The organism is Cohnella cellulosilytica, assembly GCF_042431195.1.
Classification (GTDB): domain Bacteria; phylum Bacillota; class Bacilli; order Paenibacillales; family Paenibacillaceae; genus Cohnella; species Cohnella cellulosilytica.
Genome location: NZ_JBHMDN010000023.1, coordinates 1 through 57,671 on the forward strand (window position 1 = coordinate 1; position 57,671 = coordinate 57,671).

Genomic DNA, 57,671 nt, shown 5'->3' on the forward strand with positions numbered 1-57,671 from the left:
ATTTCAAGCAAAGGCTTCGCAAAAACAAAAACAACATTAGGAGTGAGTGTCATGATGAAACTTTGGAGAGAACACCGCATAGCGGCCTTGATCGTAACGATCGTTAGATTCGTCGTCGGATATGCCTGGATAACCGCAGGCTGGCACAAGCTGACCGGAGCAACGCCGTTCGACGCCGGAGGTTTCCTGAACAACGCCATCAACAACCCGATCGTCGACAAAGCGACGGGCGAAGCGGTCTACCCGACTTACCTGGCGTTCCTGGAACACTTCGCACTGCCTAACGTGAAGATCATCAACGTGATGATCCCATGGGGCGAATTCCTTGTCGGACTTGGACTTATCCTTGGCACCTTGACGCTGACCGCCGCCTTCTTCGGGCTCCTGATGAACTTCATGTTCCTGTTCACCGGAACGGTAAGCACGAACCCTTGGCTCCTGCTGCTGGGACTGCTGGTCGTCGTCGCCGGAACGAACGCAGGGCGCTTCGGACTTGACCGTTACGTGCTCCCGCTGCTTCATAAAGGCACCGACCGCCTCTTCCACCGCAAGCCGAAGAACCCGACAACCGGCGAAGAGGCATTGGCTAAATAACCAACTTATCGTAGTCGCAAAAAGAGGCTGTCCGAGTCGCAAAGACGACGAGGGCGCCTCTTTTTCATGCGGTCCGCGGAGGTTTTAACGGCTTTATGGTTCGTTTTTCCGGAGCGCTGCGGTGTATCCGAATCCCGCGTTACCTGCTATACTTATCTGCATTAACGGCATCGGCCTGTTGACAGCGCTTACAGAAACGGGGGCCTTTCAAGTGTTCAGAGGGCGGATGATCGGAGGCAGCGTACGTTCGCAAATACTCATTCTTCTGCTGGTATTCATTATGACTCCGACAACGATCATTTCCGTGTTTACCATCAATAAATTTTCCGAGATGATCCATCGCAACGGGATGGACATGATGGAGACCGCTTTGGAGCATTCCAAGGAAAACGTGGCGAGCTTCATGAGCGGAGCGGCGGATGCCGCGCTGATGATTATGACGAATTCGGCGATCATCGACCCTCTGCTGAAGACGGACGGAGGCGGCAGCGTCCAACAGAGGATTACCGCCGCGAATCTGCTGGAGAAGCAGCTCTACGAGCTGAAAATTCACGGGGTCCGCGCCAAGGAGATCGCCATCGTAAAACCGAACGGAGACAAAACCTACTCGGGCGGCAACACCTTTATGCCCGCATCAGTTGCCGAGTCCGACTGGCAGGACGCCGTGAACCGGCTGGACGGCAAGCCGTACTGGGGGAGCTATAACCATAACGGGAAGTATATTTTCATCGCCCGCAAGGTCAAGCAATTCGTCCAAGCGGAGCAGTCCTTCCGCGACCTCGGCTTTGTGATGATCGCTTTCGCCGAGCGGGATTTCTCAAGCATCAATTCGGCGGTTAATCTCGCGAACGGCTCGGAAATTCTTGTCGCCGACCGGAAGGGGCTCACGATCTCCGGCACGGACGAAGCCGCGATCGGCAAGTCGCTTGCCTCCGATGCGTTGTCCGCAGGGAGCCGGATAGGCGGACAGCTGGACTTGACGGGCGTCTACGGGCCCGGGGAAAGCAATCGCCTGACGGTGTACAACGCTCTTCCCGGCAGCGACTGGAGCCTGATCGTCTCTTCGCCGTTCCGGGAGATGCAGCAGACGCAGCTCAGCATCAAGCGGATCATCCTCCTGTCCACCGGCCTTTGCGTCGTCGGCGCGTTCCTGCTGGCCGCGCTGCTGGCGCATCGGATGACGCTGCCGCTCAAGAGGCTGTCCAAGGAAGTCAAGCAGCGGATCGCCAACGGCGACTTCGCTTTCTGGCCGCTGCCGGCGCCCGCGCGACAGGACGAGATTGCCGGGCTTGGACAAGGCTTCTACCGGCTCGTAGCGGACTTGAACGAAACGAAAAACCGAATTCACCAGGTGGAATTGATGAAGCGAGAAGCGGAGTTCGACGCTATGAAGAGCAAGATCAAGCCGCATTTTCTTTACAATGCGCTCGAGTCCGTGCGCATGCTTGCCGTCGTCAACAAGGATCTCGGAACGGCAGAGATGATCAAGGCGCTCGGCCATCTGTTCCGGTACATCATTTCCGACCAGAAGGGCCGTACGACGCTGGCCGACGAGCTGGCGTACCTGACCAGCTACATCAAGCTGCAGAAGCTCAGGTACGAAGAAAGGCTGGACGTCCGGATCGACGTTCCCGAGGCGCTGCAGGATGTCGGCATCCTGAAGCTCGTGCTGCAGCCGCTGGTGGAGAACGCGATCGAACACGGCATCAACCGGAGGCGGGGAGCGAGACGGATCGCGATTACCGCCCGCGAGGACGGCGAGGACGTGCTGATTCGGATTTGGGACGAGGGGGCCGGCATCGAGCCGGAGCGCCTTGCGGAAATTCAGCGCAATCTGGACGACCCGAGCACAGACAAGGATCATATCGGGTTGATCAACGTCCACCGCAGACTGCGGCTGCATTTCGGCGAGGGCTGCGGACTGGCGATCGACAGCGAGCCGGACAGCTACACGAGCGTGACGGCGAGAATACCCGGCCGAAGACCATAAATCGAAAACCAACGGGGGATAACGATGCATTCGGTTCTTATCGTCGATGACGACGCAATGATCATCAAAGGGTTGGAGCAATTCGTCGATTGGCAGGATATGGGCTTCCGCATCGTCGGGACGGCCCAAGACGGCGAGGAAGGCATCGAGGCGATTCGGGCGCTGAAGCCCGAGGTCGTGCTGACCGACATTAAAATGCCGTACAAGGACGGCCTGGACATGATCGAGGATTGCCTTCGGGACGGGATGACGCCTCATTTCGTCGTATTGACCGGGTTTAACGAGTTCGAATACGCCAGACGGGCGCTCAAGAGCCGGGTGTCCGATTATCTGCTCAAGCCCGTCGAGGAAAGGGAGCTGATCTCCGTTCTGGGGGGCATTCGGGCGCATATCGAAGGTCTCGAGAGAAACAAGGCGGACTGGAACGCGCTGCAAACGGTCGCAACGGAAAGCTTCTCCCTGGTGAGAGGGAAGCTCATTCGCGATCTTGTCGCCGGCGCGGTCTCCCCCTCGTCGATCGGCGCAGACAAGCTGGCGTATTACGATCTCGATTTGACCGAGGCCTGTTACCAGGTGGCGCTGCTGCAGGGCGATGCGCCTTTTTCCGACGTAGACAGGCTGGAGGAGGTCGTCGCGGAGGTTTGCAGACGCAGGGGCATCCGCTCGTACATGGCCTGCGAAGACGGAACCGGCACCTTGCTGCTTGGCGGCGGGCAGGACATCGGGCGGCGAGTCGGGGAGAGCTTGGACGAGATCATCGGAAAAATAAAGGAGCGGACGGGGGCGGCGCCGACGATCGGCGTATCGGAGACCGGGGGGCTGTCCGGGCTGCCGGAGCTTTGCCGGCAGGCGGAGTTTGCGCTGCGGCATAAGCTGTTCCGCGGCGTCGGCTCCGTCATTGCCTTCAGCACGCTTCCGCAGGAGAACGCGAGCCGTCTTCCGGATCCGGAGGAGCAGGCGAGGCGGCTGCTGGCAGCCGTGAGCGAGAACGACGAAGCGGCCATGCAGACCGAACTGGACGTATTTTTCGAAGAAATCCGCCGTGCGGGAATGGCTCCTCAGGACGTCTATCGCGTGTGCACCGAATTGTTGTACGAGGTCCGCAAGGCGCTCGGGGAGATCGGAATCGCGCGGCGGAAGCTCGAGGAGGAGGAGGTCTTCTCCTCGGACGGGATGAGACGGCACGATACGATGGATGGACTCAGAGGCTGGCTCGGAGATAGCTTTCAGCGCGTTCGGGCACACTTTGACAGAAGCTTCGAGCATACCGGGGGCGAACAGATCGACAACATTCTGCTGTACATGAACACCCACTATGCGGAGCCGATCGACCTGGACGTCATCTCCAGAACGTTTTTCATCGACCCCAGCTATTTCTGCAAAGTATTCAAAAAAAGAACGGGAGAAACGTACCTGCACTACCTGACCCGCGTTCGCATCGACAAAGCCTGCCGACTGCTCGGCAATCCGTCGAACAAGGTGTACGAAATCGCGAGCCGGGTCGGCTACGAGGATCAGCGGTATTTCAGCCAGGTGTTTCGCAAGCATACCGGCATGACGCCCAGCGAGTATCAGCGGAGCAGGACAAAAAATTAAACATCCGGCACAACTTTGCCGCATTATCATTTTTCCGCCGAAGGGTTAACGTTGGAGTAAGCGATTTCAGTTGGCGGACGGCCGCTTCGGGCGGCCCTCGCCGACGAATTTGCCAGTTCATCCATCGGAAGGGGAAAACAGATATGAAAGCGTCATCCACAAAGCTCGTTACCCTGCTCGTCCTGCTCGGCCTGACCGCGGCGCTGCTCGGCGGCTGCGGAGGCAGCGGAAGCTCCGGTTCCAAAGCGGGAGAGTCTCAGACCGCCGACAACGGAGCCGGCGGGGAGACCCCGATCTCGTTCAAAATCGCCTCATGGGCCGGTCCCGGCAAGAAAGCCGGCATGGATCTGGTCATCTCCGAGTACAAGAAAATTAAACCCAACGTCAACATCACCTTCGAAGAAGTCGCCCAGAGCAACGCCGATTTCGACGTCTGGATGGCGGCTCAGCTGGCCGGCAACCAGGAGCCCGAGGTTGTCATGGATTTCAGCTACGATCTTCCCTACACCAAATATAACGACAAAGGCTATACGGTACTGGAAATGGACCCGTATCTGGAGCAGGTAAGCCCGTATACGAATCAAAAATGGGGCGAGAGCTTCCGCGACGTCGATCTCAATCTGATGCGGTCCACCCGCAACGGCAAGCTGAACAATATCGCCACCTCGATGGTCACTCTGAAGATAGCGTACAACAAAGACGTATACGACCAATTGGGACTTCAGGTACCCCAAACCTTCCCGGAGATGATCGCCAACTTCGAGGCGATCCGCCAAGCGGGCATCGGCGCGGAGCCGTTCTCTGGGTTTCTCAAGGTCACGTCGGCGTGGGATTGGTTCGCGAGATTCGCCGCCCAGCAGACGCAGGAGCAGTTCGTCGACCAGATCGATACGCTGTACAAGAACAATAAATACGAGCAGAACGAATACGTCAAAGCCGTAGACGAAGGCATCATCGACGTGGCCAAGCCGGAGGTGCGCGGCCTGTACGAGCTGTTCAAGCAGTTCACGGATTACTGGGCGCCCGGCGCGATCGCGATGTCGATGACGGAAGCGCGGGACATGTGGCTGCAGAGCAAGGCCGTCCACACGTTCACAATCAACATCGACGCCAAGCCGTTCGCCAGCGACATGAAGCCGCCGTTCAACTGGGACACGTTCGAATTCCCGGTCATCACGAAGGACCTGGCGCCGACCTCCAACGAGAATCCCGCCGAATTCGGCGACTTGGCCGACGCGTTCGTCGTGATGCCGTCCGCCGTCAAGCAGGGGATCCAGGACGAGGTCATGGACTTCATCATGTTCTATACCTCGCCCGCCATCGCGACGCAGCTTGCGGATCTGAACTGGATTACGCCTACGGTCGGCGGCGTCGAGCCGAACGCCAACCTGGAGCGGTACCTGCCGAAGTACAGACCGCAAAATCAAGTCGATCTGAACTCGCAGGCCATTCTGGGCACGAACGCCCGCCAGTACGTGCTGCAGCAAATTCAACGCTATGTGCTGGACGACATTACGACCGACCAACTGGTCGAGCTTATCGCCAAGAACATGAAGGAAGAAACGGAGAAGGTCAAACAAGAGAAAGGCTGGTCCAAGGATAACGACTACGGCAACAAGTAATCGGCCGTTCGGGACCGGACCGGCCGAGGCGTCCGGCAGCGGAACGGGTTTCCGCCGCCGGCGTCGTTGAATGGGCGCTCCGGCCCGGCGCCGTGAGGAACGGGAGGGCCCCTATTATGCCAACGTACGGCTTTAACCTGCTTCGGGCGATTTATCGCTACAAGCACGCTTATCTTTTTTTGCTGCCGCTTGTCGCCCTGCTGGGCGTCTTCAGCTATTATCCGATCGTCATGGCGCTCAAGATGTCTTTTTATCAATGGAAAGGCGGCAACGAGGCCATTTTCATCGGCATGGACAATTTCGTGGCGCTCTTCCGGGATGCTACCTTCTACAAGTCGCTGACCAACGCGCTCTGGTTCATCCTGTTCGACTGCACGGTCGGCGTGCTGATGCCGCTGTTCATCGCCGAGCTGCTGTTTCATTTGAAGAGCGCCAGGCTTCAGTACGCGTTCCGGACGCTGTTCGTGATCACGATTACGGTTCCGTCGGTCGTCCTGATCCTGGTGTGGGTGTTTCTGTACAATCCGGTCGTAGGCGGGATGAACACCATCGTGGAGCTGTTCGGCATTCCGCCCCAGCTCTGGCTCGGCGGCTCGGATACCGCGCTGTTCTCCGTCCTGTTTTCCGGGTTTCCGTTCGTGAATCCGATTTTCCTGCTCGTCGTATTCGCCGCGCTTCAGGCGATTCCGAGATCGCTGATCGAAGCCTCCGTGATGGAAGGCTGCGGCGCTTGGCGGCGTATCGTGTCCATCGACATTCCGATGATTATGGGACAGCTCAAGCTTATTTTTATCCTCGGCATTTTGCACGGCATGCAGTCTTTTTACAAACAGCTGATTATGACCAACGGAGGTCCGGGCAGCGAGACGCTCGTTCCCGGCCTGTATATGTTTCAATCGGGCTTCACGCATAACGATTTCGGCTATGCCTCCACGATCGGCTTCGTGATGCTTATTCTGATGCTGGCGCTGACGGTCGCTTCCAACAAGCTGATCAAGTCGGACGGTGACCAGGTCTGAACGAAAGGGGGCGTTATCCATGTCATCATCCAACGGAAAGCTCGTTTCCGCGATTTTAATCGGTCTGCTGGCGTTGTTCGTATTGTTCAGTTTTTTCCCGCTGTTGATTATGGCGCTGACCTCCTTCAAATCGAACATGCAGGTCAGCCTGGGCGTGTTCAAGCTCCCGGACGTCATCCAATGGGAGAATTACAGGCGGGCGTTCGACACGGTCGTGCCGTTCGCGCTCAATTCGATCATTATCGCGGCCTGCGCCGTTGCCGGCGTGCTGGTCGTAGCCGCTCTGGCCGCATACGCGTTCGCAAGGTATCGTTTTCCCGGCCGGGAAACGCTCTATTATCTGGTCATCGCGCTTATGATGGTTCCGGCCGTCCTGCTGCTGATTCCGATGTTCAAGCTCGTCGTCGCGATGGGAATGCTGAACACTTACGCGGTCGTCATCCTGCCGCAGATCGCCGGAGGCTGCATCATCGCCGTATTCCTGCTTCGCAGCTTCTTCGCGGGTTTGCCGGAGGATCTGTTCGAGAGCTTCCGCATGGACGGCGCCAGAGAAGTCCGTATTTTGAGAAGCCTGGTGCTTCCGCTGTCCAAGCCGATTCTCGGAACGATTGCGGTGCTGAATTTCCATTCTTCGTGGAACGATTACATTTGGCCGCTCGTTACGATCAACGACAAGGCGCTCAAGCCGATCGTGACCGGCATCATGTCGTTCTCGAACGAATATTCGACGGATTACGGTCCGATGATGGCCGCCTACGTGCTGGCTTCCGTGCCGCTGATGCTGGTGATCGGCTTCGCCATGAAATACTTCGTGGACGGCTTGACGAGCGGAGCCGTCAAAGCTTAATCAAGCAAGCGAGGACCGGAGAGGAGAAACGATCGATGGTTTCCAAAATCAGATTCGGGCTGATCGGCTGCGGGGCAGTCGCGTCGGCTCACGCGTCGGCGATCGCTTCGCTGCCCAATGCGGAACTCGCGGCCGTCGCCGGCAAATCCCCGGAGCGGCTCGCTTCTTTCGCGGAAGCTTGGGGGCTGGAGGGGTACGCCGATTTTCGGGAGCTGCTGCAGAGGGACGATATCGATGCCGTCGGCATCTGCACGCCGAGTGGCAGCCACGGAGATATCGCGGTTCTCGCCGCCGAAGCCGGCAAGCACGCGATCGTCGAGAAGCCGATTGAGATTACGCTTGCCAAAGCGGACGAGACGATAGCGGCCTTCCGCAGCCGGGGGCTTAAACTAGGCGTCATTTCGCAGCATCGCTTCGATCCCGATGTTATCCGCCTCAAAACGCTGCTGGAAGCGAGCGGCCTGGGGCGTCCGGTGCTGGTCTCCGCCTGCGTTCACTGGTATCGGGACCAGGCGTATTACGACAGCGGAGGCTGGAGAGGAACCTGGGCGGGAGACGGCGGAGGCGTTCTGATCAATCAGGGCATTCATACCGTCGATCTGCTGCTGCATCTGATGGGACCGGTCGCGGAAGTGGCCGGACATGCCGCGACGATGACCCATGAGCGGATGGAGACGGAGGATACCGCGGCTGCGCTTCTGAAATTCGCCGGCGGTGCGCTGGGGACGCTGTCGTGCACGACGTCGGCTTATCCCGGCTCTCCCGCGAGGATCGAAATCATCGGTTCGGCGGGTTCGGCTCTGCTGGAAGGAGAAACGTTGACCAGGCTGTATATGAATAATGGGGACGGGAGCCCCGGCGTTAACGCGGCGGAGGAACGGCAGGATCAAGGCACAGCAGGGGGTGATTCGGCCGTGCCCGCGGATCGGCAGGCTTTCGTCCGGCAGTATGCCGATTTCGTCGCGGCAATCGTCGGCGATCGCGAGCCGGCCGTTACCGGAGAAGCCGGGCGGGAGGCGCTTGCCCTCGTGCTGGACGTTTACCGGTCGTCTCGGGAAGCCGGCGGGCGGGAACCAACGGGAACGGAAATAAGGAGGGGGAGTAAACAATGAAGCAGACTGTAGTTCGGCCTCGTCTGGGCATACAAGGGCCGACGGTTTCCTGGCTGGACCCGTGGGCGGAGGAGCAATCCGCGTCCATTATGCGGACGGGCACGGGAAGCATCGTTCCGGCGCAGGACCCGACGCCGCCTCCGCGGGAATTTATGGCCGTCATGCGGCAAATGGGGGCGGATTTCTACGTTCATCATGTCGTGCCGGGAGCGGCCGGACACGCGGAGCTGCTTCGCGATGCCGCGGCCTGCGGAATGGACGTCTGTCTGGGCAACGAGTACGGCAACATCAACGGACCGCATGCGGAGGGAACCAATCGCTTCGACGTGGCGGACGCCGATGTGACGGAGGCGGCCGCGAGCGGACGTCTGATGGGACTGCTGTACGACGAGCCCGAGCATCTGCAGATCAATGCCGCTCAGTATCGCAAGGACGGGTTTTATCCGCACTGGGGAGCGACGGAGGGCTTGACGCTTGCGCAGTCGCAGGAAGCCGTTGTCGCGGCGATCGTCGCAAGGACGTCCCATTTCCGGAGATTGCTGGAGAACAGGGGCTTCAAGGGGGCCGATGCTCCTCTTGTTGCCGAGCACGTGTTCCCCGTTCTTTTTCACGCGCATGCGCGCGGAGGTATGGATTTATGCCCGAAAATCATGAAGGAATCGTTCCAGCCGCTGCAGCTGTCGACGGCGCTCGGAGCGGCGAAGCAGTACGGAAAGCGGCTTTGGATATGCGCCGATCTGTGGGGGCCCGACGCGGGGCCGTGGTTTACCCGCACGTCCGGTTTTCCCGGCCATTCCCCGGAGGAGTACGCTTCCGCGCTGCGAATGGGATACTGGATGGGCCCGACCCATCTGTTCGCCGAAAATGTCGACGTTCTTCTACGCCGCGAGGAGAGCGGGTTCCGCAAGACGGAATTCGGAGAGGTCTGGGAAGAATTCGCCCGCAAGTACGTACCGGAAAATCCGCTGCCCTGGAACCATTCGGAGGCCGAGCCCGACATCGTATTTATTCATGCGGACGACTGCAATTACGGCCAGAACGAGCGGCTGTACGGGAATCGCGGGCTGTCGGCGGGCGACGAGGGGCGCAGCGTGTTCCAGGTCTGGCATCTGCTCAGTCATGGCACGATTCCCGCGCACGGCAGCTGCATGCATATTCCGGGCTTTGCGTTTCCGCGCCACAAGCTGAAGGCCGACTTCCCGCAGGAATCGTTTCCGCTGGAGCGGGGCGTGCCGCTTGCGCCGGAGAAGCGCGTGCATCCGCTCTTCTATCCGATGAACAACGTATTGGTTTATGACGAGCGGGTAGAGGAGCGGCAATTGGGCAGCCCGAAACTGATCGTCGTCGCCGGTACGCGTCTGTCTGACGAGACGTTGTCCGCCGTCCGCCGCCGCGCGGAGAACGGAGCGGTCGTCGTGATCGCCTCGTGGCTTGCGCCGGAAGGCTGGAGAACGAGCGGCCGGATCGGAGAGGGCATGTGGATCGTTACGGACGACTTCAAGGACGACGCCGTAAAGGAAACGGTTCGTCCCTTCATCGGGAGCGGAGATTGCTGGCGCCAGCGCTTCGGAAGCGGGGAGGTCCGGATGTACCGCGGCGATTCGGCGGGCTTTACGTTGGATTTCGAGATTGTTCGCTCGAACCCGCGATGAGCCTGAGCGGGACTTCTTGCTTGACATTATATTCATAGAACAGGGTCTGTTCCAAAACGCAGCATGTAGAACGATCAGTAAAAAAGAACGGGGCATGTATCTCCCTCCGCAGCGATGTACCCCGGAAAGTGACGAGAAGCTTTGCAGCTTATTCCGATTACTTTTCGGGTACCCCGAGCGCGGTCGTGAAATCTGAAAGGGTAACCCGTAAAAGGGTAATTTCGTGACCGTACGAGGCAGGCGCTTTGCTCTCGGGGAGATACATGCCCCTTTTCTTTATTGATCATTTTAGTTGCCCGCCTTATGGAACAGCCCCTGTTTGTCCTGCTCAGAATTCGGCCGCAATGACCTGAATGCCGCGGGCTTGCAGGTCTTGCAGGACGGCCGGAGGCGTCTTGACCGAGGTGACGACGACATCGACCCGTTCGAAGGCGGCGAACAAAGCCGGCTTGATCCGGGCAAACTTGCTGTGATCGACGACCAGAATGACTTTGCTGGCCGCTTCGATCATTTTTTTTTTGGTTGCCGCTTCGATCGCCGACGACGTCGAGAAGCCATGATCCGCCTGGAAGCCGCTCGCCCCGATAATCGCCCAATTCGCGCGAATCCGTTCCAGATAGTGCTCCGTATCCGGTCCGGCCACCCCGTTCCTGCCCGCAATCAGCTCGCCGCAGGCCAGCGATACCGTTCCCGGGCCGTCGGCCAGTTCCAGGCCGACCGGCAGCGAGTTGGTGATGATGGTAATTTTCTTCTGCTTCAGTTCGACGGCCGCCGCCAGCGGAGTCGTTCCCGCGTCGATCAGCACCGAGTCGCCGTCGTCGATGAGCGCCGCGGCGGCGCGGGCGATTGCTTCCTTCTCGCTTGCCTCCAGACGGCTGCGCACGAGGAAAGGAGGGATGTTCGGCTGCTCCGGCGCGACGGCGCTGCCATGCCGGCGAATGAGCAGTCCCTGATTCTCCAGTTCGATCAGATCTTTGCGGATGGTGACCTCGGATACGGCGAATTGCTTGCTCAAATCGGCGACGGTCATTTCTTTGGCTTCATTGACGGCGGTCAGAATGCGGCTCCATCTCTCTTTCACGGAAAGCCATCCTTTCAAATCGAGTATGTCCCGGGTTCGGACGGCGGCCGGGCTGCCGCTTGGCCGTGCGGTCAGACTTGCGAAGGGCGCAGATAGAGCCGGTCGATCTCCTCGAACGACGCCAATCTGCCCCGGCCGCCCAGCCCCTCGCAGCTCAGAGCGGCGAACGCGTTCGCGAGCCGCAGGCTTTCGAACGGCGTCATTCCTTTCCACAGCCCGTAAGCGAAGGCGCCGTGGAAGTTGTCGCCGGCTCCGGTCGTGTCCAGCGCCTTCACCGGAACGCCCTGGACCTGGGTGAAGCCGTGCGTGCGGCTCCAGAGAGCGCAGCCCCGCTTGCCCAGCGTTACGGCGGTGCAGGACGGTCCCGACTTGCCCAGCTCCAGGCACGTCTGCTCCGGAGATAACCCGGACAGCGCCTGCGGCAGCGACTGGACATCCGTAATAAATACATCGACATAAGGAAGCAGCCGTTCAAGGTCCGCCTCGCGAATATTTCCGCCGTCCAGAGAAGTTATCTTGCCGCAGCGCCGGGCGGTCTGCAGCGCGAGCAGCGTCAGCTCCGGGAAGTTGCCGTCCGCGTGAACCAGCGCGCACCGCTCGACGCTCTCAAGCGGGAAGCGCGCCAGATCGTACGCCTGCAGTACGCCGCCGTAATAGGTAATTGTGCGCAGGCCGCTGCTCTCCACGTGAATCAGGCTCGTGGAGGAGCGGCCGCCGCGCACGACCTGCACGTCGGCTGCGGCGATGCCGTCGCGCTCCAGCTCGGCGGCGATCGCCGCGCCCGCAGCGTCGTCGCCGACCGCCGAGATGAGGGCGCAGGGCGCGCCCAGCGCCCGCGCCGCGGCGGCGGCGTTCGCCGCCGGTCCGCCGCCGCATTGAATCAGCTCGCGCGCCGGGATGCGCTGGTCGCTGCGCGGCACGCGGTCCACGAGCGCGATATGGTCGAGCGTCGCCGCCCCGACGAATACGATCGGGCCGCTCATGGGCGGCCACCGCCCATGCGGGGACGAACGGCGACCTTGATGCCGGAGCCCAGTCCGGCCGTCTCGAACGCCTGCGCGATGTCTTCCAGCGGAAAGCGATGCGTAATCAGCTCGTCCAGCTCCAGCGACGGCATAATTTCCAGTGCCCGGTGATGCGTGTACGGATTGATCGCCGAACCGAGCACCTTAAGCTCCCGCTTGAAAATATCGTTGGGAGAAACCTCGATGCTCTGCGACGGAGGGACGACTCCGAAGAACATAATAGTGGCGCCCCGGCCGGCCAGCTCGAAGCATTGCTTGGCGGTGTCGGCGCGGCCGGCCGCTTCCACGACGATGTCCGCGCCCAGCTCACCCGTCTCGAGCCGGACGCGTTCGGGGAGACTTTCGCGGAGCGGATCGACGACGATGAAGCCGCGCTTGGCCAGCAGGCTGCGGCGCACCTCGTTGGGTTCGGCGACGATGACCCGGCTCGCTCCGCTGCGGCGGATCAGCTCGGCCAGCACGATGCCGACGAAGCCGCCGCCGATAATGACGGCGGTGTCGCCGCCCCGGACCTCCAGCCGGTCGACGCCGTGCAGGCAGCAGCCGATATTTTCCGTCAATGCGGCAACCTCCGCGCTCATGCCCTCCGGCACTTCGTACACCGTTTTCTCGGGAACGACGCACAGCTCGGCGAAGCCTCCGTCCAGATGGACGCCGAAGGCCAGCTTGTTCAGGCACAGATGCTCCTTGCCGATGCGGCAATATTTGCACGTTCCGCAGAACAGATGCGGCTCGACGGTAACCAGATCGCCGACCTGCACGGTGTTCACCCGTTCGCCGACGGCTTCGACATAACCGGAAAATTCGTGGCAGATGACGACGGGCGCCTCGGCAAAATGATGTCCGGCCATAATGTGCAGGTCGGTTCCGCAAATCGTGCCGGCTTCGATCCGGATCAGCACGTCCTGTCCGCGGACTTCGGGCATCGGCTTGCGTACGAGGCGAAGCTGGTTGGGGCCTTGAAATTCGGCGGCTAGATAACTCATCTCGTTGACTCTCCTTTAAAATAAACCGTTCGAATGAGCCTAATTGTAGCGGAAACGAAATCGAAATTCAATTAAAATATTTCATTCGAAACGTTAAATATTCGTTTTAGTTTCGTATAGACACAAATACGAAACTGATTTATAGTGTAGTGGGTAAAACGAGCTCAGCAAGACAGACACAAGGAGGAAACGGAATGGCTCTCGTAAACGGAACAGGGCTTCTGCAGGATGCAAAGCGGAGAAAATATGCGGTCCCTCAGTTCAACGTTCTGAATTTGGAAATGGTGGAGGCGGTCATCGCCGCGGCGGAATCGCTGCGGGCGCCGGTCATCGTCGGGCTGGTAGACCGTCATTTTCCGGTGCTGGACATCGAAAATCTCGTTCATGCGGTCAAGCGCCGGGCCGACAGGGCAACGGTTCCCGTCGTGCTGCATCTGGATCACGGCAGAACGTGGGAGAGGGCGATCGAAGCGCTGCGGCTGGGCTTTACCTCGATTATGTACGACGGCTCCCTGCTGCCGATCGAAGACAATATCGCGACGACGAGGGACATCGTCAAGGTCGCCCACGCGGCGAACGTATCGGTCGAGGCCGAACTGGGCCACGTCGGAAGCGCCAAGGCGGGCGACGGGAACGAAGTGACGTCCACGGACGAGGCGGAATATTTTGCCGAGCGGACCGGGGTAGACTATTTGGCGATCTCGATCGGCAATACGCACGGCCATTATCGCGATGGCGGCCCGACCTTCCGGCTGGATGTGCTGCAGGAGATCAACCGGAAGGTGGAAATCCCGCTTGTGCTCCATGGCGGCTCGGAAACGCCGCTGGCGGAAATTCACAGCGTCATCGACAACGGCATCGCGAAAATCAACATTTTCACCGAGTTTGCCCGCGCCTATTTGGAAGGGCTCGCTCAGCTTGCGCAGAGCGACGGCATCGATTACTTGAATGTTGCCGCTTCAGGCAAGGAGCGGGCGCATACGGCGGCGGCGCGCCGCTTGGAGGATTTCCGCGCTGCCGGACAAGTCTGAGCCTCGTCGGAGGATAGGAGGAAACGCAATGAAACACTGGGCGATGTATATCGGAGGACAATGGGAGCAAGCTCTCTCTTCCGCGACGTACGAGACGATCAACCCCGCGAACGGCCAAGCCGTCGGCACGGCTCCCTATGGCGGCCGGGCCGACGCGGAGCGGGCCGTCGCCGCGGCCGCCGCAGCTTTCCCGGCATGGTCGAAGCGTCCGGCCAAGGAACGGGCGGAGCTGCTGCACCGGATCGCGGCGCGGATGACCGAAGCTTCCGAAGAGCTGGCCGAGCTGATTACGCTGGAGATGGGCAAGCCGCTCGCCGAAGCGCGCGGCGAAGTGAAGATCGCGATCGATTATTTGAAATGGAACGCCGAGGAAGCCGTTCGCGCTTACGGTAAGGTCATTCCGGCGTCCGTCGAGGGCAAGCGGCTGCTCACGATCCGGCAGCCCGTCGGTCCGGTCGGGGCGATCACTCCCTGGAATTTTCCGCTCTCCATGGCGGCGCGCAAGCTGGGACCCGCGCTGGCTGCGGGCTGCACGGTCGTGTTCAAGCCGGCGCCGCAAACTCCCGGAGCGGCGCTGAAGCTGGCCGAGCTGGCCGAGCGGGAAGGGCTGCCGCCGGGCGTGCTGAACGTCGTCACCGGAGACGCGGAAGAAATCGGCGGCGTGCTGCTGAATCATCCCGCAATCCGGAAAATCACGTTTACCGGATCGACGGCCGTCGGCAAGAAGCTGCTGCGCGGGGCGGCCGATCAGGTCAAGAAAATGTCGATGGAACTGGGCGGACATGCGCCGTTTATCGTTTTCGAGGATGCGGATTTGGACGAGGCCGTCCGGGGCGCGATGGCCAGCAAGTTCAGGAACGCCGGGCAGACGTGCATCTGCGCCAACCGTATCTATGTGCAGGAGTCGATTGCCGCGGCGTTTACCGACAAGCTCAAGTCTGCGGTAGAGCGGCTGGTCGTCGGCGACGGCCGCGATCCGCGGACGGAGCTGGGCCCGGTCATCGACGCCCGGGCGCTGGAGAAGGCGGAGCGTCACGTTCGTGACGCTGTTGCCAAGGGCGCGCAGGTCGTAACCGGAGGCGGACGGAAGACGGATACGCCCGGATTTTTCTTCGAGCCGACCGTACTGACGGGAGCGACGCCGGACATGCAGGTGATGCGGGAGGAAACCTTCGGTCCCGTGGCGCCGATCGCCTCGTTCCGAACCGAAGAGGAGGCGATCGCGATGGCCAACGATACGCCGTACGGGCTGGCGGCGTACTTCTACACGCGCGATCTGTCCCGGATGTTCCGGGTGCACGAGGCGCTGGAATACGGCATCGTCGGCTGCAACGACGCCGTGCCGACGACGGTTCAGGGACCGTTCGGCGGCGTGAAGGAGAGCGGCATCGGCAGGGAGGGCGGCCCGGACAGCGTGGCCGATTACCTGGAGACGAAATTCGTATCCATTCAAATTGAAGAGACGGGAGCGCGCGCATGAATACGTACGATATTGCAGTTATCCCCGGCGACGGCATCGGCAAGGAGGTTGTCCCCGCGGCGCTTCGCTGCCTGGAAGCCGTCGCGGACATTCACGGCGGCCTGAAATGGAATTGGACTTTCTTTCCCTGGAATTGCGAATACTATTTGCAGCACGGCGAGATGATGCCGGAGGACGGCATCGCCACGCTTAAGCAGTTCGATCAGATTTTTCTGGGCGCGGTAGGCATGCCGGAGCTGGTTCCCGATCATATTTCCTTGTGGGGACTGCTCGTGCGCATTCGCAGAGAGTGCGAGCAATCGATCAACGTCCGTCCGGCCAAGCTGCTGCGCGGTCTCGAGTCGCCGCTGAGAAATCCGGAGCCGTTCGACTTCGTCGTCGTGCGGGAAAACTCCGAGGGCGAATATTCCCAGGCCGGCGGAGCGATTCATTCGGACGAGGACGAGCTGGTTGTGCAGAACGCGATTTTCACCCGCAGACAGACGGCCAAGGCGATGAAGTACGCGTTCGAGCTGGCGGCGGAGCGTCGCCATTCCGTCGTCTCCGCGACGAAATCGAACGGCATCGTTCACAGCATGCCGTTCTGGGACCGCGTCTTCGGCGAGGTCGGCGCGGCGTATCCCGACGCGGCGGCCCGCAGCGTGCACATCGACGCGCTGTGCGCCTATCTGGTCATGCGGCCGCAGCAGTTCGACGTCATTGTCGCTTCGAACCTGTTCGGCGACATTCTGACCGATCTTGGCGGCGCAATTATGGGCAGCATCGGCATCGCTCCGGCGGCGAATCTGAACGTGGAGCGGAAGTATCCTTCGATGTTCGAGCCGGTGCACGGCTCCGCCCCGGACATTGCCGGCAAGGGGCTGGCCAATCCGATCGGCCAAATCTGGACGGCGAAACAGATGCTGGATTTCATAGGATTGCCGGAGCTGGGCGAGCTGGTGCTTGGCGCCATCGAGGATTCGCTGGCGGCGGGAGTGAAGACGAGAGACCTTGGCGGCTCCGCGACGACCGAAGAAGCAGTGTCCGACATTCTCGCCCGTCTGTATCGGCGGGGAAAATAGCTTTCGGACCCGGGGTATTATATGATGAAGCTCGGCAATACCGACGCTCCATATCCCGACACCGAAGAAGGTGAGGCCATGTCTACCTATCTCCGCCAAACCGGCCAGCGCTGGAGAAACCGGTCTATCGGCACGAAAATGATGGTTAACTTCGCGATATTATTTACCGTCATGATGCTCTCGATCGGCAGCTTTACGTACAACCTGTTCGTAGGCGCGTTCGAGCGGCAGACGATTCAGAATACGCAGAAGGTTATTACGCAGGCGATGATCAACATCGATTTTTATTTTAACGACATTAAGACTCCACTCATTATGCTGGCCCGCAATCCTAACGTGCTGAAGCTGCTGCGCGATTATTCCTCCGTCGATTGGACCTCGCGCCTGTCCATGCTGAGGGATTTCGAGGATTTCACGATCAACATCTACCAGTTCAAGCCCTACATCAAAGATATGATCGTCATCGGCAAAAACGGTTTCGTAAAAAACGTCAGCTCCTCGGATACCATTTCCGGGAGCTATTCGTTCTTCGACGAGGCCTGGATGAGCGGGATGAAGGAGCGCGATCTTCCCGGCATTCAGTTCATCAGTACCCACGCCAGCGATTACTATATCGGCAAGAACGCCCAGGACAAGGTGCTCTCCGCGCTGCTGTCGGTCGTCGACAACGGCAAGGTGCTCGGCTACGTGCTGTGCGACATCAATTTGCAGAAATTCAGCGAAATCGCGCAGACGGTATCCGTAGGCTCCGCCAGCCAAATCTATATGGTCGACCAGAACGGGGAGATCATCGTTCATTCCGATCCGGCGGCGGTGGGCGGCCGCATCGGCGATTCGCTGAGGCAGAGGATGTCGGGGGCCGGCTCGGGCTATTTTCAGGCGCAGCGCGACGGCGGCGACCGGTTGATCGTCTTTAACCGCTCGCAGGTCACCGGTTGGACGCTGGTCGGGGAAATTCCGTACGCGCAGATCGAGCAGACGGCGAACCAGAACCGGAAGGCCATTTGGGTAACGCTTATTGTCGGCATCCTGCTCGTCATTGTCATTTCCTACGTCGTTTCCAAACAGATCACGAAGCCGATCAAGGCGCTGCTGTCCCGTATCCGGAACGTGCAGAAGCACGACTTCAACGCCCAGCCGACCGACTACGGATACGGAGAGGTGGCAATCATCGGCGAGCGGTTCGAGCGGATGGTCAAGGAGATTCACGAACTGATCGAGCAGGTTTACGTGTCCAACCTGAAGCAGAAGGAAGCGGAGTTGAAGGAACTGCAGCAGCAGATCAACCCGCACTTTCTGTACAATACGCTCCACCTGATCAAGGCCGAGGCGGTTATGGAAAGACACCGGGAGGTCAGCTCTCTGGTGACGAGTCTGGGCGAGCTGCTGCGCTATCCGATTACCGGCCGGAACGAGCCGGTCAAGCTGGAGGACGAGTTGGCCTACGTGCGCAAATACGTAGAAATTTATCAGAAGCGCTTTAAAGGCAAATACGAATTTGCGTGCGAAGCGGAAGAGGCCGTCAGGGAGGCGGCGGTTCCGAAATTCATTTTGCAGCCGATTGTGGAAAACTGCATTGTCCATGCTTTTCCCGACAGGAAGACGGATTGCCGGATCGTGCTTCGCGCCGTCTGCCGGGAAGGCATCGTGGAGCTGAGCGTGACCGACAACGGCGTCGGGATGGCCAGGGAACAGGTGGAGAAATTGAACGAGCGCATTCTGGACGGAGACGAGGAGCGCAGCATCGGGCTGCAGAATGTGGCGCAGCGCATCAAGCTGCGGTACGGCCGGGAGTTCGGACTGACCGTCAGAAGCGAGCCGCAGGCCTTTACGGAAGTGCGTCTTACGTTTCCTTGCGAGCCGTACGCGCCTGGGGATTTTCGTTCCATAAGGGGGCTGCCGCATGCATAAAATCATTTTCATCGACGATGAAGCGACCAATCTGGAGCTGCTGGAACGCGTGCTGGACTGGAAGGAGCTCGGCTTCGAGGTGGCGGGGACCGCATCCGACGGCCGGGAGGGGCTGGAGCTGTTCCGCCGGGTTCGTCCGGCCGCGGTCATCGCGGACATCCGCATGCCGGTCATGGACGGGATGGATTTTATCCGCGAGGCGCGCCAACTGGACGCCCGCGCGCGCGTCATCGTTCTGAGCGCTTACGGAGAATTCGAATATGCCCGCCAGGCGATCGAGTACGGCGTCCACTCTTATTTGCTGAAGCCGATCAACGAGAACAAGCTGGCCGACATGCTTCGTCAAATCGGAGAGGAGCTGAAGCAGGAGCGGTCGGCGCGAAGCGAGGAGACGGTGCGCCGGCTTCTTCGCGAGTTGGAGCGGCCGGAGGAAGAAGCGGGCAAGCGCGTCCCCGAGCTGGCCGCTCTGCTGGAAGAGTTGGGCATCCGGAACGGAGCGGGGCAACTGGTTTATTGCGCGGAGGAGAAGTTGGGGGGGAAGGAAGAGGCACCGGACGGAGGCCCGGAGAGCCCGGTTCGGCGGGCGGATGTCGCCGCCTGCGCCGTTGCGCTCGCTCCGGGAGCGACGCTTCTCGTCTGCCCGCCCGAGCCTCCGGGCAGCCAGGGCCGGCTGGCGCGGAAGCTTCGCGAACACGGCGGGGCAGCGGGCAAAGCCCGCTGCGGCATCAGCACGGTGCGGACGTTCCCCGAAGGCTTTGCTCGCGCGTATCGGGAAGCGGCGGAAGCGGCGGAGGCCGGATTTTACGAGGAAGCGGATTGCGCGGTCGTGCAGTATGGGGAGGGGGCGCGGCTTCAGCCGCTCGCCTCGGACGAATTCATTCGCCGGAAATGGGCGCTGCTGGAGAAGGTGCAATCCGGCAATGCCCATTCTTTGTCACAGTGGATTAGGGAAGCGCTGTCCGAATTCGGAGGCAAGCCGACGCGTCCGTCCGACCTGCGCCGATTTTGCGAGGAGTGCATTGTGCTGGTACGCGAGGAACTGGGCAAGCTGGACGGCGAGTTTGCCGACATGCTCGCCGGCGCGGAAGCAAGCGACCTGCAAAGCTGCTTCCGTTTCGGCAGCCTGCTCGCTTTTATGGAGGAAATTGCCGTCAAGGCGAGCTCGGCCATCCGCTCCGTGCAGAGCAACAATAAAAATTACGCCTTGATCCGCAAGGCCAAGGAGTACGTGCTGGAGCATTACGACGAGGAAAGCTTTACGATCCAGGACGTGGCCGACCATGTCGGGCTCAGCAAAAATCATTTCTCCAAAATTTATAAGGATCAGACCGGGGAGAATTTCTGGGATTACGTCATTCGTTTCCGTCTGGAGCAAGCGAAGAAATGGCTGCGGGAGACGAGCAAAACGAATTACGAGATCGCCTGCCTGATCGGATACAGCAGCGAGTATCACTTCAGCCGGATGTTCGCCAAGGAAACGGGCATGACGACGACGCAATACCGCAAGCGGTACGGCAGCTAAAAGCGCAAAATCGTAGAATAGCGCAAACAATCATGATATCGCGCATTTTGAAGCGTTTTCGCGTCCTTTATAGTTAAGTCAAGCAAATATAAAGGGGATGAACAAGCTTGAAGAAAAAAACGATGACCCTCTTGTCCGTGCTGCTGGCCGCGACGGCGCTGACCGCCTGCGGCAACGACGAGAAAGCCGCTTCGCCGGGCGGAAGCCAGGCGAGCGGCGGCGACGAGAAAGTGAAGCTGACCTTCTTGTCGCTGTACAACGAGGACGGCATGAAGCCGCTGCTGGACGCGTTTAACGCGAAATATCCGAATATCGAGATCGACCTGCAGTTCGCGCCGCCGACCAAGGATTACGAAGAGAAGCTCAAGGTGCTGACGGTGACCAACGAAGTGCCCGATCTGTTCTTCCTGAACCCGCAAAACCGCTTCGAGATGATCAAGAACGGCTATGCGACGGACATTTCCGACAATTCGGCCTTTGCCAACCTGAATCAAAACAATATCGATCAATACAGCTTCGAAGGCAAACAGTACGCCTTCGCGCCGGATACCTGGCTGGGCGGCATTTTGTACAACAAAAAGCTGTTCGCAGACGCCGGCATTGCCGGAACGCCGACGACCTGGGCGGAGCTGGTCGACACGATGAACCGGATCAAGGCCCAAGGAGTCAAGCCGATCATGGAGCGCGGAGAGTATTTGTGGACGCTTCCCAACGCCTTGTTCTATAACGATGTCATCTCCAAGGACGACACGCTGGACGATCAGATTATCGAAGGCAAAAAAACGTTCGCCGACCTGTGGACGGGACCCTACCAAACCTGGTACAAGGATATCGTGCAAAGCGGCTTGTACGAGAAAGATTTCCTGGGCGTCGGAACGGATCAGTTCATCAATGAATTCGCGACCGGCCAAGTGGCGATGATCGTCGGCAACAACGATCACCTCAAGCGCATTCTGGAAGCGAATCCGGATCTTGATCTGGGCATCTTTCCGCTCGTCGGCACGGAGCCGGGCATCCAGTATTTGTACGGAACGGTCAACGTCGGCATCGCCGTCGGCTCGCAGACGAAGAACCGGGACGCGGCGTACAAGTTTATCGAGTTCGTCGGCTCGCCGGAAGGCGCTACGCTGTACTCGAACATGACCGGCTACCTGTCCGGGGTGAACGGCTCGCAGTCCAAGGTTCCTGAAGTGATGGCCGAATTCAACCGGATGTACCTCGACAACGAGGTTCGCCTGTACTTGCCGCACAACAACTTCGGCGACTATTCCGTATCCTTGCTGGCGGAGCTGGTCAAAGCTTCCCAGGACGCGCTCGCCGGCGTCATTCCGCCGGAAGAGGTTCCGCAGCGGCTGGATGCCAAGCTGAAAGAATTGCAGCAAAGATAAACAGAGAACATGACGGGATAGGGACTCCGGTTCCTATCCCGCCATTTTAGGAAAGGATGGACGGGGTGAAATCGAAAAACGCTTTATTTTACGGCTTGCTTTTCATCGCGCCGGCATTTCTCGTCTATACGCTGATCCGGATTATTCCGTTGTCGATGAGCTTCTTGTACTCCTTTACCAACTGGGACGGATTTTCCCCGACCTACAGCTTCGTCGGCTTCAGGAACTATGCGGCGCTGACGTCCAACCATGCGATTATCCAAACCATTAAAAATACATTGGTATTCGCCGTAGCCAACGTTGCGCTCATTACGCTGCTGGCGATTCCGATTGCGATAGCCCTGAACAGCAGGCTGAAAACGAGAAACCTGCTGCGGGCGGTCTTCTTCTTCCCGTCCGTGCCGAGCGTGCTCATTATCGGCTACGTCTGGCTGTTCATTCTGAACCCGAGCAGCAGCGGCATTATGAACCAGCTGCTGCTCCAACTGGGACTTGCCAAGGTGTCCTGGCTGTCCGACTACGACATGGCGATGGTGTCGCTGATCATGGTGTCGGTATGGCGGCTGACCGGCTGGCACTGCTGCATTTACATCGCGAATCTGCAGAGCATTCCGAAGGACTACTACGAGGCGGCGATGATTGACGGCGCGAACGGCTGGCAGCGATTCCGCGCGATTACGTTCCCGATGCTGGCTCCTTCGATGACGATCAGCATGCTGCTCATTACGATCGACAGCCTGAAGGTGTTCGAGCTGCCGTTCGCCCTGACGAAGGGCGGTCCCGGCAGCGCCACGACGCTGATGACGCAATTGATCATCGAGAAAGGCATCAACGATCATTTGGTCGGCCAATCGTCGGCATTTTCCATCGTATTCATCCTCTTTATTTTCGTCGTCGCCGTATTTCAATTGAAGATGATGCGCCGCAGAGAGGAGAGACTCGACGGATGACGCTCGACAAATATTCCTATCGCTATCTCGCTCTGGAAATTTTCATGATCGTACTTGCGCTGTTTATCGTCTTTCCTTTTTTCTTCATTATCATCAATACGCTGAAAACCAATTCGGAGGTGCTGCTCAATCCGCTGGCCCTGCCAAGCAGCGTCAGCTTCGACAACTACGCGGAAGCGTTCCGCAAGATGAATTTCTGGACTTCATTTAAAAATACTTCGCTGATTACGCTGATCTCGGTATCGCTGATGGTGTTGATGGGGTCGATGGCGGCTTATCCCGTGTCCCGGTTCGGCAGCCGCTGGACGTCGCTCGTGCTCGTCTACTTCCTGATCGGGTTTATGGTTCCGCTGCAGACGACGATGGTTCCTTTGTTCGTGACGATCCGCAACATCGGCCTGAACGATTCGATTTACGGCGTCATGCTGATCTATGCGGCCAACTGCATCTTCTCCTTCTTTCTGTACACCGGCTTTATGAAAACTGTGCCCCGCGAGCTGGAGGAAGCGGGCATGATCGACGGCTGCAACCCGTGGCAGATTTTCTGGAAAATCGTGTTCCCGCTGCTGAAGCCGGTCACCGTGACGATTATTATTCTGGAAACGATGTGGGTATGGAACGACTTTACGTTCGCCTATCTGTTCCTGCACTCCAAGGACAAAATTACGCTCGTGCTGGAAATCTACAAAGGGGTCGGCGAGTTTTCCAACGATTGGCCGATTATGCTGTCGACGATGGTCATCGTTATTTTGCCGGCCGCGATTTTCTACCTGGTGCTGCAAAGACAGATTATCTCCGGCTTGACCAGCGGAGCGTTGAAAGGATAACCCGGGGCCGCGCCTGGAAGGAGCATGAGCATGGACAAAGCAAGGTTCGGCAATCCGCCGTCGCAATACCGTCCCGCCCCGCTGTGGATATGGAACGACGAGATGGACAAGGAGGAGCTGTTCCGGGAACTGGAGCAGCTTCGGGCGCACGGCTTCGGCGGCGCCTTCATCCACCCGCGTCCGGGGCTGGTGACGGAATATTTGTCCGAGGAATGGTTCGAACTGTGCCGTTCCGTGACGGAGCATGCCGAGCGGATCGGCATGAAAATTTATTTGTACGACGAAAATTCCTATCCGTCCGGCTTCGCCGGCGGGCACGTCTCCTCTCAGCTGCCGGACTGTCTGGGCAACATGGTGCAGGCCAGGCGGCTGACGGCGGAAGAGCTGACGGCGGGCGCCGCCTTCCGCTCGTTGAATATCCATCGCCCCGGACATCCGGTGCGAGCTTGGGCGTACGAGGAAACGGAGGGCGGCGTCTGCCGGCTCGGCCGGGAGGTGACCGATCTGCCGCAGGCGGAGTGGCCCGAATACGGCGAGCGCTTCATGGTGTTCGAGACGGGCGAGCCGCAGACGAATCCCTGGCTGGGCGGCTTTGCTTATACGGACCTGCTGCGGCCCGAGGTGACGGAGCTGTTCCTGCAGACGACCTATGAAGCGTATCGCGACGTCATCGGCGACAAGTTCGGCTCTATCGTGCCGGCGATTTTCACCGACGAGCCGGAAATTTCGCCGGGCAATCTGTTCGAGGCCGCCGCGTATACGCTGCCGTTCAGCTACTGGTTCGCGGCCGAGTTCGAGCGCCGCAACGGCTACGAGCTGAAGGACCATTTGCCCTGCCTGTTTTTCGAGACGGACGCCGCCGCCTTCGAGGTCGCTCCGACCAAGGTTCGCTACGATTATTACGCGACGGTCAGAGAGCTGTGGGAGAACAATTTCGTCAAGCCGATCTTCGCGTGGTGCGCGGAGCACAGCATCAACTGGACGGGGCATTTTCTCGAGCATCTGTGGCCGATTCCGTGGGGACGAACCTCTCCGGCGATTATGTCGCTCTACGAGTACATGCAATGGCCGGGCATCGATATGCTCAAGGCGTTCCTGCTGGAGCGGGACGGCTTTGACGGACAGCTGCTCAACATCCGCGAGGTGCACAGCGCGGCCAACCAGCTCGGGAAGGAGCGGGTGCTGTGCGAAGCGTTCGGGGCCGGCGGATGGGATTCGACGTTCGAGGATTACAAGCGGATCGGGGATTGGCTGGTCGTCAACGGCGTTAATTTCTTCACGCCGCATCTGACGTATTCGACGATCGTCGGCGCGCGGAAACGCGATCATCCCCAATCGTTCGATTGGCGCCAGCCGTGGTGGGAGGAGTTCACGGAGCTTAACGATTATTTCGGCCGACTGAGCTACTCTTTGTCGCAGGGCCGGACCGAGAACCGCATTTTGCTGCTGCATCCGACGACCTCGATTTTTCTGGAGCTTCCGTCTTCCGAGCGGGGTACGATCCGGGAATGGGACAATATGCCGGCGTATCCGGGCATGGAGAGGTATGTGAAAGGCGTTCAGCAGCTTTGCGACGCGCATTGGGATTTCGATCTGGGCGACGAGTTCATTCTGGAGCGCAACGCCTGGGTGCACGGGACCCGTCTGGCTGTCGCCGAGCGGGAATATGACGTCGTGATCGTTCCGGCGGCGATGAGGAACGCGAAGCGGACGACGCTGGAGCTGCTGAAGCGCTATGCGGCGAACGGCGGCAGGCTGATTCTGTTCGGCGAAGGGGAGCCTTGCCGTTATGTGGACGGGCTGCCGGACGACGGTATCCGTTCGCTGCTGCCCCGGTGCGCAAGAGCGCCGGGCTTCGAAGAGCTGCATCGGGAGCTGGAGCGGACGCTGGAGCCGCGTCTGCTGCGGCGCGCCGAAGCGGCCGATCTCCCTTCGGGGACCGCTTCCTTGCGACGCGTCATGGCCGATGGCAGCGAGCTGATCTTCATCGCGAACAGCTCTCCCCAGGAGGCGTGCCTGCCGGTTGCGCTTGCCGGAGCGTTCGTCGAAGAGCTGGATCTGTGGACCGGCGAGGCGAAGCCGCTCGCTTGGGCGGTCAGGGATGGCCGCATGTGCCTGGACCTGGAGCTGCCGTCCAACGGTTCAAGAATGCTCCGAGTGACGGCCGGGCCGGACGCGCTCTGGTCGGAGGAGGCCGGATGCGAGCCGACCGCCTCCGGGACAGGGAGCGTCGCCGTTCCGGCAGCGGGGTCGCTGACGGTCAGAGCCGACAGTCCGAATACGCTGCCACTCGATTATTGCGATCTGCGCCTAGGGAAGCGGGAATACCGCCAAATTTCGACGCTGCATGCCTGTCAGCTCGTCTTCGAGCACCACGGCTTCGAATGCAATCCGTGGGACAACGCCGTGCAGTTCAAGCGGCGGATTCTCGACCGCAACCGCTTCGACGAGACTTCGGGGTTCACGGTCAGCTATGCGTTCCGGGTGGCCGAAGGCGGGTTGCCGCGGACGCTGCAGCTGCTGGTCGAGCATGGCAGCTATTACGAGCTGAAGGTCAACGGGCGGCCGGTGTCATGGTCGGGCGGGTCGTCCCGTCTCGATCGCCATTACGCCGTAGCGGATTTGACCGGTGCGGCGGTCGCGGGGGACAACACGATCGAACTGAAGGCCAGCCCGTTCGATGTCCGGCTGGAGGTGGAGCCGGTCGTGCTGCAGGGCGATTTCGGAGTATACGCATCCGGGGGACAATGGCTGCTCGGCGCTTCCCGCGAGCTGCGGCCGGGCGACTGGACAAAGCAAGGGTATCCGTTCTACGGACAGGCGATGAGCTACGAACGCGTCATTCGGCTCGACCGGACGGACAAGCGTCTGTGGGTGCGGCTCGGCGAATGGGAAGGAACCTGCGCGGCGGTGCTCGTCAACGGCGAGCGCGCCGGACTGGTCTGGCGGCAGCATTCGGAACAGGTGGAGATCACTTCGCTCGTGCGTCCGGGCGGCAATCTCGTGGAGGTGCGGATCAGCGGCAGCTTCAAAAACCTGTTCGGCCCCCATCACGATCCCGACCGTCCGCGCAAGGTCGCCTGGCCGAAGTTTTGGAAGAACGGCCCCAAGGTCGGTCAGCCTTCCGCCGACGCTTACGATCTGATCGGCTACGGCTTGCGGGACGGCTTTGCCGTCGTGAGCGATTGACCGGGCGAACGACGCCCGTACGGAGACAGCCGCCCTCGCAGGGGCGGCTGTTTTCTCGTTCCTTTCTTGACTAAAGTAACGCAGTACAAGGGCCGCGAGAAGTTTACAAAGCGGGTTTCCAGCGAGATATGGGAGCTGCGTCCGGGAAGAAATCTCCCTCGCAGGAAGTAGCCGTCGCTCAGAGGAGGATGGAAAGCTGGATGTCCGTCGCCCGCATCGAAAACGGAGGTGCAGTTCCCTCGCTTGGATAACGGCCTGCCTACCCAAGCATCCCCCTCAAGCTTCGGAGCCGGGCCGCCGACTGGTCGGCGTAGTCAGGTCGGCACGTCTCCAGCGTCCAGTTGACCGGGAGGCCGCTGTCCTCGACAAGCTTGACGACGGTCGGGAACGGAATGCTGCCGTCTCCGACGGCGAGGTGGCTGTCGGAGTCTCCCGGATTGTCGTTGATATGCAAGCCGACTAGCTGCGGCAGCACCTTCTGTAGCTCGCCGACGCAGCGGCCTTCGCCGAGCAGGTGAGCGTGCGCGACGTCGAATACGATGCGCAGCCTCGGATCGCCGACGGCCTCTGTAATTTCAAGAATAAAGTCGACCTTCGATCCGAGCGTGTCGGGATACGGAGGGACATTCTCCAGCGCGAAGCGGATTCCCTGCCGCTCGGTTCGAGCCAGAATCTCCCGCAGGAACGCAATGCAGCGGCGCAGCGCCTCCCGTTCCCGCAGCTCCGAATCCGCGTCGTCACTCTCCGGAGGGAGCAGGCCGCAATGAAGCACGACGTAGCGGCAGTCCAGACGGGAGGCGATATCCGCCGCCCGCAGCAGCAGCCTTTTGCTTTCTTCGATCTCCCGGACCGCCAGCGCGCCGGGATTCAGGCCGTGAATCGGAGCGTGCAGTGTCCATTCTATGCCGTGCGACTCGCCTAATTCCTTCAGCAGCCCCAGCTCCCGGTTGGACCAGAACAGCAGCTCCCGATGACGATCCTCGCACATCAGTTCGATGCTCCGCCAGCCCTTCTCTACAAGCTCGAGCAGCGCGTCTTTCAGCGGCAGCCCGATCAGCGAGAAAGTCGAGATCGAATAATCCCTGTAATCGTTCATTGCTCCTCCTCCTATTTAATTCCCGATTGCATGAAGCTGCTGATAAACTGTCTCTGAAAGAAGAAAAAGCCGATCAGCAGAGGTGCCGCGACAATGAGCGTCGCCGCCGTCACCTCGGACCATTGCGCTCCCGTCTCGGACGAGGAGGCGAATAGAGACAAGCCGACGGTCAGCGGCCGCTTCTCGACCGAATTGGTGACGATCAGCGGCCACAGGAAGTTGTTCCAATGGTAGCTGACCGAGACGAGCGCGAACGAGATATAGGCCGACTTGCCCAGCGGAAAATAGATTTTCCACAGAATTCCCCATTTGGAATGTCCCTCTACCGTGGCCGCCTCCTCCAGCTCCGGCGGAATCGACTTGAAAAACTGCCGCAGCAGAAACACGCCGAAGGCGGAAGCGAAATAGGGAATCATAATTCCCGTCCGGGTGTCGAGCAAGGACAGCTCCCGCAAAATCGCATAGTTGGGGAAGATCAGCACGTCGTTGGGAATCATGATTTGCATCAGAAACAAGGTGAAGAACAGCGACTTTCCCCAGAACCGCAATCTGGCGAACGCGTAAGCGGCCAGCGTAACCGTAAAGATCTGAACGGCCAGCACGCCCAGCACGATCAGAATCGTATTCGCGAAATAGATGGAGAAAGGAGCGCCCTGCCAGACGTTCCGGAAGTTGTCGAGCGTAAACTCGAAGCTGAACCGGGGGGAGAGGGCGAGCGCTTTCGGACGGATGGACATGTAGACGACCCACAGCAGCGGGATCAGCCAGAGAACGGCCATGGCGTACATGACGCCTTGGACGGCCAGTTTGGGAATGCGCTTTGCCATGCGAGACGGGTTCCTCCTTGCGTCAGTAGTGAATTTTGCGATCCATCCAGAAAAATTGAACGGCGGAGATCGCGAGCAGCACCGCGATCATAACGACAGTCAGTGTCGAAGCCTTACCCAAATCCCAATACGCGAACGCCTGCTCATAAATATAGTAGAGAAGCAGGCTGCTGGCATTGTCCGGGCCGCCCTTCGTCATGACGAACAGATGGTCGACGAGCTTGAAGGAATTGGTCAGCGCAACGATCATGACGAACAGCGTCGTCGGCATAAGCAGCGGGAAGGTGATTTTGCGGAACACGAGCCACGGCCGGGCCCCGTCCATATCGGCTGCTTCGTAGAGCTCCCGGGAGACGTTCTGCAATCCCGCCAAGTAGAAAATCATAAAATAGCCCGCTTCCCGCCATACGATCATGACGATCATCGCCCACATGACCAGGGCGGGGTTGCCGAGCCAGTTCAGATGCCCCATTTCCACGGCCTGCAGCGCTCTGCTGAGCAGGCCGTACTGCGGCGTGTAGATGAACAGCCAGACGTTGGCGATCGCAATCATCGGAATGACGTTCGGATAGAAGAACGCCGTTCGGACGAATCCTTTGCCGCGCAGCGCCTTGTTGGCGAATACGGCCATCGCCAGCGCCAGTGCGATAGAGGTCGGAATCGTGCCGAGCGCGAACCACAGATTGTTGCCCATCACCTTCCAGAAGACGGAGTCTTCCGACAACGAGCGATAATTGTCCAACCCGGTAAACACCGGGTTCCGAATCGCCAGATCGGCCTGCTGGAAGCTCAGGACAACGGTTTTGCCGATCGGGTAGAACGTAAACAAGATCAGAAACACGAGCGACGGGAGCAGCAACAGCCAGGCGAAGCTGTTGTCCTTCCATGCTTTTGCACGTAACACCGGCCATCTCTCCTCGTATAGCTGTTGGGGGAGACAAGCGGGGGAATCATCGATGACGATTCCCCCGGTCGTCGCTTATTGAAACGGAACGAGCGCTTTATCGGCTTCTTCCTGTGCGGCCTTTAACGCTTCGGCGGGAGTCGCGTTCCCGGTAACGGCCCGCTGGATCGCATCGCTCAGCGCCTTGACGACTCTTCCCACGTTGTGCGTGGCCAGCTCGCTGTCCGCATAGGGCAGCTGGTCTTTGGCGACCAGAGCTTCCGGGAAATCCGCGGTGTAGGCTTTCATTTGCTCCGTCTCGTAAGCGGATTCTCGAACGGCGACATAGCCGGTGTCGATGCTCCACTGGGCCGCGCGCTCGGGCTCGGTCAAAAACTTGATGAACTTCCAGGCGGCCTGCTGGTTTTTCTCGGGAATTCCTTTGAAAATGTAGAGATTTCCGCCGCCGGTAGGCGAGCCGTATTGCTGCTTCGCAGGCAGGAAGCTGACGCCGAAGTCGAAGCCTGCGTTCGCCTTCACATTGGCCAGATTGCCCGACGTATGGTACATCATCGCCGTTTTGCCCTGGATGAAGTCGGACGGCGTCGTCGCCCAATCGAGAATGCCTTCGGGCATCGCCTTATGCTTTTGCGACAGATCGACCCAGAATTGCAGCGCTTCGACGTTCTCCGGGGTATTGAAGATCGCCTGCTTGCCGTCGGCGGTCATGACGTTTTTGCCGTTCTGCAGCGCGAACGTCTGGAATAGCCAGGTGGCCGTCGTCGTTCCGTTCTGAGGAATTTCGATGCCCCATTGTCCCGGCTTCGTCAGCCGCACGGCCATTTCCGTCAGCTCGTCCCACGTCGTCGGCGGCTTCTCGGGATCGAGACCGGCATCCCGGAAAGCGTCCTTGTTGTAATACAGAACGACCGTACTCCGCTGGAAAGGGATGCTGTAGGTTTGGCCCCCCGTCTGCGCGTTCGCCATGAAGGCGGGGAAGAAGTCCGGCAGGAACGATTCGTCCGCATCGCGGGCGATAAAGTCGTCCAGAGGGATAACGGCGTCCATATCCATGAGAGTGAACAGCTCGTTGGCCAGCATGACGGCGACGTCCGGAGGATTGCCCCCCTGCACGGCCGCCTGCGTCTTGACGCCGGTGTCGGCGTAATTCCCGGTGTAGACGGCCTTAACGGTAATATTGGGGTTCTGTCGGGTGAATTCCGCGGACATCGCTTCGATCGTCGCGGTCAAGGGGCCGCCGACCTGGACCGGGTAGTAGAACGTCAGCTCGATCTTCTCGTCGTCCGTGTCTGCGGCTGCCGTTCCGGCTGCGGGCTGGGAGGGCGAACCGCCTTCCTCCGGAGCGGAGGTCGAGCAGCCCGCGATCGTGCCGGCGATGAGCAGCAGGGCGAGCAGCGGTTTGAGATGCGCTATCATTTTAGTGGATTTCCCCTTTCGGTTAGTGGCTACCTCCGTAGTGTAGAGCATTCGTTTCGGCTGTCGAAATCCTCTCATCTTCAGGTTTAGTTCGAATTATTAGGAACGTTAATCATTGTTGCTTCCGGCGCGGCGGTTCTGTGATATATTCTAGCTGTAGTTATTATTCCGACGAAGCGGGAGGCAGGCATTGAATCGTTTGCGATGGTCTTCCATGAATTTGAGCCAGAAGATGCTGATCGTTTTTCTGATGCTGATCGCTATCCCTCTCAGTATACAGGGATATGTGACGTACACCGATTTTTCCCGCGCGCTGGAACAGAAGACGATCGACTATGTGGAGCGTATCGTCCGGCAGATCAATACGAGCCTCGAACAGAAGCTCAAGGAGGAGATGCAGAGCCTGTCGTTGCTGCCGCTGTACAATGAAGACGTGCTCGCGCTGCTGGAGAAGTATGCCTTGCCCGAATACGCCGGCATTGAGCCGTCGACCGAAGAGAAGAACCGCATGTTCCGGCATATCGCCGGCTCCACCTTCTACAAACCGGAAATTCGCGGCATTCAGATTGTCGCCAACAACGGCTACATTTTCACGAATATGGATCCGTACATTGTTGACGCTTTTATTCGGTACGACGAGGAGCCGTGGTACGAGCGGGTCAGGCAGGCGGACGGCAAATGGGTTACCCTGCCGCAGCACAAGCCGAACTATTTGCACGACAATTCTCCGGAGCAGTACGTATCCATCGCCAAGCTGATTCGCGAGCCCAGCTCAACCCGGCTGCTGGGCATGATCAAGCTGGATTTGCGGGCCGAATTGTTCCGGAACATTACGGCCAACTATCAGGCCGGGGAGCTGGGATATCTGGTCGTTGTCAACGACCGGCACGAATTGTATTACGAGCAAAACATCGAACGGCCGTACCGGATGTACGAGCAGGTCGTGCGGTCGCTGCCCGCGCGCAGCATCAAGACGCGAATGAGCATGGACGGGGAGCCGTACCTGATCATCGCCAACCATTCCGAATTTCTCGGCCTGCGGGTGATCAGCATGATTCCGCTAAACGTGCTGCTCGGCAAATCGATCGCCTTGCGCAACTTCACATTTGTAATCGCTCTCATTTGTCTGTTCTGCTCGGGTCTGCTCGCTTTGTTTTTCTCGCATCGGCTGAGCAAGCCGCTGAAGCTGATGAGGAACAAAATGCGACTCGTCGAGCAGGGCAAGTTCAACCTCAGAGTAGCCGTACCCGCCTTGTCCGACGACGAGATCGGCCAGCTGGCACGAGGCTTCAACCGCATGACGGACGAGATCGAACGGCTGATCAACGAGGTGTACGCCATCGGACTGAAGGAGAAGGAAGCCGAGCTTGCGGCGTTGCTCTCCCGCATCAACCCGCATTTTATCTACAATACGCTGGAGTCGATCAATATGATGGCCGTTCGCCATCAGGCCTACGACGTCTCCGACATGGTGTCCGCCCTGGGCAATCTGCTTCGCTACAGCGTGGACAAGCAGGATCGCAGAGTGACGCTGCGGGACGAGCTGGAATCGCTGCAATCCTATGTGAAAATCCAGAAAATCCGTTACGGTGACCGGCTGAACGTCATTTTCGAGGTGGAGGAAGAGCTGTTGGATGTGTGCATTCCCAAGCTGCTGCTGCAGCCGTTGGTGGAAAATGCGATCTATCACGGGCTGGACGAGCATGGAGAGGGCGGGACCGTATGGGTGACGGCGGCGCGGTTCGAGCGGGACATCCTGCTAATTGTCAGCGACGACGGGAAAGGGTTGTCCGGAGCGGAGATCGAGACGCTCAAGCGTTCGTTGCTGCTGCCGGCCGTTTCGCCGGAAGGAGCCAAGCGCGGATTGGCGCTGAAAAACATTAATGACAGAATGCTGCTGATGTTCGGCAAGGAGTACGCGATCGACATTGACGGCAGCGAAGGACAAGGCGCGTCTTTTACGCTGACGATTCCATACGACAAGGGGGACATGAAGAAAGATGAACATTTTGCTGGTCGAGGATGAAGCGGTAATTCGCGACGGCATCGTTAAGCTGGTGGAGCAGGTGTCCGGGTTCCGCATCGTAAAGCAGGCCCGGAACGGGAAAGAGGCGTTGGCGTATATGCGCAGCTCGCTGCCGGATTGCCTGGTTACCGACATTCGGATGCAGGAGATGGACGGGCTGACGCTGATCGCCAGAGCCAGAGTGCTTTATCCGCAGCTGCCCGTCATCGTCATTAGCGGATACGGCGAATTTGAATACGCCCAGCAGGCGCTTCGTTACAACGTTCAGGATTATTTGCTCAAGCCGATCGACCGGATCGAGCTGATCGCCAGCCTGCAGCGGGTGAGAGGTAAGGTGAAGAAGGGGGAGACAGCCTTCCCGGAACCGGCGCACAGCCCGGCGGCGACGGAGAACGAGCCGGCCGGCGAGAAGAAAAATTCTTCTATTATTCGCAAAGTCAAAGAATACATCCACGAGCATACATCCGGCGATCTTAGGCTGCAGGTGCTCGCGGACCACGTCCATCTCAGCGCGACTTATCTGTGTCAATTATTCAAAAAGGAAGCCGAGTTGAACCTCTCCGAGTATATTGCCGAAGTGCGGATCGCCAGGTCCAAGCAGCTGCTGTCGACCACGCAGCTGAAAATTTACGAGGTGGCCCGGCTGTCCGGGTTCCAAAGTCCGAAGCATTTTATGCTTATCTTCAAGCAGAAGGTCGGAACGACGGCGATTCAATATCGGGAGGAGACTGTATCGACAGACATCGACGAGTCCGTAATAATTCGAACCAAACCTGAAGATGAGAGGGTTTCTTTCGAAGCCTCCCAGCCTCTATAGTAATTGGTGTGCAGCTCTTGGCCGCATGATGTAAGCGCTGCCCGGATGCTGCTCCAATGGCAAAGATCAGGGAGGAAGGATGATGAGCTTGGTTAGCTTGCGTCGTTATATTGTTGGCCGGACGGGGATATACGGTCTTGTTCTGGCGCTCATTCTGACGGGTGTCGTCGCGATCGGTACGAGGACGACTGCCGCCAAGTCGGTCGGCGAGCTGCTGGATCGGCTGCAGGACCCTGACGGCCCGGTCATGGTCGTCTCCCACAAGGGAGACTGGCGGAACTATCCGGAAAATTCGCTGCCAGGCATTCAAGCTGCGATCGACATGGGCGTCGATATCGTCGAGATCGATATTCAGAGAACGTCCGACGGGGTACTTGTGCTGATGCACGATTCGTCGCTCGACCGAACGACCAACGGAACGGGCAACGTCAGCGGCAAGACGCTGGCGCAGATCAAAGCGCTGAAGCTGAGGGAGGGCCAGGGCGGCGGCGGGGCGGTGCTGACGAACGAGACCGTCCCCACGCTCGCGGAAGCGATGAATCTAATGAAGGGCAAGGTACTGGTTAACCTGGACAAGGGCTGGGACCTGCGCGATCAGATTTGGGACGTGCTCGTCAGCACGGGAACGGAAAACCAGGGCATCTTCAAGAGCAATGCGCCCAACTCGACGGTGGACGCCTGGCTCGATTCGAAGTCGCCGAGGCCGCTCTATGCCGCGGTCGTGCAGGATTCCGACATCGGTATCGTGGACGGGCTGCTGACGGGAGCGCAGCCGGACATGTACGAGCTGATCTTCGACTCCGAGTCGGATGCGGTCATTGCCCCAGCCAACGTCAACAAAATATCGAACGCCAACAAACGAATATGGATTAACACACTGTGGGCGTCCCTCGCGGCCAATCATACCGACGCCGGCTCGCTGATCGATCCCGAGAGCGGCTGGGGCTGGGTGATCAATAAGGGCGCGACGATCATCCAGACCGATTATTCCCGCGAGCTGATCAATTACTTGAACTTGCGCGAGCCGCTGCTGGCCGGATGGGCGCCCCGGGATGTCGGAGCCGTCGCCCTGACGGGCAGCTCGGGATATCGCGACGGGCAATTTACTCTTTCCGCGGCAGGGTACGACATCTGGACGGCGGCAGACGAGTTTCATTATGTCTATCAGCCCGTCGAAGGCGATGTCACGATCGTCGCGCGGGTGCTGCATCAGGACGCCACGAACGGCTGGGCCAAAGCGGGCGTCATGATTCGGGAGACGCTGGACGCCGACAGCAAATTTGCCGATGTCGTCGTGACGCCGTCCAATGGCATCAGCTTTCAGCGCCGCGTCTCAACCGGGCAGAATTTGTCCAATACGACGGGGTATTACGACTCCGTTCCCGGCGGCGTGTCCGAATTCGTGAAGCTGGTGCGCAGCGGCGACACGTTCACCGGCTACAAGTCTGCGGACGGCGTATCGTGGACGCAGATCGGAAGCCCGGTCGCCCTTCCGATGAACAGCGCCGTGTACGTCGGCCTGGCGGCGACCTCTCACAATGCCGCAGCGCTTGGTATCTCGACGTTCGATCGCGTTGCGATCGAGGCGGCGAGCCCCTATGAGACAGCAACGGTATCGCTCCGTCAAGGTGCGGGCTACAGCGAGGCTGCAGATGCGCATATTCTCGAATACAGCACTTACTCCGGACGCAACACCGGAGGCCATGAGCTGTTCGAGGCGACCACGTATCGCGGGACGGCGGAGGACGAGAAACACGCCCTGCTCCGGTTCGGTCTGCCTGCGTCGATTCCGTCCGATGCGATCGTCACCAGCGCCCAATTGCGCATCAAGCTGATCGGAACGCGCAATGGCATGGCCGGCAAGACCGTTAACCTGCGAGAGGTGCTTGAAGCCTGGGAAGAAGGAACGGGAACGGGCATCGACGGGGAAGCGGTTTCCGGTGTATCCTGGAACAACAGGCCCGCATATGGAAGCGTGTCGCTGGACAAGCGGACGATTCACAATGTCCGGAACGGCTGGTACACCTTTAACGTGACCGATCTCGTTCAGGCATGGCTCGGCGGCGGTAAGGCGAACTACGGTGTCGTGCTGCTCGAGGACCCCGTCGTGCTCTCCCCGGGAGCGAAAGATTTCGCCTCCTCCGAATATTCCGACGAGGAAAGCCGGCCGAGTCTCGTCATTACGTATCGCTTGCCGTAGCGGCCGACATCAGGAGTGGAGGGGTAGTTTTTGTTCAACAGCGAAGTGTACGAGCGCGCTGCAAGCTGGGTCGCCGAGGCGGGAGAGTTGGTCAAAGAATTTCTGGGCCGAGAGCTCGACGTCCGAGCCAAGCTGAGTCATTCCGATCTCGTGACGGTCATCGACGAGCAGGTGGAGCGGTTTCTGGTCGAGAAAATTCGCGTTGATTATCCGGAACACCGGATTATCGGGGAAGAGAAGATGGATCAGCGAAGCTCGGATTCCGAGAACATATGGATTATCGACCCGGTCGACGGAACGACCAACCTGATTAACCGGAAGCGGGACTTTGCGATTTCCGTCGCTTTCGTGGAGCGAAGCGGCGGCACGTTCGGCATCGTCAACGCCGTGATGAACGATGAATGGTTTTGCGCCTATCGCGGCGAAGGTGCATACTTGAACGGCAGTCGACTCGAACGTCTGCCGTCCGGCGGGCGGCTGAAGAACGAACTGCTGGCCGTTACCTTCCCCTGGAACCGGATCGCGGAGACCGAGGACTGGGCCGCATATCGACAGCTGATCGCCGCCGCAAGAGGCATACGGGTGTACGGGGCCAGTACGATCGAGCTGTGCGAGATGGCCAGAGGCCGATTGGGCGCATACGTGCACCACGATATTAAAGCCTACGACTATGCGGCTTCGCGGGTTGTGCTGGAGGAGCTGGGATGTCGGTTCGCGGATTGGTCCGGCCGCGACATACCCTGGACGTACGATGGCCCGGTCGTAGCCGCCTCTCCTGCCGTCCTGCCCGAAATCGTAAGCCTGTTAAAGCAGAAGTAACGGGCAAGAGAGTTTCTCGTCCGGCTGTCCGGGCGGGAAACTCTCTGTCGTCAACGAAGGAGTGCGAATGCAGTGGACGTCATCCTGAACTTCATAATGGAATACGGAGTCGATGCGGAGGTGTGGATTAAGCTGGCCGTTGCCATGCTGCTCGGACTGGTGCTGGGCATGGAGCGGGAGCTGAAGAGGAAGCCGGCCGGTTTGAAGACAAGCCTCGTCATTACGTTGGCCAGCTGCGTATTGACGATCGTATCGATTCACGCCGCGTATGAATTTCCTAAAATCAACGGCGTCATGATGGACCCGATGCGTCTGGCCGCGCAGATCGTAACCGGTGTCGGATTTCTGGGAGCCGGAGTCATCCTCAAGCGGCATCACGACGTGATCAGCGGCCTGACGACAGCTGCGATGGTATGGGTAGCCTCGGCGATGGGGGTGGCCGTCGGCGCCGGATTTATAGGAGAGTCGCTGGCCGCGATCGCCTTTTTGTTCGTCAGCATTAAGCTGATTCCGGCGCTTATCCGGCGATTCGGTCCCCGGTCGCTGCGGCGGAAGGAAATGCTGCTGGAGCTTGTTGTCCTCAAGTCGACGAGCATGACGGATATGATCCGGCAGCTGCAGGACCGGAACATTACGATCAAGCAGATGCGGATCGGCGATCTGGCGCAGGAAACCTGCTACCAACTGGACATCGAAGCCAGAGTGGACGAAAAAACGCACGCCGCGCAAATCTACATGGACTCCAAAAAAATGAAGGATGTCATTTCGGTCAGGGTGGAGACGATCTAACGAACAGGAATAGGCTTATTTTCCCGATACGGCAACAGGGTCGGCGATCGATATAACCCGTTCATCCAACACCCGGCGAGAGGAATACCGCCGTCACTCGTCGAATTCTTCAATTATTGGTAAAATATTGGAGAGTTAGAAGAAATAACGACGAAGGCGGTGCCGCATGTCTCTTGTCTTTAACAAAAAAAGCAAGTCGCAGTCCTCCTCCGAAAACAAAACCGATAGCCGTCGGACCCGGGTGTTCGGACCGACTCCCCGGCCGACTGTCGATGAAGATTCGCTCTTCGCTCTTCATCAATCTATAGGCAACCAGGAAGTAGACAGGATGTTGAAGGGCGATTCTGTCGAGGAGCTGCCGAAATCCCCGTCTTCGGAAGACCTGGAAGATTTCACGCTCGATTTGGGGGCAGAGGAGAGTAAACGGGAGGATACGGAGAAGACCAATCGTTCGCTCAAACCGTCGGTCCCGATGGAGACGCTTAAGGATCAGTTTTCGGAGGTGCTCGAAGAGGCCTCCGACCATGAGAACATGCCCGATTATATCCAAAGCTTAGCCAAATCGAACAAAAAATTGTACGATATGCCTCCCGAGGAAGCGCGGCTCGAAATGAACAAGCTGGTGCATCTGCATAAGCTCGCCCAAAAGAAATATGCCGAACAGAACGTGAAGGTGCTGGCAAGGTTTTTCGTGGAGGACGAAGATACCGGCACGAAGTATCCCGGACTGAATTCGTGGGCGCACTTGGCGGGGGAGCGCTCGAACTTGCCCGACGAGGACATCCGGCAAAGCGCGAATCAGCATATGAAATACGGCCACGACGTTCCGGGCAAAGAGGGGATCATGAAGAACAGTCCTTTCGTGTCGACGACGGAGGATCTGGGGATGGCTTTGCTGGCGGATAGCAAATACAACAAGATGAGAAACATGGCGCGCATGACGTCTCGGGTAGATGCCCCGGGAGACCATCGCAAAACCGACCTGCGGAAGCAAATGATGATGAAGAAAGGAGGATTGATGACCGCTCCGTCCGAACAGGTCGGCGGCCAATATTACTCGGAGCGGATCGATCGGCTTATCTACGGACACGGAAGCGAGGAGATGAATCGGAACCTGATGAACCAGGCCCCCGTGGCCAACAAATTGGCTTTTATCGGGGTGAACTCCGAGGCCGATCATTTGTATACGCCGCAGGATATCCAGAGCGACCCGATGGATTGCTGTACGCTGGAGGCGGAGAATACGGTATATGCTCCCGACCAGGACCTGAACGAGCTGGCGCTGCATATTCAGGACAACAGCATGGTCGGGCTGAAAAACGGGAACAAGCTTTGAAGAGAATACCCTCCGGCATTGCCAGGAAACCGTCCGAACCAGGGGCGGTTTTTGTCTTTCGGATACCCGGAGAGCTTATGCCCGGATCGCTTGCGAACGTATCGGCATAGATTGCAGATTGCCCATGAATGTGTCATCTGCACCAAAGGCAAACCAGCCAATGGGGATAGTGGTCCGACCGCGATCATAGTAAAACCAAACGGAGACAAAACCAAATTTTAATACATCAATTATTCCAGCGAAGTACGCGAGGGAATAACCGCGAAGATAATGATTCCCTCAACAATAGAGTATAAGTCTTGATGTGCGTAATTCGGAAAACGGTCCAAATTAGAGAGAACAGTATTCTGGGGCGGATGGATGTGATAAGGCTCGGTTGCTGTCTGGTATCGCTGATCTCGTTTGTGAGGCTCGCTGTGATATTGCGCCTTTATTCGCCAGTCAGCAGCTGTCCAATCGTAATAATACCTATCAATAATTCCGAATTTGTTGGTGTACTCAGTCACATATAGGACCGACCCGTCAAGGAAACGAATGGTTGCCCTAAGCGCATAGATCGTCGATTCTTGTCCGCTGCGGTCGGTGAATTGAATGTCTCCCCAAATTCCATGTCCCAGCTCTTTTTGAATGAGTTCGAGATTACTTCGCGCTCTACCGTTCATCGGCGATCTCCCGTATCACGTAGCGCCATTCGTCGGCATCGCGAGTCCATGTCCAATCTTCGGATGACGACGGGTCTCCGAGGCGAGCCTCAGCTTCCTCGTATGTGCCGTTATATTTGGATTCGAATGCCAGCAAAGTCTGGACAAGACCTTTCATGCGTTCGACTTCATTGTATCGAGGTTCGGCGGCTTTCTTGCACTCATATTCGCGAATGACTTCCCGAATAACGGTTTCTTGGCCGTTCGTCGATTTATAGATGGCAGTGTCGGGAATACGAGCTTGTTTGAACGACGGTTTGTCATCCATGCCAGGGTAGATAATGCGTTTATCACGAAGCCAATTGTTGATGGTGGTAGTGGAAACTCCGAAATAGGCGGCGAGCTGTCCGGTTGTGTACTGAAGCGAATTGTCGTTCTCGGCAGCGTATTCGAAGGCCAAAGGAAGCAGTTGGGAAAAGGCGGCGGATAGTTCATCCGGGCTAAGATTGTCCGATACACTGTGACCGGCGAAGGAATCCGGGGCAATTCGATGGACAAGATTGTAAATGAGCTTGTACGCCGCCAAGCTATACTGCGGATTCTGCTTGGTCGTTCGATAGAATTCATCTTCAACGATTTTTCGTTCCTCGATTGTAATCATAAACATCCCCCTCACCTCCATCCTATCAGATTTCCCAAAAACTGCAACAAAACTAAAACAAAACTGCAACAAAACAAAAACCTGCATTCTCAATCTACGCCAGAGAGAAACGTTTTATACCTCAAGCTCATACGCCGGAATCCGGATGCGGACGACCGTGCCCAAGCCGGGCTTGCTGAGCAGCCGGATGGCATATCCGGAGTCGTAGATCAGCCTGAGCCGCTTGTTCGTGTTGATCAGGCCGATGTGGCTGGAAGGCTCCTCCGTATCGAGCAGAGCCTGCCGCAGGAAAACCAGCCGCTCCCGCCCGATGCCGATCCCGTTGTCGATGATCGTCGCCTCTACGTCGGTTTCCCTGCGTGCGATTTTGATTTTGATCCGACCCGGACCGTCCTTCTCCTTGATGCCGTGATAGAGGCTGTTCTCGACGAGCGGCTGCAGCAGCAGCTTCATTGTGCGGCAGCCCAGCACCTCCTGCCCGTATTCGAACAGAACGTCGAACTTGTCCTTGTAGCGCCGCTTCTGAATTTCGATATAGCTGACCGTATTGGCCAGCTCCTCCTCCCAGGTTACGAGGCTGGCCGGATGGCTGAGCGAGAAGCTCAGAATGTCCGACAGATGCTCGACCATCTCGCTCGCCTTGTTCGGCTTGCCGGTCAGCCCGACCGTCTCCCAGTAGATCGAGTTTAACGTATTGTAGAGAAAATGCGGATTGATCTGGGACTGCAGCGCCAGCAGCTCCATCACCTGCAGCTTGTATTTTTTCTCCGACAGCTGCGTCTTGATGTAACGATGCTCGATAAAATGGCTGACCATGTTTTGCAGAATATACGAATACTCGTCCGTGACCTTCTTGGGCGACTGCAGCTGCGACTTGTTGTTCTCCGCCGAGCGGAGCAGCGAAGTGATCGCCAGCAGCTGGCGATAGTTGCGCCGCGTCAGGTAATAGGTGAGCAGCAGGCCGCACAGGAACGACAGGCAGGCGGACAGCACCGTATAATTCACAATGCGCGACGGCGTCTCGTACAGCGAAGCGTGCGGAATGATCGACACGTACTTCCAGCGATAGCGCTCGGACTCGATTTTCGTCACATTGGCTTTGCCGAACGGCAGCCGGATGTCGAAGAAAGACTCGCTGTGCCCGGCAATATCGGCGAGGTCCGCGGGCGCGATGCCGATCTCCTTGTCGCCGGAGAAAATAACCCGGTTCCGCTCGTCCAGCACGAGCAGCTTCTGACCTTCGTAATGCGTGACGCTGGCGAGCAGCGATTCGATGTAGGCGGGACGGATGTTCAGGATGATGCCGATTTTCCCGGCGGCGAGCACGTTGTAGAGGCTGACGACTTCCGTCGGATAGGATTCGAAGTCGTAGAGGCGGACCGCTCTTTTCTCCGTCCACTCCGCGGGCGATCCTTCGTAAGCCATGAAGGTCCGGAACCATTCCGTATCCCGGAACCGGTCCAGCGAGGACAGCCCCTCCACCGAAGAGAGGAAGCGCCCGTAATCGTTGTCCGAATAGAAATAGATCGAATCGATGTACGGCTTCGAGCTTGTGAGCGCATTCATGTATCTGCTGATGATTTGATAGGTTTTGGAGCTTTCGTACGTGAAGCGGGGCTGCTGCAGCAGGGCGGACAGCTCGTTGAAGACGCGGGAGTTCTGGAAGAGCGCCAGCTTCAGCGTGTCCAGCTCGCGCAAAATCATCTCCAGCTGACGCTGCGATTGCAGCAGCAGGAACTGGCTGTTCCGGTTAATATCCTGCTTCATGTTATGCTGGGTGGAGAAGAACGACACCGAGCCCAGCACGAGCAGCGGGACGAGCAGCGGGATGAGGAACGCTGCCAGGTTTTTAACGAAATAGCGCTTCTTCATTCCTGCAGCCATCCGTTCCGGTATTCGCTCGGCGTTTTGCCGTAATAGCTTTTGAAGGTGCGGGTAAAATTTTTGGCGTTGCTGTAGCCGACCCGCTCGCTGATTTCGTACGTTTTGTAGCGGACGTCGCGCAGCAGCCGGAGCGCGACCTCCATTTTGATCCCGATCAGGTAGTCGGTGAAGCTCTGTCCGGTCTTCTGCTTGAACAGGTAGCTGAGATAGCTGGCGTTCAGGTGAACCTGCCGGGCGGCGTTCTCCAGCGTGGCCTCCCGATAGTCGCTCTGCACGTACGCTTTGACGCTGGCGATCAGCATCCCTTCGTCGGGCCCGGCGTCGGCCGTCCCGGACGCCGGCGTTCCCGCTTCCAGCTCCCGCATTTCTTCCCGGACCTTGCCGAATACGTCCAGCAGCACCTGGTATTTGGCCGGCTTGACGATATAATTGGTTACGCGATAATGAAGCGCCTTCTGCGCATATTCGAATTCGCGGTAGCTGCTGAGAAAGATGACCCGGATTCCCCGTTTTTGCTCGTAGAGGGCTTCCGCCAGCTCGATTCCGGACATGACCGGCATCCGGATATCGGTCAGGATGACGTCGACCGGCTGACCGCCGCGAGCGAGAAAGTCGAGCGCTTCCTTGCCGTTGCCGGCTTGCCCGACAATTTGAAACCCGACGTCGTTCCACGGAAAATAGTTGGACAAGGCGTCTCTGGCGTCCGCCTCGTCGTCGACCAGCAGCAGGTTGTACATGCGTTCACCCCATTCGGGCAAGTCTGAGATTGTGTGACTTATTATATCACGCCGGCATGAAAATGAAGCTGAAAGTGCTTACTCCAAGCATTTTCCAACAAAAGTGATACCTTAACCAAGATCAAGATACTTTCGGGCGAAATTGCCGGCATTATGATACCGCAATCCAAGATTGGATGCCTTAAATTGTTGCGTGTAAGCGCTTATACTGCGAAGTGCAAGGGCAACCTAACTATTCTCGAGGGGGAAAGCAACAATGCAACAAAGTAAAAGATGGACGACGGGTTTCCTGGCGGCATTGGCCGTCATGCTGATACTGGCGGGCTGTTCGTCGGGCGGCGGCAATTCGCAGGAGGCCGGCGGCGAGCAGAAGGTGACGCTTCGCTTCAGCTGGTGGGGCGGACAGGATCGCCACGAAGCGACGCTGGCGGCGATCGAGGCCTATAAGGAAATCGCGCCGAACGTTACGATCGAGGCGGAATACCAAGGCTTCGACGGATACGAGCAGAAGGTGAAGACGCAGCTTGCGGGCCGCACCTCGGCAGACATCATGCAGCTCGACGTGCCGTGGATGAACGAGCTGAACCGCAACGACAGCTTCCTGGAGCTGAGCGGGCACGACGAGCTGTCGCTGGAAGGCTTCGACGACAACTTTCTGGACAATTACGGAACCTACAACGGCAAGCTGGTGGCGCTGCCGACGGGCGTGAACGCTTACGCGCTCGTCATCAACAAGACGTCGGCCGACCAGCTCGGCATTCCGACCGACATTCAATGGGACTGGGACCGCGTGTACGAGGAAGGGAAGAAGCTGCACGAGCGGGACGCCTCCAAATATTTGCTGCTGGCCAACCACGGCATGCTGATGCTCGACTTCACCAATATGCTGAAGCAGCGCGTCGGCGCTCCGTGGATCGCGGAGGACTACACGCTGGCCTTCTCCAGGGAGGACGCGGCGGGCGTGCTGGGCTGGATGGACAAGGCGCTCAAGGACGGCGTCTACCAGCCGCTGGGCGAAGCGGACCTGTACAGCGAAGTCGAGCAAAATCCGAAATGGATCAACGGCGACATCCCGATTATTTCCGCGATGAGCAGCACGCTGCTGTCCCTTCGCAACGTGCTGCCGGAAGGCACCGAAGTCGTAACGTCGCTGCCGGTTATCGGCGCGGATGCCAAGGATACGGCAGTGCTCGTCCGGCCGTCGCAGATGATCGCCGTCAGCAAAGACACGAAGCATCCGCAGGAAGCGCTGGCGTTCCTGAACTGGCTGATGAACGATGCGAAGGCGGCGGAAATTCTCGGCGACGTCCGTTCGATTCCGGCGTCCGCGCCGGCGCAGCAGGCTGCCGTCGCCGCGAACAGAATCGATTCGGTCATTGCCCAAGCGGTGGAGGACGGCTTGAAGAATGCCGGCCTGGTGGACAATCCGCTGGCGACCAACTCGGAGCTGAACGCCGTGCTGCAGGACACGATCGAGAAGCTGGCTTACGGCCGGCTTACCCCGGAAGGGGCGGCCGATGAGCTGGTCGCCGGACTGGAGAAGAAGCTGAAGGAACTCAAGGCCCGTCAATAACGGCGGAGCCGGAGCCGAGTGACGCGCCCGCCCGCCGGGGAGGGCGCGTCCATGACCGGCGCAGCAACAGGAAAGGGCGGATGAACGATGATCGCCAAGAGGAAGAATTATCAATACGTCGGCTTGCTGTATGTGCTGCCCTGGATCGTCGGGCTGCTCGTTTTCCAATTGTACCCGTTTGCGGCCTCGTTTTATTATTCGTTTACCGATTTCAACATGGTCGGCGCCCCGAAATTCATCGGAGTGGACAACTATGTGAAAATATTGACCGACGATCCCGGCTTCGTGCAAGCCTTGCGGGTCACGACGGTGTATGTGCTGCTGGCCGTGCCGCTCAAGCTCGCCTTTGCGCTGTTCATCGCCCTGATTCTCAGCGCCAAGCTGAAGGGCATCAACTTTTTCCGGACGGTTTATTATTTGCCCTCGATTCTGGGCGGGAGCGTCGCCATCTCCGTGCTGTGGCGCTTTCTGTTTACGAAGGAAGGCGTCGTGAACAGCTTTCTCGGCAATCTCGGCCTGCCGGCCATCGACTGGCTGGGAAGTCCGGACATCGCGCTGTACACGCTCGGCCTGCTGTCCGTCTGGCAGTTCGGCTCCTCCATGGTGCTGTTTCTGGCCGGGCTGCAGCAGATTCCCGCGGACCTGTACGAGGCCGGGGCGATCGACGGCGCTTCGAAGACGCGGATGTTTTTCCGTCTGACCGTGCCGCTGCTGACCCCGATCGTCCTGTTTAATCTGATTATGCAGATGGTCAACGCCTTCCAGGAATTTACCGGCGCTTTCGTCATTACCGGCGGAGGTCCGATGAAATCGACGTATTTGTACGCGCTCAAGCTGTACGAGGAAGCGTTCGGATTTTTCAAAATGGGCTACGCTTCGGCGCTGTCCTGGATTTTATTCGCGATCATCATGGTGCTGACAGCCGTGATTTTCAAAAGCTCGAACTACTGGGTGCACTATGAGGACGGGGGGAAGGGCAAATGACGTTGACCTCACGCGGCGGCAATCGGATGTCTTATGTGCTGCTGATCGTTCTCGGCTTTGTGATGATCTATCCGCTGCTCTGGCTGTTCATGTCCTCGTTCAAGACGAATCAGGACATCTTCGGCTCCAGTAGCCTGTTTGCGGGCAGCTATGTCTGGGACGCTTACGCCAAGGGCTGGGCCGGGACGGGGCAATACGGCTTTCAGGACTTCTTCCTGAATACGTTTATCCTGGTCGTGCCGACGGTGCTGTTCACGATCCTGTCCAGCGTTGCGGTCTCCTACGGCTTTGCCAGGTTCCGTTTTCCGCTGCAGACGCTGATGTTCTCGCTGATGATGGCAACCTTGATGCTGCCGGATTCGACGATTATGATTCCCCGCTACATTCTGTTCAGCAAGCTGGGCTGGCTGGACTCGTATTGGCCGTTTATCGTGCCGGCAGCTTTCGCGACATCGGCCTTTTTTATTTACATGCTGATTCAATTTTTCCGCGGGCTGCCTCGCGAGCTGGATGAATCGGCGAAGATGGACGGAGCCAACTCCTTCGTCATTCTGACGAGAATTTTGCTGCCTTTGTGCAAGCCGGCGCTTTTTTCCGTAGGCATCTTCCAGTTCATCTGGACCTGGAACGACTTTTTCAACTCCATCATTTACATCAGCAGCGTCAAAAACTTTACCGTATCGCTTGGCCTGCGCATGACGCTCGACGCGTCGTCGGTCATCTCCTGGAACCAGGTGCTGGCCATGTCCGTCGTCAGCATCGTGCCGTGTATCGTACTGTTTTTCGTGGCGCAAAAATACTTCGTCGAGGGCATATCGACGACGGGACTTAAAGGTTAACGGAGGGGGACGCGATTATGAGCGGCAACGAACGACGCGACAACATCAACATCGCCTATATAGGAGGCGGCTCGCGAGGCTGGGCATGGGGGCTGATGAGCGATCTGGCCATGGAACCGGCGCTGGGCGGGACGGTCAGACTGTACGACATTCAGCTTGCCGCCGCCGAGCAGAACGCGGTCATCGGCAACCGGCTGTCCGGACGGGAGGACGTGGCCGCGCGCTGGCGCTACGAAGCTTCGCCGACGCTGCGCGAAGCGCTGACGGGAGCCGACTTCGTCATTATATCCATCCTGCCGGGCACTTTCGAGGAGATGCGCTCCGACGTGCATCTGCCGGAGGAATACGGCATCTATCAGTCGGTAGGGGATACGGTCGGACCGGGCGGGCTCGTGCGGGCGTTGCGAACCATTCCGCTGTACGTGGACATTGCCGAAGCTTTGCGCGATTTCGCTCCGGAGGCCTGGGTCATCAACTATACGAATCCGATGACGCTGTGCACCCGGACTTTGTACGAAGTTTTTCCTGCGGTCAAGGCGATCGGCTGCTGCCACGAGGTGTTCGGCACGCAGGAGCTGCTGGCCGCCGTCGCGGCCCGCAAGCTGGGCACGGGGCCGATCCCGCGCCGGGACATTCGCGTGAACGTGCTGGGGCTTAATCATTTTACCTGGGTGGACCGGGCTTCCTGGCAGGGGACGGACCTGCTTCCGCTGTATCGCGAATTCGCGGAGGAGCACCGGGAGGAAGGCTACGAGGGCGAGCGTACGGGGCATTGGATGAACGATCATTTCTCCTCCGCGCAGCGGGTCAAGTTCGATTTGTTCCTCCGCTACGGCGTCATTGCCGCGGCGGGCGATCGGCATCTGGCGGAATTCATGCCGGGCGACCTGTATTTGAGCGACCCCGATACGGTGCGGGCATGGAAGTTCAGCCTGACGACGGTGGACTGGCGCATCAGCAACGCCCGGTCGCTGCAGGAGAAAGGGCGGCGGCTGGCCTCGGGCGAAGAGGCGTTCGCGCTTAAGCCGACCGGCGAGGAAGGCATCGATATGATCAAAGCGCTGCTCGGACTCGAAGAGCTGGTGACGAACGTCAACCTGCCGAACAGGGGGCAGATGGCCGGTCTTCCGGGAGGCGCCGTCGTGGAGACGAACGCGCTGTTCCGCCGCGACGAGGTTCGTCCCGTATTCGCCGGCCGACTCCCGCACGTCGTTCACGATATGACGGCGCGCCATTCGGCCAACCAGGAATTGATTCTTCGCGCGGCGCTGACGCGGGACAAGTCGCTTGCGTTTCGCGCCTTCGTCAACGATCCGCTGGTGACGATTCCGGTGCGGCAGGCGGAGCGGCTGTTCGACCGGATGCTGGCCAACACGAAATCCTATCTGCCGGGCTGGGAGCTGTAAACGGCGTCGGACGTCCAATCGATCAAACCCCTTTGTCTGTGCCGTTTCCCGGCGCCAGACAAAGGGTTTTTTTCGTCGTTGATTCGGAAAGTATAAAAACTCGCTTGATTTGACAGATTCAACTGTGTTGAACTAAAATAAATTCTGTTTCAATAGCAGACCACAGCCTAAAGGAGATGTCTTGCGTATGAGCCAGAATCAGCGTTCGAGCAAGGGCAGGCCGTACAGGATCGGCCTCGTAGGGGCGGGAAACGTAAGCAGAATGCATCTGGAGGGGATGTCCAGACATCCCGATAAAGTGGACATTCATGCGGTGTTCGATCTGAATGAACAAAACCTCGCGGAGAAAAGCGAGAAGTACGGCATCAAGCATACCTTTTCCAGCTTCGACGAATTTATTCGGCGCTCGGATGTCGACGCGGTTGTCGTCTGCACGCCTTCGCATGTCAGGGAAACCGTATTATATCCCTTGCTTGACGCGGGCTTGCCGATATTTTGCGAGAAACCGATTTCCGAGGATTACGGAACCGCGCATGCCATTGCCGAATATGCGGCCCGCCGCGGCGTTCCGATTGCCGTCAACCAGAATTTCCGCCGTTACTTCACCTTCTCGCTGGCGAAAGAGCTTCTGGATCGCGGAGCGCTAACGCAGCCGATCCAGCTTATGCAAACGGTTACGGGAAGCCGCCGAAGCGAAGGGTGGAGATCCGAGCGGGAGCGGTTCGTCATGTCCGTTATGTCCAACCATTGGTTTGACGGGTACCGGTATATGCTGGGAGACGAGCCGGAATCCGTCTATTGCGAAGGGATCAAGTCGAAGAACGGCCAGGATCGGGCGGTTTCCGTCGTTTTGCGGTTCGGCAAAGGGACGGTCGTATCGCTTAACGAGAGCTTTATCAGCTGGCACGATACGCAGTCGGCTCTTCTGGATTGCGCCAACGGAGGGCTTGTTCTCGGATATAAGCAGCTGGAGCATATCGGGGCTTTGGGGGAGAGAACGCTGCATGACAATCCGTTCGACAAGCCGGCCGCCACTTTTCATTTGCTGTACGATCTGCTGGAATCCGCCGCCGAAGGCAGACGGCCCGAGACGGCGATAGAAGACAATCTGAAATCGATCAGGGTCATGGAAGCCGCTTATCGGTCTCTGAATACGAATACGGCGGTAAAGGTGGAGGACATCGTATGATTATGGGCTTTCGGGCTTTCAATCTGTTCAAGGGAGATTGGACGAAATTATTCGCGTTCGCGCAGGAGCGCGGCTTCGGCTCCGTTCAGTTAAACAAGGTGACGGAGCGCGACATTCCGGCCATTCTCGGGGAAATGGAACGGACGGGAATCTCCGTTTCCTCAATCGGCGCCATGTCCTTTAAGCTGCTGGGTCCGGATGCGGAAGAGGCGCTGCAGGATCGGGAAATGGTCCGGGAAGGCATTCGAGCCGCTCGGGAGCTGGGGGCTCCTTGCGTCAGTCAGTTCGCCGGTTCCGATCCTCGCAAGTCGTTCGAGGAAAATGTGGCGGAATTCAAATCCGTATTCGAGCCGCTGGCCGAGTATGCCGGAGAATGCGGCATCAAGCTGGCCGTGGAAAATTGCCCTCTCATCAACGGCGCGCCGCCGGTTGTCCATAATTTTGCCTATTCCCCCTACGCCTGGGATTGCATGTTCGAAGCCGTGCCTTCTCCGGCGTTGGGATTGGAGCTGGACACGGGGCACCTTCCCTATGTCGGCGTAGATATCGAGCGCTGCATCCGGGAGTATGCGGCCAAAATTTATCACGTGCACTTAAAGGATTGCCGGATTGATCCGGAAAAATCTTACCGCCATGGCAAGTTGGGTCACGAATTTTATGAATACGCCGTGCCGGGAGAAGGGGATATTGATTTCAAGAGGGTGCTGGCCCTACTGGCGGAGATCGGTTATGAAGACCATATTACGTTGGATTTGAGGCCTTACACGGAAGAAACGATTTCCAGGGGAGGCCGTTATATTCGCGGATTGCTGGATGAAATGCAAATTATTTGATGCATAATTAAACGTTTTGTGTTTTAAGGATTTTAAATTATGAAATATCGTTGCATATAAAGCGCTGTCATGCTAATATTCTCCCATATCGAAGAGAACGGATAGAGAAAGTGATGCAAATTTATCCAATCTTTCGAGAGTCGTAAACAGCTTTGAAGAGAAATGGCGATGGAATGGCGGGAAAAACCGGAAATCGCGAGTATTCCTAAAAAGCGGGAGGTCATCATTCATGGGCAAGATGAACAGACTGACAGGTTTGGCAGCGCTTTCTTTGGTGGTATTTGCAACAGCTTGCAGCAGTGGAGGGAACGGGGAGAGTCAAGGCTCCCCGTCCGCGAGCGCCGGGCAGAGCGCTTCGGCCGGACAGGCGGGCAGCGCGTCATTCACGTATGTTCTGCCTACGCAGCATGCGAATTGGCTGAAGGACGAGAAATGGCTGCCGATTATCGAAGAGCGGACGAACACCAAGCTGGAAATTACCGATGCGGGAGACGGGTCCACTTATTACAGCAACATGGATCTGAGAATCGGCGGCGGCGAATTCCCGGATGCCGGCATCGTCAGATTGGCCCAGGCGGACGTCTACGGCACTCAGGGCGCCTTCGTCGATCTGAAGCCGGTCATCGAACAGCACGGACCCCATATCAAGAAATTCATGGAGGATAACCCCGAGTTTACGAATCTGATCACGAGCAGCAACGGAGCGATCTACGGACTGATCGCCGAGTATCCGAAAATTCCGGAGATCATCTTCTACCGCGAAGATCTGTTTGCCAAAGCGGGCATAGAGTCGACTCCCCGGACGATCGACGAGCTTACCGAGGCGCTGCGGAAGCTGAAGGCGGAATACGGGAACAACGGTCAGTTCTACCCGCTGACGGGCCGCGATCAGTTCATGAAGTTTACCGAGGCGTTCCTGGCCAAGGACGCGATCAAGGACGGTAAGGTGAACGGAATTTACGAGAACGGCAAGGGCTTCGATCTGTATTCTCCCAACTTCAAGAAGCAGGTGGAATGGTTCCGCTTGCTGTACGCCGAGAAGCTGATCGATCCGGAATGGGTAGCCGGCACGGAGACGGAAGAGTCGTGGCAGACGAAGATGCTGAACGGACAAGGGGCCGTATCTTACGACTATTACACTCGTCCGGTGCTGTTTATGGAAAATGGCGGCAAGCAGAACGATCCGGATTTCAGTATGACCGCATTGCCGTACCTGAAGGATATTGAAGGCGGCCAATCGAAAGCGACGCCGATGTTCCCCAGATTCTATACGGACCGCGTGATGGTCGTCAACGCCAAATCGTCGGATAAAGCCGCGGATATCATCAAGTTTCTCGACTATCTGTATACGGACGAAGGACAGGAGCTGGTGACCTACGGAGTGGAAGGCGAAAGCTTCGAAGTCGTCGGCGGGGAAAAGCAATATACGCTGGAGTACAGCGTGCAGACGCTGAAGCCGATCGGCGAGCAGAAATGGAACTTCCTGAACAATCACCTGACCTTCCCGAAGCCGGTCGACAGCGAAGCGTTCTACAAATGGAACGATCAGCTCGTCAGAGATTACGCGTTAACGCTGTTCACCGACGAATATGTCGACGACCTGCCGATTCTGAAGTATTCCACGCAGCAGCTGCAGGACAGAGCCAACCTGCTGGCGGGCGTCAAGGGGCCGCTGCAGGCGGGACTGGTGGATTTCGTAACCGGCAAGCGCGACATGTCGGATTGGGAGACCTTCCTGCAGGAGATGGAAACCGCGAAATATAAAGAAGTGGTGGCGATCGATCAGGCTGCCTGGGAGGCCATGTCGCATTAAATTACCGCAGAAGGGTAGGACGATCGATGACAACGCTTCGCAACAATGAGGTCCCGGCCGGCGGCCGGCCGGTCCGGGCCCCGTCGTTATGGCAGAGCGCGCGGAAGCACTGGTTGCTCTACTTGCTGCTTGTTCCGGGCATCGTCCAGCTGCTGATCTTCAAGGTGGCGCCGCTGTTTGGCCTGGCGATCGCTTTTCAGAACTATAGTACGTTCGTCGGAATCTGGGACAGCCCCTGGGTAGGGTTGGAGCACTTTCACAGGTTTTTCAACGATCCGTATATTTACATTCTCGTTCGCAATACCGTGCTGCTGGCGCTGATCACGCTTCTGGTCGGGTTTCCCATTCCTATCGTTTTCGCCTTGTTTTTGAACGAGATCCGGCTGAGGTTTATTAAGAAATTCGTGCAGATCATGAGTTTTTTTCCTTACTTCATTTCGGCGGCCGTTATGGTGAGCATTCTCTACACGGTGCTTTCTCCGCAGAACGGGATCGTGAACCAGCTGTTGAATTGGCTCGGACTGGAATCGGTCTTTTTCATGGCCTCTCCCGCCTGGTTTCGTCCGCTGTACGCGACGCTGCACGTCTGGCACACCTTCGGTTATTTCGCCATCGTCTACCTGGCTTCGATGACGACGATCGATCCGAGCATGTACGAGGCGGCGGAAATCGACGGAGCCGGAAGATGGAAAAAGATGTTTTACGTGACGCTGCCTTCGTTGGCCGGAATCATTACCGTCATGTTCATCGTCAGCATCGGCAATATTTTTACCGTCGATCTCGATAAAATATTGCTGATGTACAATCCGAGCATCTATGAAACGGCCGATGTTATTCAAAGCTACGTCTATCGTCAAGCCTTCGCTCCGCAGGGGTTTCCGAATTACAGCTTTGGCGCAGCCGTAAGCCTGGTCCAGTCCGTCATTGCTCTTGTTCTGGTATTGACCGCGAACCAGGCGGCCAAAAGATATTCCAGCACGAAGCTGTTCTAGGAGGTAGCCGATGCGAAAAAGAGCCGATGCGTTCGACTGGATCAACAGCGCCTTGTTGTTGTTCGTATCTTTCCTGTGCGTGTTTCCCTTCCTTTATATTCTGGCCGTATCGCTCAGCGACGGGACTTACGTGGCTGCCGGGAAAGTGTTGTTTTATCCGAAGGGAATCCATCTGGAAGCTTACAAGTATATTTTCTCGAATTCCCGTCTCAATGTGCTGCAGGGCTTGAGGAACTCGTTCCTGTATGCGGGTTTCGGGACGCTCTTTGCCGTTACGCTCACGTATATTACGGCTTACGCGCTGTCCAAGAGGCAGGTCAGGGGACGGTACCTGATTATGATGCTGTTCCTGTCGGCCTGGATATTCGAAGCGGGCATTATTCCGAATTATCTGGTGTGGAGCTCGGTCGGGATGGTGAACAGCTTCTGGGTCATGATCGTTCCGTCTTCGATCACGACGTTCCTGCTGATCATTACCCGTTCGTTCATCGAGACGCTTCCGATGGAACTGGAGGAATCGGCGGTTATCGACGGGGCCAACGACTATCAGGTGATGAGCCGAATTTTCATGCCGCTGTCCAAGCCGGTGATTGCGACCATAGCGGTGTTCTATGCGGTGGCGATATGGAACCAGTTTCTCATTCCGCTGATTTATCTTCAGGACAAGGCGCTGTATCCGATCCAACTGGTGCTGTACGGCCTGATCATTCAACCGGATCCCACAACGACCAATCTGGAAAACGCGGTGCGGAACGGTCACCTGCTGCTGCCGCGCAATTTGCAGGCTGCGGCCATATTTACCGCGGTGCTGCCGATTCTGTTCATCTATCCGATCGCTCAGAAATATTTTACCAAAGGCTTTATGATCGGGGCGATTAAGGGGTAGCGCTCCGAGAAAGGGGATTTCTCATGAAAGAACTCGCGACGACGGAGTTGTATCGTTTCCGATCGCCGGAACTGATTGTGGCCGGGAACGGCGCCCTCGACGCTCTTGGCGCTCATTTGTCCGTACTGGGACCGCTTGAGCGGGTGTTGATCGTAGCCGGCAGCAGCATGGTTCGGCAAGGCTTCACGGACAGGATTGCCGGGCAGCTGGAGGGACTCGGCATCTCCGTCCGCCTGCTGTCCGGCATCCGGCCGGAACCGACGGCGGGCGATATCGAAGCGCTGCGCGCAAGCCTGGAGGGAGAGAGCTTCGATGCGGTGATCGGCATCGGAGGAGGCAGCGCGCTGGATGCCGCCAAGCTGCTGTCCGTTCTTCTGACGAACGAGGTGTCGGTCGTCGATCTGCTCGGGGTCGATCTGGTGAGAAACAAGGGGATTCCATCGGCGATGATTCCTTCGACCTCGGGCACCGGCTCCGAGGTGACGCCCAATGCGATCGTCACCCTCCCGGAGGAAGAGCTTAAAATCGGGGCGGTCAGCAGCCATCTCCTTCCCCGGCTCGTTATCCTCGATCCGGAGCTGACGCTGGAGCTGCCGAAGGAGATAACCGCCGCTACGGGAATGGACGCGTTTACCCATGCGCTTGAATCGTTCATCTCCAACAAGGCCAATCCGTTCGGCGACACGTTCGCGCTGGAGTCCATTCGTTTGCTGTCGCGCAGCATGCTGCGGGCTTACGAACGCGGCGACGATCTCGGCGCCCGCGGAGACATGCTGCTTGGCTCCATGTACGGCGGAGCGGCGCTGACCGCCTCGGGGACGGCGGCCGTCCATGCGCTGGCCTATCCTCTGGGCGGCAAGTTCAACATCCCGCACGGAGTCGCCAATGCGATGCTGCTGCCGCATGTTATGGAATTCAACAGGGAGGCGATTGTCGACCGTCTGGCCGCCGCCGCTTCGGCGATGGGCGTGGATACGGCGGGACGATCCGCCGCCCAGTCCGCCGACGCCGCGATTCGGCAGATCGGGGAGTGGACGCGGAAGCTGGCGATTCCGCAGGACCTGCGGCGCTACGGCGTAACGGAGGCCGATCTGGAAGGATTGGCGGAAGCGGCGTCCAAAGTGAGCCGGCTGTTGAACAATAATCCGAAGAAGCTGGAGCTGGCGGACATTCGCAAGCTTTACGGCGAACTGCTGCCCTAGGCTCTTCCTTGGTCAGGCCGGAAACAAGCGTTGCAAGGAAGTCGTTTCGAGGCTATATTCGGCGTGATCTTCATTACGAGCGGCCATTTCGATATAATAAGTGTATTAAAATGCAACGGATGGTGCTCATATGAGAATTAAAACGCTGGTTATTGCTCCTTATCAGGGGCTGATGGAGTTGACGAACAGCCTGCTGCCGGAATTAACCGATTTCGATTGTACCGTCGTTCTCGGCGACTTGTCGGAGGCCGTGTCCTTGATCGAGAAGCACGGGAATCAAGGCTACGAATTGATTATCAGCCGGGGAGGCACGGCCAAGCGGATCGGCAAGCATACGTCCCTGCCCGTCGTGGAAATTCAAGTGTCCGGTTACGACATTATACGAATGCTTACTCTGGTCAAAGATTACAAAGCCGATTTCGAGATCATCGGGTTTCCCAATGTCATCGACGGCGTTGTCGCCATATCGAGCCTAATGGATATTCGGATTCCCCACACCGTCATCCACGGCGAAGAGGAAGTTGACGCCGCTTTGGCCGAGGCGAAAGAGAAGGGCGTCATGGTCGTTATCGGAGATACGATAACCGTTACCAAGGCGAAGGAGAAAGGCATGCAGGGCATCTTGATCACTTCGGGGCGGGAAGCGGTGCTGGAGGCTTTCTCGCAGGCGCGTTACCTGCACCGGACGATCGCCCGCTGCCGGAGCGAGAGCGCCGGTTACGTCCATCTGGTCAACCGGATGAAATCGGGCGCGGCTATTATCGACGACAGAGGGATCGTGCAGTTTGCGAACGAGCGATTCTACAGGCAGTTAAACCTGTCCGCCCGGGAGGTTTCCTCGCAATCTCTGTATGCCAAGCTGCCCTATTTGCAGAACATGCCCCGCCAATTGGAGCAGGCGGCCGATCCGCATCGTTCCTTTCATATGTATGACGCGAGCGGCAAATATATTTTGGAAGGCTCCCTGATCGAGGGAGAAACGGACAATCGTTGGTACACGCTGTTCGTCGAGCCGACGGAGCAGGCGGACAGCGATCTGTTGATCGGCTATTCCGACAGCGTGGGACAATCCTTCCCGCAGCTCGTGTTCACCGAGAAGGAGTTTCGCGAGGTGCTGGGCGGAACGGAGCCCGATCTGTCGCAGCTGCTTGTGCTGTACGGGGAGAAAGGGTCCGGGAAACGGCTGTTCGCCAACATGCTGCTGGAGAAGCTGGGGAGAAGCGTCGAGGATCTCATTGAGATCGAGATCGTCAGAGGGTCGGAGGAGTCGTATTCCCGGTTAAGGGACGCGCTGCTGAATGCCGGGCCGGAGGCTGTTCTCTACGTGAAGCATTGCGAGCGGTTGTCCGGAGTCCATCAGCGGGATCTCGTCAAGGTGCTGGGGAAGATGAAGGCGTCGTTGATCGTGGCGCTGGACCGGCATCCGCGGGAATTGCAGGCGTCCGGCTGGCTGGACAGCGTGTTCTACAATCGGCTGGAAAAAAATATGGCCTGCATTCCGCCGCTGCGCGGCAGAAATCGGGATTTGGAGGAGTACGTCCGGGCGTTTCTTTCCATGTACAACGAGAAATACGGCAAACAGGTCGTCGGAGTAAGGCCCGAGGTCATGAAACGGCTTTACGAGCATTCCTGGGAAGGCAACCTGATCGAGCTCCGCGATGTCATCGACGAATTTGTCAGCGCCGCGTCCGGAGAATTTATAGAAACCGATGCGCTGGCGCTGCTGGCCCGTCGGGAGCGGTCCGGGGGGGCGGAACAAGAGGCGGCCGTTTCCGGGAGCCGAACGGTCAATCTGAACCGATCCTTGGAAGAGATTGAACGGGAGATTGTGGCGTTGGTTCTGCAGGAAGAAGGCATGAACCAGTCCAAAGCGGCCAAGCGGCTGGGAATCAATCGAACGACGTTATGGCGGAAGCTTACGCTCCCTTAATTCAAAATTGCAAATAATAGCTTAAATTTGCAACTATATTATTGAAATAGGATATAAATCAATAATATAGTTGCTTTTTTATGCATAAAAGACTATTTTTAATAGGGGAATTAGAAAAGTGGTGGGAAATTCAACACTGCAAATAAGGAGGGGGAAGCCGTGAAGCTGGCAATTATAGCGGATGACTTGACGGGAGCGAATGACACGGGCGTTAAACTGGCAGAACGCGGCTTGCGAACCTCCGTCCTGCTTCGAATGGACGGACCGCTGCCCGGCGGCAGGGACGTGCTCGTATTGGATACGAACAGCCGCTCTCTGAAACGGGAATCGGCCTACGAAACGGTCAGGCAAGCGGCCGAGTGGATCAAGGAGCGGGGAATTCAGGACGTATACAAAAAGCTCGATTCGACGATGAGGGGCAATATCGGAGCGGAGCTCGACGCCGTCTACGATGCGTTCCACCCGGACTTCATCTTTATCGCTCCGGCGTTTCCGTCGAACGGCCGCAAAGTAATCGACGGCTATCTGTATGTGAACGGCAAGCTGCTGCATGAATCCGAAATGGCGATCGATCCGAAAACGCCGGTTGTGGAGTCCTATGTGCCCGATCTGCTGGCCAGACAGACGACGCGGCGAGTGGCACTGCTGGAGAGCGGGGTGCTGGAAGCGGGTCCGGATAGCCTGTCCGCCCGTCTGGAGCGGCTGGCGCGGGAGGGAACGCCTTATATCGTCTGCGATTCGACGTCCGAAGCGCATCTGGCCCGCCTTGCGGAAGCGGCCCGAGACTCCCGGTTTCGCATCCTGTGGGCCGGTTCGGCGGGACTCGCCCGCTATTTGCCGGGCCTGGCGGAAGGGGAGACGCCGGCAGAGCCGGATACCCCGGCGTTCCGCGCATCGTCGGGTCCCGTCCTGCTCGTGGTCGGCAGTGTCAACCCGAATACCCGGGAACAGCTTAAGCAGGTGCTCGAATCGTCCGAGGTATGCGGGA

At 58.2% G+C, this 57,671-nt stretch carries 46 protein-coding genes (1 of these 46 running past the window's edge); 35 read left to right on the forward strand and 11 right to left on the reverse strand.

The annotated features are described in order from the left end of the window. Positions 1-51: 51 nt before the first annotated feature. The 8 genes from ACFFT4_RS18020 (at position 52) to ACFFT4_RS18055 (ending at position 10,432) form a co-directional block, all read left to right on the forward strand. Positions 52-594 carry a DoxX family membrane protein gene (locus tag ACFFT4_RS18020; protein WP_378049985.1) on the forward strand — a complete coding sequence of 181 codons (543 nt, stop codon included), beginning with the start codon at positions 52-54 and terminating at the stop codon, positions 592-594. A gap of 211 nt (positions 595-805) precedes the next feature. Next, the gene (locus ACFFT4_RS18025) at positions 806-2,584 is read left to right on the forward strand and encodes a cache domain-containing sensor histidine kinase (protein WP_378049987.1); all 1,779 of its coding nucleotides are present in this window, start codon (positions 806-808) and stop codon (positions 2,582-2,584) included. A gap of 24 nt (positions 2,585-2,608) precedes the next feature. After that, positions 2,609-4,180: a response regulator transcription factor gene (locus ACFFT4_RS18030; RefSeq protein WP_378049989.1), complete on the forward strand. Its 1,572-nt coding sequence runs from the start codon at positions 2,609-2,611 to the stop codon at positions 4,178-4,180. A gap of 143 nt (positions 4,181-4,323) precedes the next feature. Beyond that, complete coding sequence (locus ACFFT4_RS18035; RefSeq protein WP_378049990.1) at positions 4,324-5,802, forward strand: ABC transporter substrate-binding protein; 1,479 nt, start codon at positions 4,324-4,326, stop codon at positions 5,800-5,802. 116 nt (positions 5,803-5,918) lie between these two features. Continuing rightward, a complete protein-coding gene (locus tag ACFFT4_RS18040) occupies positions 5,919-6,821 on the forward strand; it encodes a carbohydrate ABC transporter permease (RefSeq protein WP_378049992.1) in 903 nt (300 codons plus the stop codon). Positions 6,822-6,840: 19 nt separating this feature from the next. Then, on the forward strand, positions 6,841-7,668 hold the full coding sequence (locus tag ACFFT4_RS18045; RefSeq protein ID WP_378049994.1) for a carbohydrate ABC transporter permease: 828 nt from the start codon (positions 6,841-6,843) through the stop codon (positions 7,666-7,668). Between the two features lie 35 nt (positions 7,669-7,703). After that, entirely contained in the window at positions 7,704-8,780 is a 1,077-nt protein-coding gene (locus ACFFT4_RS18050) for a Gfo/Idh/MocA family protein (protein ID WP_378049996.1), read from the forward strand. Beyond that, positions 8,777-10,432, forward strand: coding sequence for a hypothetical protein (locus ACFFT4_RS18055; RefSeq protein WP_378049998.1), 1,656 nt, complete (start codon positions 8,777-8,779; stop codon positions 10,430-10,432). Before ACFFT4_RS18050 ends, ACFFT4_RS18055 begins: the two co-directional genes overlap by 4 nt. Positions 10,433-10,760: 328 nt before the next feature. Here the strand turns inward: ACFFT4_RS18055 and ACFFT4_RS18060 are convergent, their stop codons facing one another. The 3 genes from ACFFT4_RS18060 to ACFFT4_RS18070 all read right to left on the reverse strand — a co-directional run bounded on the left by ACFFT4_RS18060 (position 10,761) and on the right by ACFFT4_RS18070 (position 13,524). Further along, complete coding sequence (locus tag ACFFT4_RS18060; RefSeq protein ID WP_378050000.1) at positions 10,761-11,513, reverse strand: DeoR/GlpR family DNA-binding transcription regulator; 753 nt, start codon at positions 11,511-11,513, stop codon at positions 10,761-10,763. Between the two features lie 71 nt (positions 11,514-11,584). Next, entirely contained in the window at positions 11,585-12,496 is a 912-nt protein-coding gene (locus ACFFT4_RS18065) for a PfkB family carbohydrate kinase (RefSeq protein WP_378050002.1), read from the reverse strand. Continuing rightward, complete coding sequence (locus ACFFT4_RS18070; RefSeq protein ID WP_378050004.1) at positions 12,493-13,524, reverse strand: zinc-dependent alcohol dehydrogenase family protein; 1,032 nt, start codon at positions 13,522-13,524, stop codon at positions 12,493-12,495. Before ACFFT4_RS18070 ends, ACFFT4_RS18065 begins: the two co-directional genes overlap by 4 nt. A 194-nt stretch (positions 13,525-13,718) precedes the next feature. Between ACFFT4_RS18070 and ACFFT4_RS18075 the strand changes: the two genes are divergently transcribed. The 9 genes from ACFFT4_RS18075 to ACFFT4_RS18115 all read left to right on the forward strand — a co-directional run bounded on the left by ACFFT4_RS18075 (position 13,719) and on the right by ACFFT4_RS18115 (position 26,883). Then, positions 13,719-14,555, forward strand: coding sequence for a class II fructose-bisphosphate aldolase (locus ACFFT4_RS18075; protein ID WP_378050006.1), 837 nt, complete (start codon positions 13,719-13,721; stop codon positions 14,553-14,555). 28 nt (positions 14,556-14,583) lie between these two features. After that, positions 14,584-16,035: an NAD-dependent succinate-semialdehyde dehydrogenase gene (locus ACFFT4_RS18080; protein ID WP_378050008.1), complete on the forward strand. Its 1,452-nt coding sequence runs from the start codon at positions 14,584-14,586 to the stop codon at positions 16,033-16,035. Next, a complete protein-coding gene (locus ACFFT4_RS18085; protein WP_378050010.1) occupies positions 16,032-17,096 on the forward strand; it encodes a tartrate dehydrogenase in 1,065 nt (354 codons plus the stop codon). Before ACFFT4_RS18080 ends, ACFFT4_RS18085 begins: the two co-directional genes overlap by 4 nt. 78 nt (positions 17,097-17,174) lie before the next feature. Beyond that, positions 17,175-19,007, forward strand: coding sequence for a cache domain-containing sensor histidine kinase (locus ACFFT4_RS18090; protein ID WP_378050012.1), 1,833 nt, complete (start codon positions 17,175-17,177; stop codon positions 19,005-19,007). After that, entirely contained in the window at positions 19,000-20,529 is a 1,530-nt protein-coding gene (locus ACFFT4_RS18095; protein WP_378050014.1) for a response regulator transcription factor, read from the forward strand. Before ACFFT4_RS18090 ends, ACFFT4_RS18095 begins: the two co-directional genes overlap by 8 nt. 107 nt (positions 20,530-20,636) lie before the next feature. Further along, positions 20,637-21,917: an ABC transporter substrate-binding protein gene (locus ACFFT4_RS18100; RefSeq protein WP_378050016.1), complete on the forward strand. Its 1,281-nt coding sequence runs from the start codon at positions 20,637-20,639 to the stop codon at positions 21,915-21,917. A gap of 65 nt (positions 21,918-21,982) precedes the next feature. Then, positions 21,983-22,867 (forward strand): carbohydrate ABC transporter permease, encoded by an 885-nt coding sequence (locus ACFFT4_RS18105; protein WP_378050017.1) that lies wholly within the window; start codon positions 21,983-21,985, stop codon positions 22,865-22,867. Further along, entirely contained in the window at positions 22,864-23,694 is an 831-nt protein-coding gene (locus ACFFT4_RS18110) for a carbohydrate ABC transporter permease (protein WP_378050019.1), read from the forward strand. The genes ACFFT4_RS18105 and ACFFT4_RS18110 overlap by 4 nt, the downstream gene beginning before the upstream one ends. A gap of 30 nt (positions 23,695-23,724) precedes the next feature. After that, the gene (locus ACFFT4_RS18115; RefSeq protein ID WP_378050021.1) at positions 23,725-26,883 is read left to right on the forward strand and encodes a glycosyl hydrolase; all 3,159 of its coding nucleotides are present in this window, start codon (positions 23,725-23,727) and stop codon (positions 26,881-26,883) included. A gap of 259 nt (positions 26,884-27,142) precedes the next feature. Here the strand turns inward: ACFFT4_RS18115 and ACFFT4_RS18120 are convergent, their stop codons facing one another. The 4 genes from ACFFT4_RS18120 to ACFFT4_RS18135 all read right to left on the reverse strand — a co-directional run bounded on the left by ACFFT4_RS18120 (position 27,143) and on the right by ACFFT4_RS18135 (position 31,126). Further along, positions 27,143-27,979: a sugar phosphate isomerase/epimerase family protein gene (locus ACFFT4_RS18120; protein WP_378050023.1), complete on the reverse strand. Its 837-nt coding sequence runs from the start codon at positions 27,977-27,979 to the stop codon at positions 27,143-27,145. An 11-nt stretch (positions 27,980-27,990) separates the two neighbouring features. Continuing rightward, on the reverse strand, positions 27,991-28,806 hold the full coding sequence (locus tag ACFFT4_RS18125; protein WP_378050025.1) for a carbohydrate ABC transporter permease: 816 nt from the start codon (positions 28,804-28,806) through the stop codon (positions 27,991-27,993). 22 nt (positions 28,807-28,828) lie between these two features. Continuing rightward, the gene (locus ACFFT4_RS18130) at positions 28,829-29,710 is read right to left on the reverse strand and encodes a carbohydrate ABC transporter permease (RefSeq protein WP_378050027.1); all 882 of its coding nucleotides are present in this window, start codon (positions 29,708-29,710) and stop codon (positions 28,829-28,831) included. A 75-nt stretch (positions 29,711-29,785) separates the two neighbouring features. After that, positions 29,786-31,126, reverse strand: a complete 1,341-nt coding sequence (locus ACFFT4_RS18135; protein WP_378050028.1) for an ABC transporter substrate-binding protein — start codon at positions 31,124-31,126, stop codon at positions 29,786-29,788. Between the two features lie 190 nt (positions 31,127-31,316). Between ACFFT4_RS18135 and ACFFT4_RS18140 the strand changes: the two genes are divergently transcribed. From ACFFT4_RS18140 to ACFFT4_RS18165, 6 genes are all read left to right on the forward strand, one after another. Further along, the gene (locus tag ACFFT4_RS18140) at positions 31,317-33,152 is read left to right on the forward strand and encodes a cache domain-containing sensor histidine kinase (RefSeq protein WP_378050029.1); all 1,836 of its coding nucleotides are present in this window, start codon (positions 31,317-31,319) and stop codon (positions 33,150-33,152) included. Continuing rightward, the gene (locus tag ACFFT4_RS18145; protein WP_378050030.1) at positions 33,127-33,969 is read left to right on the forward strand and encodes a response regulator transcription factor; all 843 of its coding nucleotides are present in this window, start codon (positions 33,127-33,129) and stop codon (positions 33,967-33,969) included. The genes ACFFT4_RS18140 and ACFFT4_RS18145 overlap by 26 nt, the downstream gene beginning before the upstream one ends. 82 nt (positions 33,970-34,051) lie before the next feature. Further along, the gene (locus ACFFT4_RS18150; RefSeq protein ID WP_378050031.1) at positions 34,052-36,169 is read left to right on the forward strand and encodes a DNRLRE domain-containing protein; all 2,118 of its coding nucleotides are present in this window, start codon (positions 34,052-34,054) and stop codon (positions 36,167-36,169) included. 30 nt (positions 36,170-36,199) lie between these two features. Continuing rightward, positions 36,200-36,988 carry an inositol monophosphatase family protein gene (locus ACFFT4_RS18155; RefSeq protein WP_378050032.1) on the forward strand — a complete coding sequence of 263 codons (789 nt, stop codon included), beginning with the start codon at positions 36,200-36,202 and terminating at the stop codon, positions 36,986-36,988. Between the two features lie 72 nt (positions 36,989-37,060). Further along, on the forward strand, positions 37,061-37,777 hold the full coding sequence (locus ACFFT4_RS18160; protein ID WP_378050033.1) for an MgtC/SapB family protein: 717 nt from the start codon (positions 37,061-37,063) through the stop codon (positions 37,775-37,777). 328 nt (positions 37,778-38,105) lie between these two features. Further along, positions 38,106-39,113, forward strand: coding sequence for a hypothetical protein (locus tag ACFFT4_RS18165; RefSeq protein ID WP_378050034.1), 1,008 nt, complete (start codon positions 38,106-38,108; stop codon positions 39,111-39,113). Between the two features lie 230 nt (positions 39,114-39,343). Here ACFFT4_RS18165 and ACFFT4_RS18170 read toward each other — a convergent pair whose 3' ends face one another. From ACFFT4_RS18170 to ACFFT4_RS18185, 4 genes are all read right to left on the reverse strand, one after another. Then, on the reverse strand, positions 39,344-39,775 hold the full coding sequence (locus tag ACFFT4_RS18170; protein ID WP_378050035.1) for a toxin-antitoxin system TumE family protein: 432 nt from the start codon (positions 39,773-39,775) through the stop codon (positions 39,344-39,346). After that, positions 39,765-40,415: a hypothetical protein gene (locus tag ACFFT4_RS18175; protein WP_378050036.1), complete on the reverse strand. Its 651-nt coding sequence runs from the start codon at positions 40,413-40,415 to the stop codon at positions 39,765-39,767. The genes ACFFT4_RS18170 and ACFFT4_RS18175 overlap by 11 nt, the downstream gene beginning before the upstream one ends. A gap of 114 nt (positions 40,416-40,529) precedes the next feature. Beyond that, positions 40,530-42,287 (reverse strand): cache domain-containing sensor histidine kinase, encoded by a 1,758-nt coding sequence (locus ACFFT4_RS18180; RefSeq protein WP_378050037.1) that lies wholly within the window; start codon positions 42,285-42,287, stop codon positions 40,530-40,532. Beyond that, entirely contained in the window at positions 42,284-43,036 is a 753-nt protein-coding gene (locus tag ACFFT4_RS18185; protein ID WP_378050038.1) for a response regulator transcription factor, read from the reverse strand. Before ACFFT4_RS18185 ends, ACFFT4_RS18180 begins: the two co-directional genes overlap by 4 nt. Before the next feature lie 256 nt (positions 43,037-43,292). Between ACFFT4_RS18185 and ACFFT4_RS18190 the strand changes: the two genes are divergently transcribed. The 12 genes from ACFFT4_RS18190 to ACFFT4_RS18245 form a co-directional block, all read left to right on the forward strand. Then, positions 43,293-44,609 (forward strand): ABC transporter substrate-binding protein, encoded by a 1,317-nt coding sequence (locus tag ACFFT4_RS18190; RefSeq protein WP_378050039.1) that lies wholly within the window; start codon positions 43,293-43,295, stop codon positions 44,607-44,609. 87 nt (positions 44,610-44,696) lie between these two features. Continuing rightward, entirely contained in the window at positions 44,697-45,593 is an 897-nt protein-coding gene (locus tag ACFFT4_RS18195; RefSeq protein ID WP_378050040.1) for a carbohydrate ABC transporter permease, read from the forward strand. Next, positions 45,590-46,432: a carbohydrate ABC transporter permease gene (locus tag ACFFT4_RS18200; RefSeq protein WP_378050041.1), complete on the forward strand. Its 843-nt coding sequence runs from the start codon at positions 45,590-45,592 to the stop codon at positions 46,430-46,432. The genes ACFFT4_RS18195 and ACFFT4_RS18200 overlap by 4 nt, the downstream gene beginning before the upstream one ends. A gap of 17 nt (positions 46,433-46,449) precedes the next feature. After that, complete coding sequence (locus ACFFT4_RS18205; RefSeq protein WP_378050042.1) at positions 46,450-47,838, forward strand: family 4 glycosyl hydrolase; 1,389 nt, start codon at positions 46,450-46,452, stop codon at positions 47,836-47,838. Positions 47,839-48,025: 187 nt separating this feature from the next. After that, positions 48,026-49,027, forward strand: coding sequence for a Gfo/Idh/MocA family protein (locus ACFFT4_RS18210; protein ID WP_378050043.1), 1,002 nt, complete (start codon positions 48,026-48,028; stop codon positions 49,025-49,027). Beyond that, on the forward strand, positions 49,024-49,860 hold the full coding sequence (locus ACFFT4_RS18215; protein ID WP_378050044.1) for a sugar phosphate isomerase/epimerase family protein: 837 nt from the start codon (positions 49,024-49,026) through the stop codon (positions 49,858-49,860). The genes ACFFT4_RS18210 and ACFFT4_RS18215 overlap by 4 nt, the downstream gene beginning before the upstream one ends. Before the next feature lie 229 nt (positions 49,861-50,089). Then, a complete protein-coding gene (locus ACFFT4_RS18220; protein ID WP_378050045.1) occupies positions 50,090-51,673 on the forward strand; it encodes an extracellular solute-binding protein in 1,584 nt (527 codons plus the stop codon). A gap of 26 nt (positions 51,674-51,699) precedes the next feature. After that, the gene (locus ACFFT4_RS18225) at positions 51,700-52,665 is read left to right on the forward strand and encodes an ABC transporter permease (protein WP_378050046.1); all 966 of its coding nucleotides are present in this window, start codon (positions 51,700-51,702) and stop codon (positions 52,663-52,665) included. 10 nt (positions 52,666-52,675) lie between these two features. Then, positions 52,676-53,551: a carbohydrate ABC transporter permease gene (locus ACFFT4_RS18230; RefSeq protein ID WP_378050047.1), complete on the forward strand. Its 876-nt coding sequence runs from the start codon at positions 52,676-52,678 to the stop codon at positions 53,549-53,551. A gap of 23 nt (positions 53,552-53,574) precedes the next feature. Beyond that, positions 53,575-54,753: an iron-containing alcohol dehydrogenase gene (locus ACFFT4_RS18235; RefSeq protein WP_378050048.1), complete on the forward strand. Its 1,179-nt coding sequence runs from the start codon at positions 53,575-53,577 to the stop codon at positions 54,751-54,753. Between the two features lie 130 nt (positions 54,754-54,883). After that, on the forward strand, positions 54,884-56,683 hold the full coding sequence (locus ACFFT4_RS18240) for a PrpR N-terminal domain-containing protein (protein ID WP_378050049.1): 1,800 nt from the start codon (positions 54,884-54,886) through the stop codon (positions 56,681-56,683). A 159-nt stretch (positions 56,684-56,842) separates the two neighbouring features. Continuing rightward, positions 56,843-57,671, forward strand: partial view of a four-carbon acid sugar kinase family protein gene (locus ACFFT4_RS18245; protein WP_378050050.1) — the 5' portion only. The gene runs 449 nt beyond the window's last position; the window shows 829 of its 1,278 coding nt (coding positions 1-829); the start codon lies at positions 56,843-56,845; the stop codon falls past the right edge of the window.

What these genes read in the sequence shown, in the direction of transcription:
- ACFFT4_RS18085 (WP_378050010.1), top strand. Translation starts at nt 16,032, where the DNA reads ATGAATACGTACGATATTGCAGTTATCCCCGGCGACGGCATCGGCAAG.
- ACFFT4_RS18225 (WP_378050046.1), top strand. Translation starts at nt 51,700, where the DNA reads ATGACAACGCTTCGCAACAATGAGGTCCCGGCCGGCGGCCGGCCGGTC.
- ACFFT4_RS18075 (WP_378050006.1), top strand. Translation starts at nt 13,719, where the DNA reads ATGGCTCTCGTAAACGGAACAGGGCTTCTGCAGGATGCAAAGCGGAGA.
- ACFFT4_RS18215 (WP_378050044.1), top strand. Translation starts at nt 49,024, where the DNA reads ATGATTATGGGCTTTCGGGCTTTCAATCTGTTCAAGGGAGATTGGACG.
- ACFFT4_RS18145 (WP_378050030.1), top strand. Translation starts at nt 33,127, where the DNA reads ATGAACATTTTGCTGGTCGAGGATGAAGCGGTAATTCGCGACGGCATC.
- ACFFT4_RS18090 (WP_378050012.1), top strand. Translation starts at nt 17,175, where the DNA reads ATGTCTACCTATCTCCGCCAAACCGGCCAGCGCTGGAGAAACCGGTCT.
- ACFFT4_RS18020 (WP_378049985.1), top strand. Translation starts at nt 52, where the DNA reads ATGATGAAACTTTGGAGAGAACACCGCATAGCGGCCTTGATCGTAACG.
- ACFFT4_RS18230 (WP_378050047.1), top strand. Translation starts at nt 52,676, where the DNA reads ATGCGAAAAAGAGCCGATGCGTTCGACTGGATCAACAGCGCCTTGTTG.
- ACFFT4_RS18115 (WP_378050021.1), top strand. Translation starts at nt 23,725, where the DNA reads ATGGACAAAGCAAGGTTCGGCAATCCGCCGTCGCAATACCGTCCCGCC.
- ACFFT4_RS18220 (WP_378050045.1), top strand. Translation starts at nt 50,090, where the DNA reads ATGGGCAAGATGAACAGACTGACAGGTTTGGCAGCGCTTTCTTTGGTG.
- ACFFT4_RS18030 (WP_378049989.1), top strand. Translation starts at nt 2,609, where the DNA reads ATGCATTCGGTTCTTATCGTCGATGACGACGCAATGATCATCAAAGGG.
- ACFFT4_RS18065 (WP_378050002.1), bottom strand. Translation starts at nt 12,496, where the DNA reads ATGAGCGGCCCGATCGTATTCGTCGGGGCGGCGACGCTCGACCATATC.
- ACFFT4_RS18035 (WP_378049990.1), top strand. Translation starts at nt 4,324, where the DNA reads ATGAAAGCGTCATCCACAAAGCTCGTTACCCTGCTCGTCCTGCTCGGC.
- ACFFT4_RS18180 (WP_378050037.1), bottom strand. Translation starts at nt 42,287, where the DNA reads ATGAAGAAGCGCTATTTCGTTAAAAACCTGGCAGCGTTCCTCATCCCG.
- ACFFT4_RS18175 (WP_378050036.1), bottom strand. Translation starts at nt 40,415, where the DNA reads ATGATTACAATCGAGGAACGAAAAATCGTTGAAGATGAATTCTATCGA.
- ACFFT4_RS18195 (WP_378050040.1), top strand. Translation starts at nt 44,697, where the DNA reads ATGATCGCCAAGAGGAAGAATTATCAATACGTCGGCTTGCTGTATGTG.
- ACFFT4_RS18210 (WP_378050043.1), top strand. Translation starts at nt 48,026, where the DNA reads ATGAGCCAGAATCAGCGTTCGAGCAAGGGCAGGCCGTACAGGATCGGC.
- ACFFT4_RS18110 (WP_378050019.1), top strand. Translation starts at nt 22,864, where the DNA reads ATGACGCTCGACAAATATTCCTATCGCTATCTCGCTCTGGAAATTTTC.
- ACFFT4_RS18150 (WP_378050031.1), top strand. Translation starts at nt 34,052, where the DNA reads ATGAGCTTGGTTAGCTTGCGTCGTTATATTGTTGGCCGGACGGGGATA.
- ACFFT4_RS18045 (WP_378049994.1), top strand. Translation starts at nt 6,841, where the DNA reads ATGTCATCATCCAACGGAAAGCTCGTTTCCGCGATTTTAATCGGTCTG.
- ACFFT4_RS18095 (WP_378050014.1), top strand. Translation starts at nt 19,000, where the DNA reads ATGCATAAAATCATTTTCATCGACGATGAAGCGACCAATCTGGAGCTG.
- ACFFT4_RS18055 (WP_378049998.1), top strand. Translation starts at nt 8,777, where the DNA reads ATGAAGCAGACTGTAGTTCGGCCTCGTCTGGGCATACAAGGGCCGACG.
- ACFFT4_RS18165 (WP_378050034.1), top strand. Translation starts at nt 38,106, where the DNA reads ATGTTGAAGGGCGATTCTGTCGAGGAGCTGCCGAAATCCCCGTCTTCG.
- ACFFT4_RS18040 (WP_378049992.1), top strand. Translation starts at nt 5,919, where the DNA reads ATGCCAACGTACGGCTTTAACCTGCTTCGGGCGATTTATCGCTACAAG.
- ACFFT4_RS18240 (WP_378050049.1), top strand. Translation starts at nt 54,884, where the DNA reads ATGAGAATTAAAACGCTGGTTATTGCTCCTTATCAGGGGCTGATGGAG.
- ACFFT4_RS18235 (WP_378050048.1), top strand. Translation starts at nt 53,575, where the DNA reads ATGAAAGAACTCGCGACGACGGAGTTGTATCGTTTCCGATCGCCGGAA.
- ACFFT4_RS18135 (WP_378050028.1), bottom strand. Translation starts at nt 31,126, where the DNA reads ATGATAGCGCATCTCAAACCGCTGCTCGCCCTGCTGCTCATCGCCGGC.
- ACFFT4_RS18070 (WP_378050004.1), bottom strand. Translation starts at nt 13,524, where the DNA reads ATGAGTTATCTAGCCGCCGAATTTCAAGGCCCCAACCAGCTTCGCCTC.
- ACFFT4_RS18050 (WP_378049996.1), top strand. Translation starts at nt 7,704, where the DNA reads ATGGTTTCCAAAATCAGATTCGGGCTGATCGGCTGCGGGGCAGTCGCG.
- ACFFT4_RS18170 (WP_378050035.1), bottom strand. Translation starts at nt 39,775, where the DNA reads ATGAACGGTAGAGCGCGAAGTAATCTCGAACTCATTCAAAAAGAGCTG.
- ACFFT4_RS18125 (WP_378050025.1), bottom strand. Translation starts at nt 28,806, where the DNA reads ATGGCAAAGCGCATTCCCAAACTGGCCGTCCAAGGCGTCATGTACGCC.
- ACFFT4_RS18120 (WP_378050023.1), bottom strand. Translation starts at nt 27,979, where the DNA reads ATGAACGATTACAGGGATTATTCGATCTCGACTTTCTCGCTGATCGGG.
- ACFFT4_RS18190 (WP_378050039.1), top strand. Translation starts at nt 43,293, where the DNA reads ATGCAACAAAGTAAAAGATGGACGACGGGTTTCCTGGCGGCATTGGCC.
- ACFFT4_RS18200 (WP_378050041.1), top strand. Translation starts at nt 45,590, where the DNA reads ATGACGTTGACCTCACGCGGCGGCAATCGGATGTCTTATGTGCTGCTG.
- ACFFT4_RS18185 (WP_378050038.1), bottom strand. Translation starts at nt 43,036, where the DNA reads ATGTACAACCTGCTGCTGGTCGACGACGAGGCGGACGCCAGAGACGCC.
- ACFFT4_RS18080 (WP_378050008.1), top strand. Translation starts at nt 14,584, where the DNA reads ATGAAACACTGGGCGATGTATATCGGAGGACAATGGGAGCAAGCTCTC.
- ACFFT4_RS18205 (WP_378050042.1), top strand. Translation starts at nt 46,450, where the DNA reads ATGAGCGGCAACGAACGACGCGACAACATCAACATCGCCTATATAGGA.